Origin of the sequence: Geodermatophilus aquaeductus, assembly GCF_900182545.1 — a bacterium.
GTDB classification, from domain to species: domain Bacteria; phylum Actinomycetota; class Actinomycetes; order Mycobacteriales; family Geodermatophilaceae; genus Geodermatophilus; species Geodermatophilus aquaeductus.
Genome location: NZ_FXTJ01000002.1, coordinates 280,398 through 336,681 on the forward strand (window position 1 = coordinate 280,398; position 56,284 = coordinate 336,681).

Consider the following 56,284-nt stretch of genomic DNA (forward strand, 5'->3'; position numbering starts at 1 on the left):
TCGCGGAGCCGGCCGGTGCCGCGCCCGTGACCGCCCTGCTCGCCCTCCTGCTCGCCGCGGCGGCCGGCTACGTCGCCGCCACCTGGCGCTGCCGCGCCCCCTGGCCGCTGACGCGGACCGCCGCGTGGCTGGCCGGTCTGGCGGCCGCGGCGGTCGCCGTCGCAGGACCGGGCGCGGCGCATGCCGACCTGCACGCCCACATGGCCGCCCATCTGCTGCTCGGCATGGCCGCCCCGGTGCTGCTCGTGCTCGCCGCCCCGGTGACCCTCGTCCTGCGGGCGCTACCGCCGCCGGCCGCGCGCCGGCTGTCCCGGGTGCTGCGCAGCGCACCCGCACGCTGGGCCACCGACCCGCTGGTCGCCGTCCCGGTCAACGCCGCCGGGCTGTGGCTGCTCTACGGCACCGGTCTGCACACCGCGCTCGCGCACCGGCCGGCGCTCGCCGCGCTGGTCTGGCTGCACCTGCTCGTCAGCGGCTACCTCGCCACGGCCGCGGTGCTCGCCGTCGACCCCGCACCCCACCGGCGGTCGGTGGGCGTCCGGGCGCTCGCGCTGGCCGGCGGTGCCGCCGCGCACGACGTCCTCGCCAAGGTCCTCTACGCGTACCCGCCCGCGGGCACGGTGGGGGCCGAGGAGGGCGCGCGGCTCATGTACGACGGCGGCACCGTGGTGACCCTGGCGACGGCGGCGCTGCTGTGGCGGCGCTGGTACGTCAGCCGCGCCGCCGTGCGGGCGGCCGCTCAGCCGGCCTGAGTGCGGGCGTACCGGGCGAACCGGCGCAGCGAGATCCGGAAGCCCAGCAGCACGAACGGCTTCACCAGCGGCCAGCCGACGACCCCGAGCAGGCCGAAGGGCAGCCACAGCCGCTCGGTCCAGACGAGGTCGGTGCCGTGCGGTGCCGGCGTCAGCTCGAAGATCCCGGGCCCGCGCACGATCCGGCCGGTGTGCTGCACGACCACGCGGCGCGGCGGGTCCCACTCGGTGACGACCATCGTGTCCAGCACGCCGAAGTGCCGGCCGCGCCGCCACGGCAGCGGAACGCCGGTGCGGGCGGCCAGCCGCACACCCACGCCCTCGTCGTGCGGGCTGACCACCTCGACGTCGGTGGCCGGCATCCAGCGGCCCTGCGACCGCCAGTCGGTGAGCGCGGCCCACACCGCCTCCGGTGGCGCCTCGACGGCCACCGGCAGCACGAGATCAGGCACCGTTCCCCGCTCCTCCGGTCACGTCCGGTCCTTCGCCCCGCGCCGCCGTGCCGGATGCGGTCGCCCCGGACGCCGGCAGGATCAGCCCGGGATCGGTGTCGGCGTCGGCGGCCCCGGCCGGCCGCTCGGCCCGCAGCGCCGCGATCACCTCGTCGCGCTCGTCGAGCGCCAGCGCCAGCTGCTCGAGCAGCCAGTCCACCTCGGTCATCCGGTAGCCGCGGACGGCCACCGACACCTGCAGCCCGCGCACGTCCTCCCCGGTCACCGGCCGCTCGTCGGGCAGCTCGACCGGCGAGCGCTCGAGGTCGGCCGGTGGCTGCGTCTCGCCGCGGCCGAGCAGGAACGAGCCGCCGAGGAACAGCAGCGCCCCGACGACGGCGACCGCGGCGATCCCGACGAGGAGGGACAGCACGGCTCGCCTCAGCCCTCGACCGGCTCGACCGGGCCCGTCAGCGGCGCCCGCATGCCGCCGCCGCCGTCACCGGGGGCACCGGCGGCCTCGGCCGCGCGGATCAGCCGGAGCACCTCGTCGACGTCGTCGGTGACGGTGAACAGGTCGAGGTCGCGCGCGCTGATCGTCCCGGACTCGAGCAGGCTGCCGCGGATCCAGTCGACCAGCCCCGACCAGTACTGCGTGCCGAAGAGGACGACCGGGAAGCGGGTGACCTTGCGGGTCTGCACCAGCGTGAGCGCCTCGAACAGCTCGTCGAGCGTGCCGAACCCACCGGGCAGGATCACGAAGGCCTGCGCGTACTTCACGAACATCGTCTTGCGCACGAAGAAGTAGCGGAAGCTGATGCCGACGTCGACCCACTCGTTGAGCTCCTGCTCGAACGGCAGCTCGATGCCCAGGCCCACCGACAGCCCGCCGGCCTCCGACGCGCCGCGGTTGGCCGCCTCCATCGCCCCGGGCCCGCCGCCGGTGATGACGGCGTACCCGGCCCGCGCGAGCGCCGCGCCGATGCGCACGCCGGCCTCGTAGTGCGGGTGGTCGGGCCTGGTGCGGGCGCTGCCGAAGACGCTCACCGCGCGCGGCAGCTCGGCGAGCAGGCCGAACCCCTCGACGAACTCCGACTGGATCCGCAGCACCCGCCACGGGTCGGTGTGCACCCAGTCGGTGGGCCCGCGGCGGTCGAGCAGCCGCTGGTCGGTCGTCGTCCCGACCGTCTGCGGGTCCGGCTCGCCACCGCGCAGCAGCACCGGGCCGCGGTGACGCGTCGGGCGCGGCCTCCGGGCGCCGTCGGGCGGGGGGATGGTCGTCATGCACTGCCTCCGGTCAGATAGGCGGTCAGGGCGTCCTCGGCCGGCTGCAGGCGCTCGACCAGCACGTGCTCCTCGCGGGTGTGCGCCAGCGTCGGGTCGCCGGGGCCGTAGTTGACCGCCGGGATGCCGAGCGCGGCGAAGCGGGCGACGTCGGTCCAGCCGAGCTTGGCCCGCGCCGGGCGGCCGACGGCGGCGACGAACGCCGCGGCCGCGGGCTCGCGCAGCCCCGGCAGCGCGCCGCCGGCGTTGTCGACGACGGTCAGCGTGGCCCCGGCGTCCATCGCGCCGGCGAACACCTCGCGGACGTGCGCCTCGGCGGCGTCCTCGTCGCGGTCGGGCGCGTAGCGGAAGTTGACCGTCACCCGGCACAGGTCCGGGACGACGTTGCCGGCCACGCCGCCCTCGATGCCGACCGCGTTGAGCCCCTCGCGGTAGGTGCAGCCGTCGATCTCGACCTCGCGGGCGAGGTAGCCGGCCAGCGTGGCGAGGATGCCCGCCGCGCCGTGGATCGCGTTGACGCCCAGCCAGCTGCGCGCCGAGTGCGCCCGGTGGCCGGGCACCTCCAGCACCGCGCGCAGGGTGCCCTGGCAGCCGGCCTCGATCTCGCCGTCGGTGGGCTCGAGCAGCACGGCCAGGTCGCCGTAGAGCCAGCCGCGCCGCTCGCGGACCACCCGGCCGAGGCCGCTCTTCGCCGACTCGACCTCCTCGTTGTCGTAGAAGACGAGGGTGAGGTCGTGCGCGGGCTCCGCGCCCGGGACGCCGAAGCGGCCGGCCAGCCGCAGCATGACGGCGTCGCCGGACTTCATGTCGCTGGTGCCGCAGCCGGACAGCCGCCCGTCCTCCAGCCGGCTGGGCACGTTGTCCGCGATCGGCACGGTGTCCAGGTGCCCGGCGAGGACGACGCGGGTGTCGCGGCCCAGGTTCGTGCGCGCCAGCACCGTGTCGCCGACCCGCTCCACCTCGAGCCCGCCGAGCGCCCGCAGCGCGGCCTCGACGGCGTCGGCCAGGGCCCGCTCGTCGCCGGAGACCGAGGGGGTGTCCACCAGGACGCGGGTGAGGGTCAGGACATCGGCGGAGAGGTCCAGGTCGGGCGCGCCGGTCACGGTGCCCGAGCCTACGGCGAAAGGACCTCGTCCTCCTCACCGCTCGCGAGCTCGCGGCGAGCCTCGGGACGAGGCCGAACGGCAAGCTCGGTTGGGTAGCGTCCGGAGCGTGACCGCTCCCGCCGCCCGCTCCGCCTCCGCCGCCGGCATCGCGACCATCACCTCCTCCGGCACCGTCCTGGACACCTGGTACCCGTCCCCCGCCCTCGGCGGGGACCGCGGGGCGGCCGGGACCCACCAGCTCGGCACGCTGGAGCTCGGCAGCGAGCTCGGCCACGAGTTCTCCGGCCTGGTGCGCACCGACGACACCCGCGGCGTGGAGGTGGTCGGCGTCCGCACGGTGATCGCCGACCTCGACGCCCCGCCGGTCGACACCCACGACGTCTACCTGCGGCTTCACCTGCTCTCGCACCGCCTGGTCCGCCCGCGCGAGCTGAACCTCGACGGTGTCTTCGGCCTGCTGGCCAACGTCGCGTGGACGAGCGCCGGCCCGGTCCTGGCCACCGACCTGACGCCGGCCCGGCGGGCGACCCTGCGCGCCGCGCACGGGAGCCTGACCGTGCTCTCGGTGGACAAGTTCCCGCGGATGGTCGACTACGTGCTGCCCGCCGGCGTGCGGGTGGCCGACGCCGACCGGGTGCGGCTGGGCGCCCACCTGGCCGAGGGGACGACGGTCATGCACGAGGGCTTCGTCAACTACAACGCCGGGACGCTGGGCCCCTCGATGGTGGAGGGCCGGATCAGCGCGGGCGTCGTCGTCGGCGCCGACAGCGACATCGGCGGCAGCGCGTCGATCATGGGCACGCTGTCCGGCGGCGGCAAGGAGGTCGTGTCGATCGGCAGCGGCTGCCTGCTGGGCGCCAACGCCGGCATCGGCATCTCCCTCGGCGACGGCTGCGTCGTCGAGGCCGGCTGCTACGTCACCGCCGGCTCGCGCGTGACCCTGCCCGACGGCTCGGTGGTCAAGGCCCGCGAGCTCTCCGGCCGCGACGGGTTGCTGTTCCGCCGCAACAGCGTCTCCGGCGCGCTCGAGGCGCTGCCGCGCTCGGGTGACTGGGGCGCGCTCAACGCCGCCCTGCACGCCAACGACTGAGGTGCATCTCCGCGGAAGTGCACCGCGCACTTCCGCGGAGATGCACCTCAGGTGAGGTTCGCGGGTTCCGTGGCGGGCGCGTCGAGGTGCTCGAGCAGCGCGACGACGAACTCCTGCGGCCGCTCGACGTGCGGCGAGTGCCCGACGCCGGGCAGCACGACCTCGCGGTAGGCGCCGCCGGAGGCCGCGTAGCGGTCGAGCACCGCGCGGGTCTGGGTGACCATCGGCTGCGGCGGGCAGACCTCCGCGCCCGGCCAACCCGGCACCGCGCCGAGCTGCCCGAGGAAGGCCAGGTCGAACACCGAGGTGTCGGAGACGATCGCGTCGGCGTCGCCGCGGATCCAGAGCACCGGCGGCTTGGCGGGCAGGTCCACGACGCCGGAGACGTCGAACACCGTCGGCGCCATCGTGTTGAGCACCCCGCGCGGGCCGGGTGCCGTGCCGGGCCAGGTCTCGCTCGGGACGGCGTCGCCCGGGTAGTTGTCGGTGCCGGTACGGGTGGACAGCATCGAGTCGACGAAGACGTCCTCCAGCGCCGGGTCCAGCGGCAGCGAGCCGGGCGCCACGTAGTAGGTCCGCAGGATCGAGCGCGGGCTGGTGGCGGCCGCGTCGGTGGTGTCGCCGGCGGCGATGGCCGCCACGAACTCTGGGTTGGCCGCGCCACCGCCGGAGCCGGCGCCGTCGTCGGCCAGCAGCCGGCCCTCGGCGCCGACGGTGCCGCCGAAGCCGTAGGGCGACACGGGCGCCACGAGCGTCACCGAGGCGACACGGCCGGGCGCGTCGAGCAGGTGCCGCAGGACCACGCCGGCACCCATGCTCCAGCCGACCAGGTGCACCCGGTCGAGGCCGAGGGTGTCGAGCAGCGCACCGAGGTCGTCGGCCCAGTCGCCGACCCCGCGGCGGGCGTCGACCGGCAGCGGGTCGGTGCCGCCGTAGCCGCGCAGGTCGACGGCGAGCACCCGGTGCCGGCCGGTGTCGTGCACCGCCAGCATCGTCTGCTGCCAGAACAGCGCGGAGCTCACGTTGCCGTGGACGAACAGCAGCGCCTCGCCGGGCCCCGCCGGGTCGACGCCCTCCGGGTGCAGCACGTTCTGGGTGAGCCGCGCGGTGGGCACGCGGGTCGCTGCGATCCCGGGCAGCAGGACGTCGGGCATGCGGGTCTCCTGGGAGGGTCGGCGGGGAGGCGGGCGTCACCGTAGCGACCGCACCCGTCCCACGACACCCGTGTGTTCCCGCGGGATCCGGGGTCCGGCCGGGGAGCCCACCTACAGTCGTCGGCGATGACCAGCGCACGGACGGCCCCGCCCCGCCGCCCGGCTCCCCAGCGGTCCCCGGCGAAGCGGCCCGCGCCGAAGCGGGCCGCGCCGAAGCGGGCCGCGCCGAAGCGGGCCGGGGCCGGCCGGCCCGCCGCCAAGCGCCCTCCCGGCCGCCGGGGCGGCGCCGCGGCGCTGCGGACCTGGTGGCCGGCCTACGTGCTGGCCGTCGTCGTGGTGTTCGCGCTGTCCTGGCGCGCCGACGGGTCCGAGGCCGCCGAGCCCCCGCCGACCACGGCGCTGTGCACCGTCCCGGCCACCTCGGTGACCCTCGCCGCCGACCAGTGGGCCAACGCCCGCACCATCGCCGACGTCGCCCGGCAGCGCGGACTGCCCGAGCGGGCGATCGTCATCGCGCTGGCCACGGCGATGCAGGAGTCGACGCTGCACAACCTCGACTACGGCGACCGGGACTCCCTGGGCCTGTTCCAGCAGCGGCCCTCGCAGGGCTGGGGCACGCCGCAGCAGGTGCAGGACCCGGTCTACGCGGCCGGCCAGTTCTACGACCGGCTGGTGCGGGTGCCCGGGTGGGACACGATGCGCCTCACCGACGCCGCGCAGATCGTGCAGCGCTCCGGCTTCCCCGAGGCCTACCAGCGCTGGGACGGCTTCGCTCAGTCGCTCACGGTGGCGCTGCGCTCCGACGACCGCGAGCGCAACTGCGGCTGAGTCAGTGCACGCGGTTGCGGCCCTTGCCGTAGAGCTCGGGGCGGTCGAAGGCCGTCGGCATCCCCGCCGAGCCGGCGAGGCTGCGGTTGCGGTGCAGGCGCGCCTCGAGGGCGAGCAGCGCGACGAGGACGGCGACGGGGAACAGCAGGAACAGCACGAGGAACACGGCAGGGCCTCCGCGACGGGCCGGGCGGACTGCCCGGCGGGGTGCGACCACCGTGTCGCGGAGCCCTTGCGGTGCTCTGGCGCAGGACTGACGGCCGCTTGCGGCCGGCTAGCAGGGGCTCAGGCGGTGAGGCGCTGCACCGCGGCGTCGATGCGCTCGTCGGTGGCGGTCAGCGCCATGCGCACGTGCCGTGAGCCGGCCGGGCCGTAGAAGGAGCCGGGCGCCGGGACGATGCCGAGGCCGGCCAGCCAGTCGACCGTCGTCCAGCAGTCCTCGTCGCGGGTGACCCACAGGTACAGGCCCGCCTCGGAGTGGTCGATCCGCGCGCCCGTGGCGCGCACCGCGGCGGCCAGCCGCTCCCGGCGGCCGCGGTAGCGCTCGCGCTGGGCGTCGACGTGCGCGTCGTCGGCGAGCGCGGCGGTCATCGCCGCCTGGACCGGGCCGGGCACCAGGAGCCCGAGGTGCCGGCGCACCTCCCAGACCTGCCGGACCAGCCCGGGGTCCCCCGACAGCAGCCCGGCGCGGTAGCCGGCCGCCGTGGACTGCTTGGACAGCGAGTGCACCGCGAGCAGGCCGGTGTGGTCCTCCCCCGCGACCTCGGGGTGCAGCAGCGAGCGCGGCTGCACGTCCCAGCCCAGCGTCGCGTAGCACTCGTCGGCGACGACCGGCACGCCGTGCGCGCGGCCCCACGCCGCCCAGGTGCGCAGCTCGTCGTCGGACAGCACCCGCCCGTGCGGGTTGCCCGGGGAGTTCAGCCAGACCAGGACCACGCCGGCGGCGTCGTCGGGCGGGGTGTCCGTGCGGCGCACGGCCAGGCCGGACAGGACCGCGCCGACCTCGTAGGTCGGGTAGGCGACCTCCGGGATGAGGACGGTGCCCTCGCGCAGTCCCAGCAGCGTGGGCATCAGCGCCACGAGTTCCTTGGAGCCGATCGTCGGGATGACCGACGGGTCGCCGGCGAGCGGGTCGGCGACGGTCACGCCGAGGCGGCGCCGCAGCCACGCCGCGGCCGCCTCGCGCAGCTCACGGGTGCCCAGGGCCGGCGGGTAGCCCGGTGAGTCCCCGGCGGCGGCCAGCGCGGCGCGCAGCACCTCCGGGGTCTCGTCGACCGGCGTCCCGATGGACAGGTCGACGATGCCGTCCGGGTGCTGCGAGGCGCGGGCCCGGGCAGCCTCGAGGGCGTCCCAGGGGAAGTCGGGCAGCCGGTGGCCGGCCGCCGTCCCCGGGGTGGCCGTCAGTGTCCCTCGCCCTGCGGCGGGAGGGCCGCCACCAGCGGGTGGTCCTTGGCGATCTTCCCGGTCTTGGCCGCGCCGCCGGGGCTGCCGAGGTCGGAGAAGAACTCCACGTTGGCATTGTAGAAGTCCTTCCACTTGTCCGGGACGTCGTCCTCGTAGTAGATGGCCTCCACCGGGCACACCGGCTCGCACGCACCGCAGTCGACGCACTCGTCGGGGTGGATGTAGAGCATCCGCTCGCCCTCGTAGATGCAGTCCACCGGGCACTCGTCGATGCACGCCTTGTCGAGGACGTCGACGCAGGCCTGGGTGATCACGTAGGTCACGGTGGGTCCTCCCGGGGGACGTGCGGGCAGCGGTCCGGCCGCCCGCCGGACTGCGCGTGTCTGACGTCAGTATGGCCCTGCCGGGCGCGGTGGGACGCGACGGGTGGACCCGGCCGCCCCCGGTCGGGGGAGCCCGGAGCGGACCCCGCAGGATCGGTTCATGGGACAGAGCCGCTCGCCCCTCGGTGTCGCCGACCTGGAACGGCTCGCCGCCCGCGGCTGGCGCGGCGCCGACGAGGAGCCGCTCGGCGGGTGGCTGCTGCGGGCCGGGGGCGGGTTCACCGGCCGGGCGAACACCGTGCTGGTCACCGGCGACCCCGGCCGGCCCCTGCCGGAGGCGGTCGGGGTGGTGGCCGCCTGGTACCGCGACCGCGGCCTGCGGCCCGGTGCCGCCCTGCCCGGCGTCCAGGCACGGACCGCCGACGCGGCCTTCGCCGACGCCGGCTGGACCCGCGACGAGGACGTCCTCGTGCTCACCGCTCCCCTGGTCCCCGGCCCCGGTCCCGCCGTTCCCGTGGAGCTCTCCCCCGGCCCGGACGACGGCTGGCTCGGCGCCTACCGGCACCTGGGCAACGCGCTCCCGGACACGGCGCGCGCCGTCCTGGTCAACGCCCCCGACGCCGTCTTCGCGGCCGTGCGACCCGACCCGGACGCCGCACCGGTCGCCGTCGGGCGCGGCGTGGTCACCGACGACTGGCTGGGCGTCAGCGCGGTCACCGTCGCCGAGGACGCCCGCCGCCGCGGCCTGGCCACCGCGGTGATGGCGGCCCTGACCCGGTGGGGTGCGCAGCGCGGGGCGCGCTGGGTCTACCTGCAGGTGACGGCGTCCAACGCGGCGGCGCGGGCGCTGTACCGGCGGTCGGGCTACGTCGAGCACCACCGCTACCACTACCGGTGGGCACCGGACTGACGGTCGTCCCACCCCGCGCGAGGGGGACGAGTGCTCCACGTCTCAAGGGATCCGGAACGCGGCCGATCACAACCGACGTGACCGATCGGACCTCTCCCCGGGGACCGGTGCCGGTGTGGCCCGTCTCGCCCTTCGACGCCGAGGCCGCGCTGGAGCACCGGCTCTGCTCGCTGCGCCTCGCCCTGGGCGCCGACCGCGTCTCCGTCTGGTTCCACGAGGCCGACACCGACCTCGGCGTGCCGTTCGCCCAGTCCGTCGGCGAGGGCGGCACGCCGCGCAACGCCACCGTGCGCGTCCCGCTCGCCGTCAGCCGGTCGCCCTTCCTGACCACCCTCGTGCGCGACCGCCGGCGGCTGGTCGTGCAGCCCGGCGACCGGGGCCCGGAGGCCACCGAGCTCGCCGCCCTGGGCGTGCACGACGCCGCGGGCACGCCCGTGGTGTGTGGGACCCGCGGCGTCCTCGGCGTCCTGGTCGTGGAGCCCGCCCGCTGCGGCGACGACGTGCGCGTGGAGCGGACCGCGGCCGCGCTGGCGCAGCCGCTGGCCGACGCCTGGGCCCGCCGGGCCGAGCGCCGCCGGCTGGACTCCGCCGAGACCCTGCTGGAGATTGTCGAGGCTGCCACCCAGGCCCCCTCCGTCGACGCCCTGCTCGCCACCGCCTGCCAGCGCCTGGCCGCGCTCGGCGGCGTCGACCGCGCCTGCGTGTTCCTTCTCGAGGACGGCCGGCTCGTGCCGCGCATGGCCCGCTACGCCGACGGCCGCCGCGACCGCGCCACCTGGCGGCGGTTCCGCAGCGCCCCGGCGGCCATGGGCCTGGTCGAGCGGGTGCTGCGCACCGGGGAGCCGGCCTCGGCCGACCGCGGCAGCGAGCTGCTCCCCGACTGGTGGGTCGAGGCGTTCTCGATCGGCTCGCTGCTCGCCGTGCCGCTGGGCCGTGCGCCCGGGGCGGTCGGCGTCCTGACCCTCGACAGCACCGAGCTGCGCCCCTTCTCCGAGGAGGTGCGCCGGCTCGCCTCCGCCGCGGGCGCGCACCTCGGCGGGGTGGTCGAGCAGGCGCGCGCGGCGCAGGCCCGCGCCGACGAGCTCGTCGTCGCCTCCGCCGTCCGCCGGCTGCTGGTCGACGGCGCCGGCGCCACCGGCGTGGCCGAGGCCGCCGAGGTGCTCGCTGCCGCCGTCCAGGGACTGGCCGGGACCGACCGCGGCGCGGCCTACCTCGTCGACGACGAGGGCCGCGTGGACGGGATCCGGCTGGTCGGCTGGTCGCCCGAGGCACGCGACGTGCTCACCGCGCGGGTCGGCGGCCGGCCGGTGGGCGATGTGCCGCTGTGGCGGCGGATCGCCGAGGAGCGCCGTCCCGTCTTCGTCGAGGACGCCGCGGCCTGCGACCTGCTCCCGGCCGACCTCGTCGCCTCCCTCGGCCTGCGCTCCTACGTCACCGTCCCGCTGCTGGCCGGCGGCAAGCTGCTGGGGATGGTCGTCTCCGGCTCGGTGGGCCGCTCGCACCACTGGTCCCCGGCGGTCCGCGAGGCGGTGCACCGCGTGACGCTCGAGGGCGCCCTCGTGGTGGAGAACGCCGCGCTGCGGGCCGTGGAGCAGCTGCGGCTGGCCCAGCTCGCCAGCGAGGCCCACCACGACCCGCTGACCGGGCTGGCCAACCGGCGCCGGTTCACCGAGCTGGTCGAGCGGACGATCTACGCCGAGCCGCACCGCTCGTGCGCCGTCCTGATGATCGACCTCGACCGCTTCAAGGAGATCAACGACAGCTTCGGCCACAGCGTCGGCGACGACCTGCTCTGCCTGGTCGGCCCGCGGCTGGAGCGGGCGCTGGCGCCCGGCGACCTGCTGGCCCGGATGGGCGGTGACGAGTTCGCCGTCCTGCTACCCGACGCCGACGAGGCCCGCGCCCGCGACGTCGCCGAGCGGCTCGGCGGCGCGCTGCGCGAGGCGTTCGTCCTCGACGGCCAGCCGCTGCACGTCGACGCCAGCATCGGCGTCGCCCTGTGCCCGCAGCACGGCCGGGACCGCTCGTTGCTGCTGGCCCGCGCCGACACCGCCATGTACCGCGCCAAGCGCGGCCGGCACGGCGCCCGCGTCTGGACGCCGGAGGGCACCACCGACTCCCGCGACCGGCTGCGCACCCTCGAGGAGCTGCGCGCGGCGCTCGACACCGAGGAGCTGGTCCCCCACCACCAGCCCAAGCTCGACCTGCGCACCGGCCGGGTGACCGGCGTCGAGGCGCTGGTGCGGTGGGAGCACCCCACCCGCGGGCTGCTGACCCCCGACGTGTTCCTGCCGCTGGCCGAGCAGGCCGGCCTGATGCGCCGCCTCACGCTGCGGGTGCTCGAGCGCTCGCTGCTCGACGTCCGCGCCTGGCGCGACGCCGGGCACGACCTGTCGCTGGCGGTGAACCTGTCGGTGTCGAACCTGCAGGACCTCGCGCTGCCCGACCAGGTGGCTCTGCTGCTGGAGACCCGCGGCGTGCCGGCGGAGGCGCTGGTCCTGGAGATCACCGAGGACGTCCTCATGGCCGACGCCGCGCGCAGCCAGCAGGTGCTGGCCGACCTGCGCCGGCTGGGCGTGCGGCTGTCGGTGGACGACTACGGGACCGGCTACTCCTCGCTGACCTACCTGCGGGCGCTCCCGGTCGACGAGCTCAAGCTCGACCGCAGCTTCGTCACCTCGCTGACCCGGGACCCGCGGGCCGCGGCGATCGTGCGCAGCACCCGGCAGCTGGCCCGTGACCTGGGGATGACCTTCGTCGTCGAGGGCGTGGAGGACGCCGCGACGCTGGAGGCGGTGCGCCGGATGGGCTGCGACGTCGCGCAGGGCTGGCACGTCGCCCGCCCCATGCCGGCGGAGCGGTTCCCCGCCTGGCTGGCCGGCGCCGCGGTGCGCGGCGCGGTGCCGCGGCAGCGCACCCCGGGCTGAGGGTCACGTCCGCGGGACGACCGGCCCGCGGGGTGTGGCGAGCACCCGGCCGACGGCGACCGCCGCGGCCAGCACGCCCAGGCCGAGGAAGGCGAGGGTGACCGCCCCGAGCCCGCCCCCGCCGACGGCGACCAGGTCCCCCTCGGGCCGGCGCATCGTGGCGCCCACCGCCACCACCAGCCAGACGACGGCCGGCAGCACCGCGACGGCGCGCGAGCCGGTGAGCCGCAGCGCGCCGACGACGAGCAGGTAGTTGCCGACGACGGCGACCAGCACCGACAGCGGCACGAGGACGCCGGCCACCCGCAGCGGCAGCCAGAACACCTCGACCAGCGCCAGCCAGCCGGCGGCGAGCACCGCCCCGAGGGCGCCGAGGACCAGCCGGAGCGGCCCGCTCACGCGTCCAGACCGGCGAAGAGGTCGTCCTCCCAGCCGTGCGGCGCGTCGCCGGCCGGCCCGCGCTCCCCGCGCACCAGCCGGTAGTGCTCGATGCCCAGCACCTCCTGGCCGAAGTTGTTCGACAGCGCGAAGAACGGCCCGTCGACGGTGATCTGGGTGGCGTGCGCGCGCATGGCGGCGTCCTTGCGGCCGGCGTACGGGCGGCCGTCGACGGCGGCGGTCACCAGCTCGTCGGGGACGGCGAAGGGGATCTCGTCGATCTCGCCGAGCTGCTCGAACGGCGAGGCCTCCCCCAGCCACGCCATCGCCTCGGCGCCCTCCCGCAGCACCGAGCGCGGCGTGCAGCACCAGTAGACCTTGACGACGTCCCAGGCCTCCCCCAGCTCCGGGCGCCAGGCGGGGTCGGCGGCGCGCTCGACGGCGGCCATCGCGACCCGGTGGGCCTGGATGTGGTCGGGGTGGCCGTAGCCGCCGTTCTCGTCGTAGGTGACCACGACCTGCGGCCGGACCTCGCGGACGACGGCGACCGCGTGGCCCACCGCCTCGTCGAGGTCGGCGTTCCAGAAGGCGCGCGGCTTGCCGTTGGCCGGCGTCCCCATCATCCCGGAGTCGCGGTAGCGGCCCGGGCCGCCGAGGAACCGCCAGTCGGTCACGCCGAGCGCCTCCATGGCCGCCCGGAGCTCCGCGATGCGGTAGCCGCCGAGCTGGTCGGCCTGGTCGGGTGCCAGCTGCGCCAGCTCGGGGACGAGGACCTCGCCCTCCTCGCCCAGGGTGCAGGTGAGCAGCGTGACCTGCGCCCCCTCGGCGGCGTATCGGGCCATCGTGGCGCCGTTGTTGATCGTCTCGTCGTCGGGGTGGGCGTGCACGAGCAGCAGGCGGCGGTCGGCGGTCACGGGAAGGCAGTGTCCCACCGCGACCGGGAACGCCGACGGAGCGGTGACCGTCCGAGGACGGTCACCGCTCCGTCGACCGGATCACTCGGCGTCGACCGGGACGACCGTGCGGGCCTCGGCGAAGTGGCAGGCCGAGGGGTGGCCCTGCCCGCGGTCGACCAGCGCCGGCGGGTCGGTGGCGCAGACGTCCTGCGCCTTCCAGCAGCGGGTGCGGAACCGGCAGCCCGAGGGCGGGTCGGCCGGGCTGGGCACGTCGCCCTGCAGCAGGATGCGGTCCTTCTGCCCCCGCAGGTGCGGCTCGTGCAGCGGCACCGACGACAGCAGCGCCTGGGTGTAGGGGTGCGACGGCGCGGAGTAGACCTCCTCCGCGGTGCCCTCCTCGACGATGCTGCCCAGGTACATGACCGCGACCCGGTCGGAGATGTGCCGCACCACCGACAGGTCGTGGGCGATGAACAGGTAGGACAGCCCGAGCTCGTCCTGCAGGTCCTCGAGCAGGTTGACCACCTGGGCCTGCACCGAGACGTCGAGCGCCGAGACCGGCTCGTCGCAGACGATGACCTCCGGCTGCAGCGCCAGGGCCCGGGCGATGCCGATGCGCTGCCGCTGGCCGCCGGAGAACTGGTGCGGGTAGCGGTTGACGTAGTCGGGGTTGAGGCCGACGCGGTCGAGCAGCTCCTGGGTGCGCTTGAGCCGGCCCTTCTTCGGGGCGACGTCGGAGTGCACCGACCAGCCCTCGGCGACGATGTCGCCGACGGTCATGCGCGGGTTCAGCGACGCGTAGGGGTCCTGGAAGATGATCTGCACCTCGCGCCGGTACTCCTTGAGCGCGCGGCCGCCCATGCGAGCGACGTCCTTGCCCTTGAAGAAGATCGACCCGGCGGTCGGCCGCTCGAGCGCCACGATCAGCTTCGACACCGTCGACTTGCCGCAGCCGGACTCGCCGACCAGGCCGACGGTCTCGCCGCGGCGCAGGGTGAGGTCGACGCCGTCGACGGCGCGCACGTGGCCGACGGTGCGCTTGAAGACGATGCCCTGGGTCAGCGGGAAGTGCTTCTGCAGCCCGCGGACCTCCAGCAGTGCCTCCCCCATCTCGCCCCGGGAGCCGGTCGCCGCTCCGCCGGACGTCAGCTTGGTCAGGGACGAGTGCACGTGGTCGCCCGGGACGGCCGCCGGCAGGGACGACGCCGCGGTGGCGCCGTGCTCACTGGGCTCGGACACCCAGCACCTCCTCGCTGTAGTGGCACGCCGCCTCGCGGCCCGGGACGACCAGCCGCAGCGGCGGGACGTCGGTCGAGCACTCGCGGCCGGGCGCGGCCTCCGCGCCCAGCCGGCGCCGCGAGCAGCGCGGGTGGAACGGGCAGCCGCTGGGGATGCGGGCCAGGTTCGGCGGCTGGCCGACAATCGGCTGCAGCCGTCCGCCCTTGGCCTCGACCTGCGGCACCGAGCTCATGAGGCCGTCGGTGTAGGGGTGGGCCGGGCGGGTGAAGACGTCGTCGACGGTGCCCCGCTCGACGATCTCGCCGGCGTACATGACCGCCACGTTGTCGGCGACCTCGTTGACCACGCCGAGGTCGTGGGTGATGAGGATCAGCCCCATCCCCGTCTCTGCCTGCAGGTCCTTGAGCAGGTCCATGACCTGCGCCTGCACGGTGACGTCGAGGGCGGTGGTGGGCTCGTCGGCGATGAGGATCCGCGGGTCCAGCGCGATGGCCATGGCGATCATGACGCGCTGGCGCATGCCGCCGGAGAACTGGTGCGGGAAGTCGTCGACGCGGCGCGCGGCGGCCGGGATGCGCACCCGGTCCATGAGCTCGATGGCCCGCTTGCGGGCGTCCTTCTTGCTCATCCCCCGGTGGGCCCGGAACATCTCGCCGATCTGGAAACCCACGCTGTAGACGGGGTTCAGCGACGACAGCGCGTCCTGGAAGATCATCGAGATGCCGGGGCCGCGGACCTTGCGCTGCTCCTCCTCCGGCTGGGTGAGCAGGTCCGTGCCCTCGAACCAGATCCCGCCGCCGGTGATGACCGCCGGAGGACTGTCGAGGATCCCCATGATGGCCTGTGCCGAGACCGACTTGCCTGATCCGGACTCCCCGAGGATGGCGAGGGTCTCGCCTTGCGTGAGGCTGTAGCTCACACCGTTGACCGCGTGCACGACGCCTGATCGGGTCCGGAACTCGACGTGCAGGTCGTCGACCTCGAGGACGGGCCTCCCGTCGGCCGGAACGGGAGCGGTCGCCTTGGACAGGTCGGGTCGGGTCATGCGCGCTGCCTCGGGTCCAGGGCGTCACGCAGAGCGTCGCCCATCATGATGAAGGCCATCACGGTCAGGGTCAGGATGATGCTGGGGAACAACACCAGGTGCGGCGAGGTGCGCAGCAGCGACTGACCGGCGCTGATCTGCAGGCCCCAGGAGATCGCCGGCCGCTGCAGGCCCACCCCCAGGTAGGTCAGCGTGGCCTCGGCAGCGATCAGCACCCCGATCGTGATGGTCGTGTAGACGAGCACCGGCGCCACCGCGTTGGGCAGGATGTGCCGGATGAGGATGCGCCCGTTGGACGCCCCCATCGCCCGGGCCGCTGCGACGTAGTCCGAGGACTTCACGGCGATCACCTGCGAACGCACGAGCCGCATCGCCGTCATCCAGCCGAAGATGGCGAGCGCGACCGCCACCGCGGCGACGCCTCGGCCGAGGAAACCGCTGCGGAGGACGACGATCGCACCCAGGATGAACGGCACCGCGTAGAAGATGTCCGTCAACCGGGAGAGCAGGCTGTCGAGCAGCCCTCCGTAGAAGCCCGTGACCGCCCCGACGAGGAGACCGAGCACGAGGATCACCAACACGGCCAGCAGGCCGATGATGAGGGAGTTGCGCGCACCGTAGACGACGTTGGCCAGGTAGTCACAGCCCTGCTGGTCGAACCCGAACCAGTGCTCGGCCGACGGCTTCTGCTGGCTGTTCGACAGGTTGCACGCCCGGGGGTCGGCGCCGCGCGCGAACACCTGCGGGACGATGGCCATCAGGAGGAACACCAGGCCCAGGACGGCGCCGATCCAGAACAGCGGGTTGCGCTTGAGGTGTCCCCAGGCGTCGCTCCACAGGCTGTTCTGCCGCTCCTTGGTGACGTCGACCGACGGACTGGCCAGGCCGGTCGTCGTTCCTGCCTCGACCTCGTCGTGGAGCAGGTCGGCCTGCTGCTGATCAGTCATAGCGGATCCTCGGGTCGAGGACGGCGTACAGGACGTCGACCACCAGGTTGAAGAAGACGAAGAAGAAGACGAGCAGCGTCACGATCCCGACGACGACCGCTCCCTCCTGGGCACGGACCGAGTCGAAGATGGCTCGGCCGACGCCCGGCAGGTTGAAGACGGACTCGGTCACGATCGCGCCACCCATCAGCGTGCCGATGTCGGCTCCGATGAAGGTGACCACCGGGATGAGGCTGTTGCGCAAGGTGTGACGGAGGATGACCGTTCGCCTGGGGAGGCCCTTGGCCCGCGCCGTCCGGACGTAGTCAGCACGCATGTTCTCGGCAACGCTCGTCCGCGTCAGACGGGCGACGTAGGCCAGAGAACCCGCGGCGAGCACCAGGCCGGGCAGCAGGTAGCTGTACCACCCCTCGTTGATGCCCGAGACGGGGAACCAGCCGAACTGGAGACCCAGGACGTACTGGCCCACGAAGGCGAGTACCAGGATCGGGACCGACACCACGATGGTGCTCGAGACGAGCACCAGGTTGTCCAGGAAGCCGTTGCGGCGGATGCCGGCCAGGACGCCAGCGACGATGCCGATGACGGTCTCGATCAGGATCGCGACCACGGTCAGCTTGATGGTGACCGGGAGGCGCTGGCTGATCGTGTCGAGCACCTCACGCCCACGGAAGTCCGTGCCAAGGTCGCCCTGGATCAGGTCACCGAGGTACTTGACGTACTGGACGACCAGCGGGTCGTTCAGGTTGAACTCTTCGCGCAGCTGGGCGACGACCGCCGGCGACAGCGGCCGATCTCCGCCGAGCGCACGGATGGGGTCACCCGGAAGCGCGTACACCATCGCGAAGATCAAGAAAGACGCGCCGAGCAAGACCGGGATGGTGAGAAGCAGGCGGCGCGCGACGTAGCGGCCCATGTCCCCCCTCGAGTCGACGTGGCACCACGCGGGGTGGCGACACGTGGTTCATCGTGCCCCTGGCGAGGAGCACGCGCGCCGCCGGGGGCGACCGTCCTGTCCGGACGGCGCCCCCGGCGGGTCGTGCGGGTCCTGCGAGAGGGTCAGCCGACGACCGTGACCTCAGCGGCCTCGATGCGGCCGAACGCGTTGATGATCACGTTGTCGACCCGCTCCGAGTGGGCACCCTGGTTGAGGCGGTACCACAGCGGGGCCTCCGGCATGTCGCGGACGAGGAGGTCCTCCGCCGCCTGGTAGGCGGCGATGGCGTCCTCGTCGTCCGCAGCCGCGTTGCCCTGCTGCAGCAGAGCGTCGAACTCGGGGTTGCTGTAGAAGCTCGTGTTCGACCCGGCAGGCGCCAGCGCGGCGGTGGAGTAGATCGGGCCGAGGAAGTTCTCGGCGACCGGGTAGTCCATGATCCAGCCGTCTCGGAACGGGCCGGTCATGCCCTTCGCGTCGCGCAGCGGCAGGTACTCGGAGAAGTCGAGGTTGCCCTGGAGGACGTACTCGATGCCGAGGTTCTCCCGCAGCTGGTTGCCGATGGCCTCCATCCACGCGTCGTGACCTGCACCCGCGTTGAACCACAGGTCCACCGGCTGGCTGCGGTCGAAGCCGGCCTCGTCAAGCAGTCGGTTGGCCTCGTCGACGTCGAGCTCGCAGGCGTCGCAGGCGTCGTCGCGGTGACCCGGGACGACCGGGCTGATGAACGACGTCGCCGGGGTGCGCGTACCGCTGAAGATCGCCTCGGTGATCGCCTCACGGTCGATCGCCATCGAGAAGGCGCGGCGCACGTTGGGGTCGGCGAACCGCGCGTCGTAGGTCGGGAAGCCGAGGGAGGTGATGTCGCCCTGCTCCGTCTCGATGTAGCGGTCACCGAACTCGGACTCGGCCGAGGCGATGGCGTCCGGCGGCAGGGTGTCGACGATGTCGAGGTTGCCGCCCTGGAGGTCGGTGTACGCGGTGTCCAGCTCGGCGTAGACGACGTAGTCGACCGAGTCCGCGTTGGCGGGCTGATCGCCGCCGTAGTCGTCGTACCGGGTCAGGGTGATGCCCTGGCCGGGCACGAAGGCCTCCTCGGCCTGGAACGGACCGTTGCCGACCGGCTGCTCACCGAAGCCCGCGGGGTCCTCAAAGAAGGACGGGGGCAGCGGGTAGAAGGCCGTGTAGCCGGTGGTGGTCGGCCACTGCGCGTACGGGCTGCTGAGCTGGACGGTGAAGGTCAGGTCATCGACGACCTGCAGGCCGCTCATCGCGTTGGCCGCCGGCTCGCCGGTCGGGTTGCCGTCCGCGTCCGTCGGCGCCTGCAGTTCGTCGTAGCCGACGATGTTCGAGAAGAAGTAGCTGTTCCCCTGGGCGTTGGGGCTGTACGCCGTGTAGTTCCACGCGTCGACGAACGACTGCGCGTTGACCGGGCTGCCGTCGTGGAAGGTCCAACCGTCCTTCAGCGTGACCGTCCAGGTGGTCGCGTCATCGGACTCGATCGACTCGGCGACACCGGTGAAGGCGGCCGCATTGGTCTCGGTGTCGTACTCGATCAGGCCCGTCCACAGTGAGTCGACGACCTGGCCACCCTCGGTCTCGCTCGTGTTCCCCGGGATCAGCGGGTTCTCCGGCTCACCGATGTAGATGCTGAAGGAACCACCCTCGCCGCCACCGGAGCCCTCACCGGACCCGCTGTCGTCGCTGCCCCCACAGGCGGACAGCAGCAGCGCACCGGACAGGCCGGCCGCCAGGAGCGCCGACCGGCGCTTGCTCAACTTCACGTGCGATGCCTCCCTCGTCCCGCGTCTGCGGGGGGATCGGACAGGTCTGCGTGCCGGGCCACTGCGCACCCGGGCGCACTGGCCGGGAACCGGCGCCCTCCGGGTGAACTCCACGGAACGGATCCGGAACGCCGTGGCGACCCTAGGCACGCCTGACGGAGACCGTCCACGTCCGCAACCGATTTGTGACCGAGGCTCACGAGTGCCGCCGTCGTCCCACAACAGCGACGGTCGACGGAGCCACGCACCGCATGAGTTGCGGTCCGCAGTCGTCCACCCCGGAGGACTTCCGCCACTCGGGCGACCCGGGTGTAACGACCCTACGCCCGGGTAACCGACGGTGAGCACCGAGGGAGAGGAGCTCACCATGAGCGGCATCGACAAGCTCAAGAACAAGGCCCAGGAAGTCACGGGCGAGGGCAAGGAGCGCGTCGGCGAGGCCACGGGTGACCGCGACCTGCAGGCCGAGGGCGCCAACGACAAGGCCGCCGGCAACCTCAAGCAGGCCGGCGAGAAGGTCAAGGACGTCTTCAAGTAGGCCGTCCCCGCACCTCACCAGAGGCGCCGTCCCCGACCGGGAACGGCGCCTCTGGCGCGTTCAGGGGGCGACGTTCACGACGCGAGGTTCAGGAGGCGAGGACCGCCCGCACGGCGGGCAGCAACGGGCGGTCGGCGGCGATCCAGTCGAGCTCCTCGAGGTCGGCGGCGCACGCCCACCGCAGCTCCCGGTGCTCGCGGGCCACCGGCTCGCCGTCGGCCAGCCGCACTGACCACACGCGCAGGGTCGAGCTCCCCGGCACCCCGCCGGCCACGGAGCCGTCCAGCAGCACCTCGCCGAGGAAGTCCTGCGGCACGACGACGACCCCGAGTTCCTCGGCGCACTCGCGCGCCAGGGCGGCGAGGTGGTCCTCCCCCGGCTCGACCTTGCCGCCGGGGAACTCCCACAGGCCGGCCAGCGGCCCGGACCCGCGCTGGGCGACCAGCACCCGGTCCCCCCGGACGACGGCGGCGCCCACCACCTGGACGACGTCGAGGGCGCGCACCGCGGCCGCGGCGGCGTAGCCGTCGAGGTGCCGGTGCATGGCGCGGCGGACCCTCCGGCGCAGGACCGCCCGGTCGGCGAGGCGGCCGAGGACGCCCGGCAGCCCGGTCTCCCAGGCCACCTCCTCCTCGACGACGGTGCCGGCGCCGGTGGCGGTGAACCGCCGCTCGTGGGTGAGCCGGCGCAGGCCGCGACGGGGGCCGGCGGCGTAGAGGTCGCGCACCGGGCGGACCGACTCGACCTCCTGCAGCGGGAACGGCCAGGGCCGGCCGAGGGCCCGTGCGACGTCGAACGCCACGGTCAGCGGCGCCGCCACGACGGTGGTGAAGCGCAACCGGTACACACCGTCACCCTCGCAGACCAGGCAGGATGGCCCCCGTGCGCATCACAGCCCGGGTCGACTACGCCGTCCGCGCGGCCGTGGAGCTGGCCGCGGCGGCGCCGGGTGCCCTGACCTGCGACCGCATCGCCACCAACCAGGGCCTGCCCTCACGCTTCCTGCAGGGGATCCTCGGCGACCTGCAGCACGCCCGGCTGGTCACCAGCCAGCGCGGCCGGGAGGGCGGCTACCGCCTGGCGCTGCCGCCGTCGGAGATCTCGATCGCCCGGGTCATGCGGGTGGAGCAGGGCTTCCTGGCCGAGGTGCACGGCCAGCGCCCCGAGGACGTGAGCTACCCCGGCGCCGCGGAGGAGCTGGCCAGCGTGTGGGTCGCCGCGCGCGCCGCGTACCGGCGGGTGCTCGAGGAGGTCACCCTCGCCGACGTCGTCGCCGGGAAGCTGCCGGGGCACGTCGCCGAGCTCGCCGCCGTCGAGAGCGCGTGGCGCTCCTTCGGCGACGAGCCCGCCTGAGCGCGCACCGGCTCTCGCCCCGCGTGTGAGACCATCGGGGGCGTGACGGATCGCGGCAGTCTGCTCGTCGCGCGTCTGCACATCGACCTCGCCCTGGTCAGCAGCGCCGCCTGTCGCGCCGCGCGCTGACCACCAGTCCTCCCTGCGGCCCCCGGCCGCGAACCGACCTGGCAGCGCCTCCGCGCGGGTGCAGACCGGCGCGGCCGGCGCAGAGAGAAGTGCACCGTGTCCGCTCCTCCGCGTACGAGCAACCGGCCCCAGCGGGGCCAGGGCCAGTGGGCGCTCGGCTACCGGGAGCCGCTGAACCCCAACGAGCGGATGAAGAAGGACTCCGACGGGCTCGAGGTCCGTCAGCGCATCCTCGACATCTACTCCAAGACCGGCTTCGACGGCATCGACCCCGGTGACCTGCGCGGGCGCATGCGCTGGATGGGCCTCTACACCCAGCGCGCCCAGGGCATCCCCGGCGGCAAGACCGCCGTGCTGGAGCCCGAGGAGCTCGAGGACTCCTACTTCATGATGCGGGCCCGCATCGACGGCGGGCAGCTGACCAGCGACGCGCTCCGGGTCCTCGGCGGCATCAGCACCGAGTTCGGCCGCGACGTCGCCGACGTCACCGACCGGCAGAACGTGCAGTACCACTGGATCCGCATCGAGGACGTGCCCGAGATCTGGCGGCGGCTGGAGTCGGTGGGCCTGAGCACGATGGAGGCCTGCGGCGACGTGCCGCGCGTCATGCTCGGCTGCCCGCTCGCCGGCATCCTCGAGGACGAGGTCATCGACGCCACCGACGTCATCAGCGAGACCGTCGCCAAGTACGTCGGCAACCCCGAGTTCAGCAACCTGCCGCGCAAGTGGAAGACGTCGATGTCCGGCTGCGTCGACCACTGCACCGAGCCCGAGATCGACGACGTCTCGTTCGTCGGCGTGGTGAACGAGGCGGGCGAGGCCGGCTACGACCTGTGGGTCGGCGGCGGCCTGTCCACCAACCCGATGTTCGCCCAGCGGATCGGCGTGTTCGTCCGGCCCGACCAGGTCACCGACGTGTGGGCCGCCTGCACCTCGATCTTCCGGGACTACGGCTACCGCCGGCAGCGCAACCGCGCCCGGATCAAGTTCCTCATGGCCGACTGGGGCCCGGAGAAGTTCCGCCAGGTGCTGCAGGACGAGTACGTGAAGGAGGCGCTGCCCGACGGCCCGGCGCCCGCGCCGGCGAAGCACGACCAGCGCGACCACGTCGGCGTCTCGAGGCAGAAGGACGGCCACAACGCCGTCGGCTTCGCGCTGCGCACCGGCCGGATCAGCGGCTCGCTGCTCACCACGATCGCCGACCTCGCCGACCGCTACGGGCAGGGCCGCATCCGGACGACGACGCAGCAGAAGCTGGTCATCCTCGACGTGCCCGACGAGCAGGTCGAGGAGCTGGTCGAGGCCCTCGCCGAGCACGACCTGCAGGTGCGGCCGAGCGCCTTCCGCCGCGGGACCATGGCCTGCACGGGCCTGGAGTTCTGCAAGCTGGCGATCGTCGAGACCAAGCAGCACGCGCAGGACCTCTACGCGGAGCTGGAGAAGCGGCTCCCGGACTTCGACACGCCCATCGGGATCAACGTCAACGGCTGCCCGAACAGCTGCGCCCGGTTCCAGACCGCCGACATCGGCTTCAAGGGCTCGATGGTCCGCGACGACAACGGCGAGATGGTCGAGGGCTTCCAGGTGCACCTCGGCGGGCACCTCGGCGTGGAGGCCACCTTCGGCCGCAAGTTCCGTGGCCACAAGGTGACCAAGGCCGAGACCGCCGACTACTGCGAGCGGCTGCTGCGCGGCTTCCTCGAGCGGCGCACCCCCGGCGAGTCCTTCGCCCACTACGTCTCCCGCGCCGAGGAGGCCTGGTTGCTGTGACGGTGCTCCTGTGACCGAGGAGGAGCCGGCGCCGTCGGGAAGGCAGCGCCAGCTTCCCGTGTTCCACTGCCCGTACTGCGGCGACGAGGACCTGACCCCGCACGACGAGGGCGGGTGGCGCTGCGGTGCCTGTCTGCGGGCCTTCTCGGTCCGCCTGATCGCGACGGGGGTGCAGGAGTGACGGCTGCAGGAACGGCCAGGGCCATCCAGGCGACGCCGGAGCTCGCCGCCGACGCCGACGCCCGGTTCGAGGGCATCGCCGACCCGGTCGAGCAGGCCCTCGCCGTGCTGCGCTGGGCCGGGGAGACGTTCGGCGACGACTTCGCCGTCACCTCCTCGATGGCCGACGGGCTGCTCGCGCACCTGGCCTCCCGCGCGGTGCCCGGCGTGCACGTGGTCTTCCTCGACACCGGCTACCACTTCGCCGAGACGATCGGCACGCGGGACTGGATCAGCAGCGTCCTGCCCATCACGCTGATGAACGTGACACCGCCGCGGACGGTCGCCGAGCAGGACGCCGAGCACGGCCCGGCGCTGCACGACCGCGACCCGGACCTGTGCTGCTCGCTGCGCAAGGTGCAGCCGCTGGCCGCCGCGCTGGCCGGCTACACCGCGTGGGGCTCGGGCGTGCGCCGCGACGAGGCGGCCACCCGCGCCGGCACGCGGGTCGTCGACTGGGACGCCAAGCGCGGGATGGTCAAGGTCAACCCGCTGGCGGCCTGGACGCAGGACGACGTCGACGCCTACATCGCCGAGCACCAGGTGCCGGTCAACCCGCTGCAGGAGATCGGGTACGCCTCGATCGGCTGCGCCCCGTGCACCCGTCCGGTCGCGCCGGGCGAGGACCCGCGCGCGGGCCGCTGGGCCGGCCGCGGCAAGACCGAGTGCGGCCTGCACGTCTAGGAGTGCCTGACGTGCCCCGGCCCCCGCGCCTGTCCCCCGACGAGGTCACGGCGGGCCTGCGCGCCCTGCCGCAGTGGTCCGGGGACGTCACCGGCCTGCACCGGACGGTCGAGCTGTCCTCGTTCCGCGCCGCGGTGGCGGGCATCGTGGCGATCGCCGACGTCGCCGAGGAGATGGACCACCACCCCGACGTCGACCTGCGCTGGCGGACGCTGCACCTGACGCTGGTCAGCCACTCCGCGGGCGGCGTGAGCGCCCTCGACCTCGAGCTCGCCCGCCGGATCGACGAGCTGCTCCCCTAGTCCGAGACGGGCAGGACCAGCAGGCGCAGCAGGCGGTCGGCCTCGGCGTCGGGGTCCTCGGTGAGGCCGGTGTGCACCGGGCCGGGCTGCACGACCGTGCTGCGGGGCGCGGTGAGCCAGCGGAAGCGCGAGCCGAGCGCCTCCCGCCCGGCGGCGCCGGCCGCGGGGTCGGCGGCGCAGACGTCGGCGGCGGCCTGCAGCGCCCGCCCGATGGCGGCGGGGTCGGCCGTCGGGTCCAGCGCGCGCAGCCGGTCGACGTCGAGGTGCACGCGGCTGCCCAGGTAGTCGCGCTGGCGGCAGTAGACGAGGACGCCGGCGTTGAGCGCCTCGCCCCGCTCCACCCGCGGCACCACCCGCAGGACGGCGTACTCGAAGGTCTCCCGGCTCACCGCTGCCGCACCCCCTCGGGCGGGGGCGGGCCGAGCCACGCCGGCCGGTTCTCCCCGCGCGGCGCCCGGCGGCGGCCTCCCCCGGCGGCGGCCGCGGCCACCACGCCGGGCAGCCAGGCGTCGCGGGCGGCGAGGCGGGCCAGCAGTTGCGCGACGTAGCGCTCGCGGACGGCGGCCGGCGGCTCGTCGGGCTCGGGGCCCTCCAGCCAGTCGTCGGGCACCTGCGCCAGCACCCGCTCCAGCAGCGCCCGGCTGACCCGCGGCGCGAGGTCGGCGTCGGCGGCCCGCAGGTCGGGCGCGCACTCGAGGAGGGCGTGCTGCGCGGCGTCGTAGGGCCGCGCGACGGCGGCCGGCGCGCCCGGCCAGTGGTGGTGGAACGTCAGCGCGGCGCCGTGGTCGATGAGCTGGAGCCGGCCGTGCCAGAACAGCATGTTGGGGTTGCGCCAGGACCGGTCGACGTTGCCCACGAGCGCGTCGAACCACAGCACCCGCCCGGCCAGCTCGGGCTCGACCTCGCCCACGCCGGCCTCGAAGTCCAGCGCACCGGGCAGGTAGTCCAGCCCGAGGTTGCGCCCGGCCGAGCGCTGCAGCAGCTCCTGCACCTCCGGGTCGGGCTCGCCGACGGCCAGCTCCGGGACGACGTCGACGGTGACCAGCGCGGGCACCGGCAGCGCCAGCGCCCGGGCCAGCTCGCCGCACACCACCTCGGCCACCAGCACCCGCACGCCCTGCCCGGCCGCCCGCCACTTGACCACGTAGGTCCCGAGGTCGTCGGCCTCCATGAGCCCGGGCAGCGAGCCGCCCTCGCGCAGCGGGGTGACGTAGCGGGTGGCGGTGACGGCGGGCAACACAGTGCCGGACAACCTACGCCGGTCCAGACTGGGCCCATGGGCCTGTTCCGGGTCGTGTCGCCCGAGGGCCTGCGCGACGTGCCGCTCACCTACGCCGAGGTCGGCGCCACGCGCGCCGCCGAGCTCCCGGCCAGCTACCTGCCCGGCGAGTGGACCGAGGTGGTCGGCACCGGGCGGGAGACGTTCGAGCGGGTCTCGGCGGCGATCTTCGCCTGGACACCGCAGCGCAGCACGGGCCTGCGTGTCCGCGCCACCGGCTCCCCGGGTGAGGTCGGCACGGTCGTCGTCCTCACCGCCGGGCTGCCGAAGCTGGGCTACGACATCCCGTGCCGCGTCGTGTGGGCGTCCACGACCGGTGACGAGCGCGGCTTCGCCTACGGCACGCTGCCCGGCCACCCGGAGAGCGGCGAGGAGTGCTTCACCGTGCGGCTCACCGACGGCGGCGACGTCGTCGTCACCATCCGGGTGTTCTCCCGGCTGGCCACGCCGGCCGCCCGCGCCCTGCCCCCGGTGAGCCGGGCCGTGCAGGGCCTGGCGACCCGCCGCTACCTGTCCGCGCTGCGCCGGGCCGCCCGCGACCGATGAGCGCGGGCTCCCGCGCCGGTCGACAGGACATGGGACTGGCCGAGGAGATCGAGCAGGTGGTGGCCGACGCGGTGGCGGCCGGGGCGGTGCCGGGCGCCGCGTGGCTGGTGCGGCGCGACGGCGAGGTGGCCCGGGGCGCGGCGGGCACGCACACCCCGGGCGGCGGGGACCCGGTGCGGCCCGACACCGTCTTCCGCCTCTCCTCGGTGACCAAGCCCGTGGTGGCCACGGCCGCGCTGACCCTCGTCGACGACGGCACGCTGACCCTCGACGAACCGGTGGACCGGCTGCTGCCCGAACTGGCCGGCCGCGTGGTGCTGGCCGACCCCGCCGACGCCGGCGCCGGGACCGTTCCCGCACGGCGGCCGATCACCGTCCGCGACGTCCTCACCTTCCGGCTGGGGCTCGGCATCGACTTCACCGCGCCGTGGCCCACGCCGACCGTGGCCGCGCTGGGCGAGACCGGGCTGCCGGCCGGGCCGCCGCAGCCGCAGGCCGCTCCTCCGCCCGATGAGTGGCTGCGCCGGGTGGCCGGCGTGCCGCTGGCGTACCAGCCCGGCGAGCGCTGGCTCTACCACGTGGGCGCGAGCGTGCTCGGCGTCCTCGTGGCCCGCGCCGCCGGCCGGCCCCTGCCCGACGTGCTCGCCGAGCGGGTGCTCACCCCGCTCGGGATGACCGATACCGGCTTCGGCGTGCCCGCAGCCGCGCGCGACCGCCTCGGGCCGCACTGGACGCCGCCGGGCGACGACGGCTCCCGCGAGCTCTACGACGCCGCCGACGGCCAGTGGGCCGCCCCGCCGGCCTTCCCCGACGGCGGTGACGGGCTGGTGTCCACCGTTGACGACCTCGCCGTCCTCGCGCGGGTGCTGCTGGCCGGTGGCGAGCCGGTGCTCCACGAGGACACGGTGGCGGCGATGCTCACCGAGCAGGCCGGCCCGGTCGACGACGAGGGCGGCGGGTGGGGCCTGGGCCTGGGCGTCCGCCGCACCGACGAGCCCGGCGGGCGGCACGCCTGGTCCTTCGGCTGGGACGGCGGCCTGGGCAGCACCTGGTGGACCGACCCGGTCACCGGCACCACCGCGGTGCTGCTCACCAACCAGATGTGGTCCTCCCCCGCGCCTCCGGAGGTGTTCGACGCCTTCCGTGAGGTGGCGTTCCGCTCGGCCACCTTCGCTTAACCGCCGCGGATCCCGATGCCACCGAATTGGCAGGACGCACGCCGAGACCTAAGCACGGACTTGGGCCCCAGATCGATCGCCGCCTGCCCCCCACTCGCTCAACCGGACAATGCGCGGTAGGCCATGTGGCTCTTCGCGACTCCGCCAGCGCAATGTTTCACCGAGTCGCGAGCCACCTGTTCTACGCGGTTACGGCGGCCCAGCATTAACATTGACGCATATTCGCTGATGATGTTGACCCCAAAGATCAATGGGTCGTCAGTGCTCACCGTGACCGCCAAGCCCTCGTCGAGCCAATCCCAGAGTGGGTGCTCCCCCATACTGGAGAGTCCACTCAGTCGAAGATTTGATGTGGGACAGGCCTCGATCACCACCCCCAGCGCCTTCATCTCATCCAGCACGGCCGCTCGAGCATCAGGATAGGCGTTTCGGTGCAAGTCGCTAATTGCGGTGGAGAGGTCCACATCAATCGGTGCAGACCAATCAACGTCAACTCGAGCTGCGGTACCCATTGCAAGTGAGACAAGGGCAGCGTCCATCAAGTCATCACTCGAACGCCACTCAAGGATCTCCGCGTTGGTCGGCACAACGAACGAGCCATCAACTTCCAAAACCAATCCGACCCTCCGTAACTCCTCAAAGTTGAATAGAGCCTGATACGCCTCAACCCAAGTCTCAGGACCGATGCTACGGCCACCATTCACCGTCTCAACGGCACGGTAAAGAAGAGAACGAACTTCATTCGACCGCTCGGGCAAGCGCTGAGCTAGCCAGCAAAGATCCATCACGGCAGCCAGGCGCGGCCACCCTTCGTTGACAGGCAATGCGACTTGCGATGCCATCCGCGGCGAAAGCGCGAGGGCGTGGCCGATACGAGCGGCCGCCACTGGACCACTCACGGCTTCATCGATACTACGGAGGCCGTTCAACCCAGTATAGAAGGCTTCACCCGCATGCACGGTTAGCGGGAAGTCCAAGCCGGCCTCACGTAGGACGGACGCTGCAATGACGTACGGCCAGTTCTCGGACATCAATTCGTCCCCTACAACATCGAGAGCGGTAACAAGAGTCCTCAATTCGGCGGGCCGGGTCGAGGAAACCTCCCGCAACGCACCTACCAGCACCATCGCCGATCGCAACTCGGCAATGGGCGAGTAAGAATCTTCCAGCTGGTAGAGGCGACGGGTAAAGCAAACCGGCATGGAGAGAGCCGCCACCCTCCCCTCGCGATGAAGAAAGGCGCTGAACGCTCGCGAGTGATACTTGAGACTGTCAGCGAGCTTGCTGCGAGCAGCAGCCCGCGTACGGGCAGCCACCGTCTTCCGGAATTCCGCCCCGACCACCTCACGACTTATGAGGACGTTGGACAGAGCCTCGGACATAAGCCTGTCCTTGAGACTCGCGTCCGAGCCGTCGGAGAATATTGCGTCACGCAAGTCCCCGACCCTCTCAAAGCGCTCCGCGAAGGCGCTCAGCCCTTCGCCGGGATCAGATTCGACGGCACACGAGAAAAGCCAAAGCATTCGAACCAGGTCGCAAAGCCAAGCTGACGCATGGGGCAAGTCCGGATCCTGAGCACAAGACCACAGCAGTTCGCTCAGCGAAGGACATACTCCCAGATCCGAGTAGGTAGTCTCCCGCATCTCCCCCAGCAGAATCTGCTCAATGGGGTCGTTAGTAAGCATTTCCTTACGCACCGACGCCCAGAAGGTTCCCTCTTCAATATGACGCAAGAGTAGCGGCGTCTCACTGAGATACGCCGCAAGTCGACCCGTCTCCGCCTCCCAGAGAAGACGCACAGACCACCGCAGTGCATCTATCACGTGAAGCAATCGGAACTCCGCGCCGCGATTGGAGATCACAAGATCTTTGAGTGCCGCAGTGTCCCGACGCCAAGGACGCTCCGCCAGTCCCCGCAACAGGGCCTCCAGATTGATTGATGCACCTGAATGCAAGTGAGCATCTGCCACACGAAGCTCTAGTTTCGGTACAGAAACCTCGGATTGATTGGCGAGGAGTCGATGCACGGAGTGCCAAGAAACCGAACCGCTCACTGGAGCGGTGCGCAGAAGGTTCAACGGATTTTCAGATGACTCCAAGATGACATGCCGTACATCCGAGTTAAGTCCGGGACGGCCAATTGTGGGCGCCTGACGTCTCAACGCTGTGCCTATTGCGTTGGCATTACCCTCGGTCCATCCAAGTCCGAAGTCGTTGACCTGAGTTCCAGCCCCAAGGGCTGCCACATCGCCAAATACTAGATTGACTAGCGCCGCTCGGACATTATGGCGAATCTCGTCAGGCTCACTCACCGGCACTCAGCTGACGCAAGACTTCGAGACCACGTTCGAGCAGCGCTCGGCCTCTTTCGGATTCTTCCTTCGCGAACCGATTTCGAGAGGAAGGATTTGACTCAACCGTCAACGGGAATACAACCGCTTCTGCGGCTTGGTCTGTCACGAGCAGTCTCTGCCATTCAGGCCAGACCGCCGCTAAACGATCGGCATAACGCGAGCCCAGTTCGCGTGCTACTGGATAAAGTCCTCCCAACCAAGTGGGGGCTGCACCCCTGTCAGGGTCGAGTGCCGGTCGAATTGCGCGGTCAAAGAACTCCAACTGCTGGTCTCCACTGCGAATGGAAGCGGCCCGCATATCTGATGCGGCTCCCAGGGTCGCTCGATGCCTTCGGGCTCGCATCACGGCCAATTGTTCCGATACAAATGCCGTGTGCCAATGCAAGGGCACAAAGTTTTCAAACCAGACGCAATAGGCATCGTCACGTGATGCGCTCGAGTCGACGGCGTCTCGGTACTGGCGGCTCGCCATTTCGTACAATTCGTCGTATCGTTGTTTATCGAAGCTCGACCGGCTAAGGCGATTCAATCCCCTTCGGAAGGCCATGCCGAGAGCCAGATGAGCCCGCGCTATAGTGTCGATGTCCGCAGCATCAATCTGCAGGTCTACCATCGAGTTCCACAGGTCTGCTAGTAAACAGATGTCACTGAATGTAAAGCCCGGTGGCGCAAGAAAGAAGCTACTGCTGGCCGACTGCCCGGCGAGCCGCGTCGTCTGCAGAAAGCGCCAATCATCCTCGCCGAGATACGAAAGGTACGGCTGATCCCGTCTAGGCGTGACGGCAAGTGCGAGTTCCTGGAGCGCCAGGAAAGCAGATAGGGCTTCCTGAGCAAGTCTCGTACGATCGCGGTCGTCAACCCTGACGTCGGCATAGATGCCCGTCAACCTCGCCATTTGGACAGAGGTGGCAGGAGCGCCCGCCTGTTCTAGTGGCCGCTGTCGAGCCACAATAAGTGAAACCGCGGCGCGTGTAGTGAGGTGAGCTTGAAGAAGGGAATCCTCACCCCCACTAGTCGCCTCTTCGACCAACTCCACCGTTTCGCGATCCGTCGCCAAAAGTGCACCGAGGTCATCCAGCAACGGGCGTTCGACCAGGCGAATTATCCGTTGCATTAACGTCAGAGCTACTTGAGTTCGGCTTCCCGCTATACGGGCTCCGGGACTAAGCGTCTCCCAGAGTTGCACAAGAGATCGGGGATTATTGGGTAGCGGAGACGTAAGGCCCCGCATGTAGCGAGGGGCGCGAAGCCATTGTTCAAAATGCAGCTGACTTCCCGTGAGCTGTCCCAGTGCATCGGAGAAGTCCTGCAATAGTGCAGCGAGACTGTCGCGCTCGCCAGCGGGACGGAAGGCTGCGCGTTCATATACTGAGAGTGGGCGAAGGTCAAAACGGTACTTGTAGGGAAAGACCTTATCGAGCTCTTTCTCGATCTGCCTAGACAGCGTGCCGGCGGGGAGCCAATCGTATCTCTGCCTCCGCTTGGCCAGGAGTTCCAGTTGTAGGTCAGCCATGCTGAAACAAGCCACAGGTACGACGCCAGGAATGGAGGCCAGCGTTCTGATGTCGGCCAGGATGGTCGTTATAAGCTCTGGCGCCAAGTCTGGATCGTCGATCGGAACGATTACAAGCCTCACGGGGGCGTCCGGCGGTTTCACCACTTCGCTCATGAGTGCGTGCAGCTCGTCGGAGAGAGCCACTGAGGAACGGGCGACGGATAACGCATCCTCGGCGTAGTCGACGGGGCTGGCACTCGTTTCCAGTGCACGCTCGGGCGTTCTGCTCATTGCGTAGGTTCTCGCCGCCCGAGCGATTGCTGTAAGCGTCTCAACACTGACTTGCTGCTGCCCAGCCGATAAGGAGCGCTGCAGGGATGCCAGGAAGGACGAAAGTACCGTATCCCGAGACCCGAAGAGCTCTGGTCGCATCGCTGGCAGGACGAGGTAGTCATCGGCTCGATCCGCCAATGCGGCGCACGCTGCGGAAAGTAGGGTTGTCTTACCTGTTCCCCGATCGCCATTGATGGCAACGGCCGTCACTGGCGGCACCGCCACAATGCGTGGGCTCTCTGCAAGGGTTGCTCGGACGTCGTCCAAAGTCATGAGGAGTGAGTCGAGGCTTCCAAGCAAGTTCTCCGGTATGGCCACTTCAGACTTGCCCGGTCGAAGGGGCATCCACTGAGACATGATTTAAATGCTTTCGTTGGGGCTGATCGTCTTCTCTGATCGGCTAGCCGCTCTCAGCACATCCGCCACACTTCGCAGGTTCTTATTCACGATGGCTGCAGTGTCCGGGACCTCAAGTGAAAGAATGCTATTCATCTGGGAGTAGTCGTCCTCGATGGCAGCTTCGTGCAACTTGTCCAGGGCTCCGCTTGTCAAGCGCTTGGAAAGGTCCTCACCGACTCGGGCAGTTAGCACGCGCATCACCTCGGACCAGAGGATCTCGGCCTGGCTGGGAGTCAGTTCCTGATAGCCCCAACCAGCCAGAAGGTGCGGGCCTAATCTCGGTCGCCTCGGGGGGGAAGTGGTCATCGGGCTTCCTAACGCGAGCTGTCGACGTGGCGGTCGCGCATGCTGTCAGCAGAATAGCTTTGCTGCTTGGTGGGCGCTTGGTTTGCATCCTGGAGGAGGGCGGGCATTGCTGGTGGTGTCGGTCGACGCAACTGGTCCGTAGTGGGCGGGAACCTCTGTAGGTGCTGGTGATGTGAATCTCAGCTTCACGTTATGCCAGATGCAGCCGGTGCTTCTGCTTGATGCGATTAGGAGCAATTGAGGGCCAGTGACCGTCTTGGCCGGCCTCCCCGACATCGGCGACGGCCTGGTGTCCACTGTCGACGACCTCGCCAGTCTGTGGCATGTTGCCTGGCGTCGCTTCCCGCGGCCCCTTTCGGACCCCGCTAGCGCCGGGCGGCGACCGCCGCGGCCACCCGCTCGACGAGGTCGGCGGGCACGGGGCGGCGGTAGGGCAGGTGGACCGCGTCCTTGCCCGAGCGGTGCGGCGCGACCTCGGCCTCCAGCTCGCCGTCGAACACCGGCACGGGGTAGAGCGCGGCGTGCCGCTTCCAGGCGGCGTAGTGCAGGCCGTAGCGACTGCCGAGCACCGCCGCCGGCATGCCGTAGCGGATCGTCTCGGTGGCGCCGGGCATGCCGCGCAGGACGGCCGCGCGCACCTGCTCGAGCGCCATCCGCGCCTCCTCGGGCAGGGCGGCGAGGTACTCCTCGACGGTGGTAGGTGCGGTCATCGCGGGCTCCTCGGGTCGGCGCCCCGAGATGCTGCCCGGTCCGGACGGCGGGGGCTAGACGTCGCGGCGCTCGAGCAGGCCGGCACCGAGCGCGCACGCGACGACCGCCCAGGTCAGGGCCACCCCGAGCCCGACCGGCCAGCTCGTCGGGACGGCGAGGAAGGCGTCCTCCCCCACCCGCAGCGCCGGCAGCGCCTGCGACAGCCGCGAGGCGGTCTCCCCGCCGGCCAGGGCGAGCGCCGGCGGGCCGACGAACACCAGCGCGAGCCCCAGCCCGACGGCGTCGGCGGTCGAGCGCAGCACCGCGCCGAGCCCGGCACCGAGCACCGTGACCAGCGCGGCCCCGGCCACCTGCAGGCCGGCGGCGCGCAGGACGGCGGGGTCGCCGGCCGACACGCCCCCGGGCACCGCCACGAGCGTCCGGGCGGCCAGGACGCACGCCGCCGCCAGCAGCGCGGTGAGCAGCGCCGCCCAGACCGTGACGACCGCCGTCTTCGCCGCCAGCAGCCGCGTGCGCCGGGGCACGGCGGCCAGCGACGCCAGCGCCATCGGGCCGCCCAGGTCCCCGGTCACCGCGAGCACGCCGAGGACGACGAGCACCACCTGGCCGAAGGCGAAGCCGATCAGCGCCACCCCGACGGCGGCCCCGGCGTCCGGCGCCGACGACGTCGTGGCAGCGGCCAGCCAGCCGAACGCGGCCACCACGAGCAGGTAGACGGCGCTGCACCACCAGGTCGAGCGCAGCGTCCGCAGCTTCGTCCACTCGCTGCGCAGCACCCCGCTCACGCCACGCCCGCCCGGTACTCGACGTCGTCGCCGGTCAGCTCCAGGTAGGCGGCCTCCAGGGAGGCGACCACCGGGCTCAGCTCGTGCACCGGCACCCCGGCGGCGAAGGCGACGTCACCCACCGCGGCCGGGTCGAGCCCCTCGACCCGCAGCGCGCCGTCGGCCTCCAGGGACACCCCGGCCCCCGCGCGGTGCAGCGCGGCGCCCAGCAGCGGCAGCTGCGGGCTGCGCACCCGCACCGAGGCGTGCCGGCCGAGCAGGTCGGCCATCGCGACGTCGGCGAGGAGCCGGCCGCGGCCGAGCACGACCAGGTGGTCGGCGGTGTCCTCCATCTCGCTCATCAGGTGGCTCGACACCAGCACGGTGCGGCCCTCGGCGGCCAGCTCGCGCAGCAGCTCGCGCACCCACCGGATGCCCTCGGGGTCCAGGCCGTTGACCGGCTCGTCGAGCAGCAGCACCTCGGGGTCGCCGAGCAGCGCCGCGGCGATGCCCAGCCGCTGCGCCATGCCGAGGGAGAAGCCGCGGACCCGCTCGTGCGCCACCGCGCCCAGCCCCACCAGGTCGACCACCTCGTCGACCCGGTACGCGGGCAGCCGGTTGCTCTGCGCCAGCGCGGTGAGGTGGGCGTGCGCGGTGCGGCCGGGGTGGCGCGCCCGCGGGTCGACCAGCGCCCCGACCCGCCGCATCGGGACGTCGAGGTCGCGGTAGGGCACGCCGAGCACCGTCGCCGTCCCGGCGGTGGGCCGGGTCAGCCCCAGCACGCAGCGCATCGTCGTCGTCTTGCCCGAGCCGTTGGGGCCGAGGAAGCCGGTCACCCGGCCCGGGTGGACGGTGAAGGAGACGTCGTCGACGGCGACCCGCGTCCGGTAGTGCTTGGTCAGCCCGTCGACCTCGATCACGCCGACAGTGTGGCGACCGCGGGCGCCGGTGCCCGGCAGGCCCGGCCGGTCAACTGTCGTCGGCCGCGGCGGCCGCGCGCTCCCGCTCCAGCAGCTCCTTGCTGCGCACCAGCCGCAGCAGGGTGACCACGAGCAGGCCGCCGGCCATGTTGAGCAGCGTCACGTACCAGAACCAGGCCAGCCACTCGCCGTAGCCGAAGGGGGCGGTGCCGGTGTGGATGGCCCCGAAGACCAGCAGCGTGTCCAGGACCGAGTGGAACAGCTGCAGCCCGGCGAGGACGAACGCCCCGGCGACCGCGGCGACGATCTTGGCGCCGTCGGCCGGGGTGCCGTTCTGCATGCGGGTCATGAGCGTGATGACGACACCGCCGAGGAAGGCCAGGCAGACCGCGCGCAGGTCCAGCGGGGACTCGACGAAGTGCGCGGCCGACTCGACCATGGTGGCGCCCAGCTCGGGGAAGCCGTGCGCGACCAGCCACATGAAGATCCAGCCGCCGACCAGATTGGCGACCAGCGTGCCCGACCACAGCTTCCCCAGCTGGGACCAGCTGGCCCGGCCGGCCACCACCGCGGTGACCGGCAGCAGAAAGCCCTCGGTGAACAGCTCGCTGCGCGCCAGCAGCAGCGCGATGAAGCCGACCGAGAAGGCCAGCCCGGCCAGCAGGTGGCTGCCGGTCTCCGCGTAGACGGCCACCAGCGCGAGGACGCCGACCGAGACCTCGAGCCCGCCGGCCAGCCCGGTGGTGAGCACCTCCCGCCAGGTGCGGTGCAGCCGCTGCGCGCCCTGGCCGACCACCCGGTCGAAGGCCTCGACGACCTCGTCCTCGGCCGGGGCGTCGGTGTCGCCGAGCTGGACGCGGCGCTGGTCGGTCATGGCGCGCACCTACCCTCGGCCGCGTGCCCCACTCCGAGTCCGCGGTCACGACCCTGCACCTGTGGGGCGTCCCCGGCCGGGCGGTGCCCCGGGCGGCCCTGCGGATGGCCTCGGTCCGCCCGGCGCTGGGCCGGCTGCCCGGGCTGCGGTTCGCCAAGCTGCTGGGCACCGGCGACGGGCGGACCTTCACCGTCCGCGACGCCGACCCGCGCCGCTGGGGCCTGCTCGCCGTCTGGGACGACGACGCCGCCGCGGACGCGCTCGAAGACTCCCCCGTCGCCGCGAGCTGGCGGCGGATCGCCGACGAGGAGTGGGCGGCGCGGCTGCGCCCGCTCGCGGCCCGCGGCCTGTGGTCGGGGCGCGAGCCCTTCGGCGCCCCGCGGCCGCAGCGCTGGGACGGGCCGGTGGCCGCCGTGACCCGGGCGCGGCTGGTGCTGCGGCGGGCGGCCCGGTTCTGGTCGGCGGTGCCGCCGGTGTCGGCCGACCTGCACGAGTCGCCCGGCCTGCGGATGGCGCTCGGCATCGGCGAGGCGCCGCTGGGCCTGCAGGGCACCTTCAGCGTCTGGGACTCCTCGGCGGCGCTCAACGCCTTCGCCTACGACCGCGCGCCGCACGCCGCCGTCGTCACGCGGACCGCCCGGGAGGGCTGGTACGCCGAGGAGCTCTTCGCCCGCCTCGCGGTGCTCTCCACCCGCGGCACGCTCGACGGGACCGACCCCGCCGCCGGCTGACCTCACAGCCGCACGAAGAGGTGGACCTCCTCGCGGTCGTCCCCGGGGCCCACCCGGATCGCGCCGGGCATCCGGCCGAACTCCTCGTAGCCCAGCCCCGCGTAGAACCCCTCGAGGCCGTAGCCGCCGCGCACCGTGAGGTGCAGCATCTCCAGCCCGAGGCCGCGCGCGGCGTCGTGCACGCCGGTCATCAGCGCCCGGCCCAGGCCCTGCCCCTGCCGCGCGGGGTGCACCTGCACCCGCAGCACGGTGGCCCAGTGCCGGCGCAGCGGGCTGACCGACAGCGACAGCACCGCCCAGCCGGCGAGCTCGCCGTCGGCCCGCAGGACCACCACCCGCTCGCGGCCCTGCGCCACCCGCGTCAGGAGGGCGTCGAGCGCGGGGGCGACGTCGTCCTCGGTCACCGGCGGCACGAAGCCGACGGCGCCGCCGGCGTTGCTGACGTCGGTCCAGCAGGCCAGCAGCGCCGCGCGCAGCTCCGGGTCGACGTCCTCGAGCGCGGTGGCCACGGCGGACGGGACGGCAGACGTCATGACGTCGATCATCGTCCGCGGCCCGGGCGCCGGGCTCCCCACCCCTTCGACGCCGCCCCACGGTGCCGGTAGGTTGCGCCCAGGGCGTGCCCCACGCCCCACCCTCAGACCGGTTGCCCACGCCTCCGGCCACGCGAGGGCAGAGGGGATCGTGTCCTCGGGGAGACCTCGGCAGGCGGACGGAACTCCTTCCCTGCGGCCGGGTCCGGCGACGCGTGGGGTCGGTGGACCCGCGGCCGCCGAGGGAGCACCCGATGACCCGTCAGAAGCACCTCAAGACCCTCGTCCGCGCGCGCATGGCGCGGACCGGCGAGGCCTACACGACCGCGCTGCGCCACGTGACCGCCCTGGCTCCGGCGACACCGCCTGCGGGGGTCGTCCCCGGCTACCCCGGGTTCGGCGGCGGCCGGCACCACGACAGCACGCTCCTCACCCACGTCCTGGCCGCGGCCGGGATCACAGCGGCGCACGACGGCGCGCCGCTCGACGAGCCGATGGTCGCCGGGCTCGCCGGCGGCATCGGGTTCATGTACTTCTCGTTCGCCTACAGCGGCCGGCTGCCCACCATGACGATCGTGCCGCAGATCCACCCCCGCCCGTTCGTCCTCGGCGCCCTCGAGCGCGCGGGGATCGCCCACCGGGTGGCCGAGACGACGAGTGCGGCGAAGGCGGCCCGGGAGCTCGACGCCGTCCTCGACGCCGGCCGTGCGCCCCTGGTCACGCTGGACCGGGGCGCCCTCCCCCACCAGGTGTGGGCCGACCGCGTCCCCGGCAGCGACCCCTACGACGTCGTCGTCGCCGGTCGCCGTGGGGACGTCGTCCTGGTCGACGACGAGCGTCTGGACCCCGTCGAACTGTCCGCCGACGTCCTCGCCTCCGCACGGGCCGCCCACCGCAAGAGCCGCCATCGGCTGGTGGTCGTCGAGCACCCCGGCGGGCCGGTCGACCTCGGGCCGGCCGTCCGCGCGGCGGTCGCCGTCACCGTGCACGACCTCACCGAGGACGTGGTGCCCGGCAACTTCGCCGGCAACTTCGGCCTGCGGGGGCTCGCGAAGTGGGTCGACGCCCTCGGTGACCGCCGGTCGCGGACCGGGTGGACCCGCACCTTCGACAGCGGTCCGGCCTTCGGGTACGCCCTGCGCCGGCTCTACGACTGCCTGACCTCCGACCACGCCTCCCCCGGCGCCATGCGGGCGCTCTACGCCGAGTTCCTCACCGCCGCGGCCGGGGTCCTCGACGCACCCGCCGCGCGGGAGGCCGCAGTCCTGTACGACCGCGCCGCGACCCTGTGGACCCGGATCGCCGACACCGCGGTGAGCGGGAGTCTCGCGCCGTACCGGGGACTCGTCGAGCGACGCCTCGAGCTCCTCCTCGGCGGGGGCGGGACCGCGGAGCTGGCCGACCTGGCGCGGGAGGCCGAGTCGCTGACCGCCGGCCTGGAGGTGTCCGCCGACGACCGGCAGGCGGAGCTGGACGCGCTGGCCGAGGTCGCGGCCCAGGTGCTCCCGCTGGAACGGGAGGCCTGCACGCTCCTCGCCCGCGTGGCGGCCGGCTGACCGGCGCGGCGACCCGGGGTCCCGCCCGCGCGGTGGGACCCCGGGTCAGCCCGAGGTGCCGCTCGGGCCGAACCGCTCGACCCGGATGTCGGGCGCCGGCACCCCCAGGCCGACCAGCAGCTGGCTGGCCGCCTCGGCGAAGGACGCCGACCCGCAGACGAACGCGGTCTGGCCCGGCTCCCACAGGGGCACCAGGTCCACGGCGGTCAGCCGGCCCGCCGGGCGGATCCCCGAGCGCTCCCGCGTGGTGACGACCAGCGCGCCCGCGGCACGGAGCTCGTCGGCGTAGGGCAGCTCGGCCGCCGTCCGGGTGGAGACGGCGACCCTCAGCAGGTCCTCCCGGCCCAGCTCGCGCGCCGTGCGCAGCATCGCCACGAAGGGCACGACGCCGGTGCCGCCGCCGACCAGGAGCGCCGGCTCGTCGCCCTCCCAGACGAACCAGCCGCCGATCGGCCCGCGCACCTCCAGGGTGTCGCCGGGCTCGACGACGTCGGCCAGGTAGCCCGACACCTCGCCGTCGTCGAGCCGCTCGACCAGCAGCTCGACGAGCGGGTCGCCCGGGGAGGAGGCCAGCGAGTACGACCGCTGGGCGCGGTAGCCGTCCTCGGCGGTGAGCCGGACGACGTAGTGCTGCCCGGCCAGGTGGTCGACGCGGTCGGGCACCTCCAGCCGCAGCCGGACCGTGCGCGGGGTGGGGCGGTCGACCTCGCGGACGGTCGCGGTGCGCCAGCCCCCGGCCGGCGCCCGCCGCAGCCGCGGGCCCATCCCGGCCCGCGCGCCGCCCGTCTCAGTCACCCTGGTAGCGCTGCTCGCGCCACGGGTCGCCGCGGTCGTGGTAGCCGTTCTGCTCCCAGAAGCCCTGCTGGTCGCGCTGCAGGAGGGTCAGCCGGGTGACCCACTTGGCGCTCTTCCAGAAGTAGAGGTGCGGCACGAGCAGCCGCACCGGGCCGCCGTGCTCGACCGGCAGCGGTTCGCCGTCGAACTCCCAGACGATCCACGCCTTGCCGCCGGTGACGTCCTCGAGCGGCAGGTTGGTGGTGTAGCCGGTCTTCGCCGTCGCCATGACGAAGTGCGCGTCGGCGGTGGGGCGCGCGGCCTCGAGCAGGGTGTCGACGCTGACGCCGGCGAACCGCGTGTCGAACTTCGACCACGTGGTGACGCAGTGGATGTCGCCGCGGTACTCGGAAGGCGGCAGCCGGTGGGCCTCGTCCCAGGTCCAGCTGACCGGGTTCTCGACCCGGCCGTCGACGGTGATGCTCCAGGTCTCCGGCGTGATGCGCGGCGTCGGCTCGGCGGTCAGCACGGGCCAGTCGGCGCCGACGTCGTACTGGCCGGGTGGGAGCCGCGGGTCGCGCTCGCGCCTGCTGCGGCCGAGGAAGCCCCGGGTCGGTCCTGCCACGCGTCCTCCAGGTGCTGGGGTGGTGTGTCGGGAGACTCCCACGTCGCCGGCGGACACCAACGTCCTGACCTGCGCTGAGGGTTCCCTTACATGAGGTGAGTCACTGCGTGTTCACATGGCCGACACCGGGCTATGGAGCCTAACTTTGGTGCCGTGGTGACGGTGACGAACTCGGGCCAGCGCAGGACCCCGAAGGTCGCGAAGACCAGCTCGGTCGCGAAGAAGGCCGTGATGGCGGTCAGCGGGATCATCCTGGTCCTGTACCTGATCGCGCACATGGTCGGGAACCTGAAGCTCTTCGCCGGCGCGGAGACCTTCAACGGCTACTCGGAGTGGATCCGCCGGATCGGCGAGCCGGCCGTCCCCGGCCAGACGGTGCTGTGGATCATCCGCGTCGTCCTGCTCGTGGCCGTCGTGGCGCACGCCTGGGCCGCGGTCTCGCTGTGGCGGCAGGCCAAGCGCGCCCGGCCGCAGCAGTACGTGGCCCGCAAGGCGGTGGCCCAGAGCTACGCCTCGCGGACGATGCGCTGGGGCGGCGTCATCCTGGCGCTGTTCATCGTCTACCACATCCTCGACCTCACGCTCGGTGTGGCGAACCCCGAGGGTCACGACTCGACCCCCTACGACCGGGCCGTCGCCGGCTTCTCCAACCCGTTCATCACCGCGGTCTACGTGGTCGCGCTGCTGGCGCTCGGTTTCCACCTGCGGCACGGCATCTGGAGCGCGACCCAGACCCTGGGGCAGAGCAACCGGACCCGTGAGCGCACGGTCAACGCCTTCGCCACGGTGTTCGCCGTGGTGCTGACCGCGGGCTTCCTGATCCCGCCGCTCAGCGTCCTCGTCGGCATCATCGAGTAGGAGCACTCGTCATGGCCCTCGAACTGTTCACCGTCGGCGAGCCCATCGCCGACACCAAGGCCCCGACCGACGTCCCGATCGGCGAGCGCTGGAGCGAGCGCCGCTTCCGGGCGAAGCTCGTCAACCCGGCCAACCGCCGCAAGCTGACCGTCATCGTCGTCGGCACCGGCCTGGCCGGCGGCGCGGCCGCCGCCACGCTCGGCGAGGCCGGCTACAAGGTCAAGTCGTTCTGGTACCAGGACAGCCCGCGCCGCGCGCACAGCGTCGCCGCGCAGGGCGGCATCAACGCCGCCAAGAACTACCGCAACGACGGCGACTCGGTGCACCGGCTGTTCTACGACACCGTCAAGGGCGGTGACTTCCGCGCCCGCGAGAACAACGTGCACCGGCTGGCCGAGGTCAGCACCGCGATCATCGACCAGTGCGTCGCCCAGGGCGTGCCCTTCGCCCGCGAGTACGGCGGCCTGCTCGACAACCGCTCCTTCGGTGGCACCCAGGTGTCGCGGACGTTCTACGCCCGCGGCCAGACGGGCCAGCAGCTGCTCTACGGCGCCTACCAGGCCCTCGAGCGGCAGATGGCGGCCGGCACCGTCGAGCAGCACGCGCGCACCGAGATGCTCGACCTGATCGTCGTCGACGGGAAGGCCCGCGGGATCGTCGCGCGGAACCTGATCACCGGCGAGATCAGCACGCACTTCGCCGACGCCGTCGTGCTCGCCACCGGCGGCTACAGCAACGTCTTCTACCTGTCCACGAACGCCAAGGGCTCCAACGCCACGGCGATCTGGCGGGCGCACAAGCGGGGCGCGCTGTTCGCCAACCCCTGCTACACGCAGATCCACCCGACCTGCATCCCGGTGCACGGCGAGTACCAGTCGAAGCTCACGCTGATGAGCGAGTCGCTGCGCAACGACGGCCGCGTGTGGGTCCCCAAGGAGCGCGGCGACACCCGCGACCCGCGGCAGATCCCCGAGGCCGAGCGCGACTACTACCTCGAGCGGATCTACCCCTCGTTCGGCAACCTGGTCCCCCGCGACATCGCCTCGCGGCAGGCCAAGAACGTCTGCGACGAGGGCCGCGGCGTCGGCCCCAACGGCCTGGGCGTGTACCTCGATTTCGCCGAGGCCATCGGGCGGCTGGGCCGCCCGGCCATCGAGGCCAAGTACGGCAACCTCTTCGACATGTACGCCCAGATCACGGGTGAGGACCCCTACGAGGTCCCCATGCGGATCTACCCGGCGGTCCACTACACGATGGGCGGGCTGTGGGTCGACTACGACCTGCAGTCGACCATCCCGGGCCTCTTCGTGATCGGCGAGGCCAACTTCTCCGACCACGGCGCCAACCGGCTCGGCGCCAGCGCGCTCATGCAGGGCCTGGCCGACGGCTACTTCGTGCTGCCGAACACGATCAACGACTACCTGGCCTCCGGTCCGTTCGACAAGGTCGACGACACCAACCCGGCCGCGATCGAGGCGCTCGAGGGCGTCCGGGCGCAGACCGAGCGGCTGCTGTCGATCAACGGCAACCGGACCACCGCGTCGTTCCACCGCGAACTGGGCCGGCTGATGTTCGACCTCTGCGGCATGGAGCGCTCGGAGGAGAGCCTGCGCAAGGCGCTCGACCGGATTCCGGAGATCCGGCAGGAGTTCTGGACCAACGTGCGCGTCCCCGGCGAGGCCGGGCGCTTCAACCAGAGCCTCGAGCACGCCGGCCGCGTCGCCGACTTCATCGAGCTCGCCGAGCTCATGTGCGTCGACGCCCTGCACCGCAACGAGAGCTGCGGTGGGCACTTCCGGGCGGAGAGCCAGACCCCCGACGGGGAGGCCCTGCGCGACGACGAGAACTACGCCTACGTCGCGGCCTGGGAGTGGACGCCCGAGGGCGTCCCGCCGGTCCTGCACAAGGAAGACCTCGAGTTCGAGTACGTCCACCTCGCACAGCGGAGCTACAAGTAGATGAACCTCAAGCTGCGTGTCTGGCGCCAGCGGAGCGCGGCAGAGAAGGGGAAGATGGTGACCTACGAGGTCACCGACGTCTCCCCGGACATGTCGTTCCTCGAGATGCTCGACGTGCTCAACGAACAGCTCATCCTCAACGGCGAGGACCCGGTCTCCTTCGACCACGACTGCCGTGAGGGCATCTGCGGCTCGTGCGGCGTCATGATCAACGGCCGCGCGCACGGCAACGGGCTGTTCGACTCCCACCCGCAGACGGCGACCTGCCAGCTGCACATGCGCTCGTTCAAGGACGGCGACACGATCGACGTCGAGCCGTGGCGGGCGACGGCGTTCCCCCTGATCAAGGACCTCGCCGTCGACCGGTCGGCGCTCGACCGGATCATCCAGGCGGGCGGCTACATCAGCGCCCCGACCGGGACCGCCCCCGAGGCGCACTCGATCCTGGTGGCCAAGAAGGACTCCGACGCCGCGTTCGACGCCGCGACCTGCATCGGCTGCGGCGCCTGCGTCGCGGCCTGCCCGAACGCGTCGTCGATGCTGTTCACGTCCTCGAAGGTCGTGCACCTGGGCCTCATGCCGCAGGGCCAGCCCGAGCGCAACGACCGCGTGGTCAACATGATCCACCAGCAGGACCTCGAGGGCTTCGGCGGCTGCACCAACATCGGTGAGTGCTCCGTCAGCTGCCCGAAGGGCATCTCGATGGAGAACATCTCGCGGCTCAACCACGACCTCCTGGGCGCCCTGCGCGCCGGTGCGCGGCCGAAGAGCTGATCTCCCGCACCACCCACCGCCGACGGGCGGGGACCCCACGCGGGTTCCCGCCCGTCGTCGTCGGAGAGGTTCGGACCACCGGCGACGGTGGCGCCGTGTCGGTTGGACGTGCAAACTGACCGGTGTGACCGCGCTCTACGACCTCGCCGACCTGCCCGGCCGCCCCTGCACCATCGCCGCCACCCTGGAACTGGTGGGCGAGCGGTGGTCGCTGCTGGTGGTCCGGGAGGTCTCGCTGGGCAACAACCGCTTCAGCGACATCGCCCGCGGCACGGGCGCCCCCCGCGACCGGCTGACCGCGCGGCTCAACGCGCTGGTCGCCGCCGGGGTGCTGGAACGCCGGCAGTACAGCGACTCCCCGCCCCGCTCGGGCTACCACCTCACCCGGTCCGGCCGGGACCTGCTGCCGGTGCTGCAGGCGCTGCTGCAGTGGGGCGACCGCTGGGCCGCCGAGGAGCCGCCGGTCCGGCTCACGCACGCGCCCGGGGACCACGAGGAGCACACCGTCGACGCCGAGTGGGTGTGCCGGACCTGCGGCGAGCCGGTCAACTCCTCACGGGTCGAGCGCGTACTCACCCCCGCCGGCCGGGCGCTGTCCGGGCTGCCCGCGGAGGAGCGGCATGAGCACTGAGATCGACCCCGTGACCGACTCCGTGGCCGAGTCCGTGAGCGACTCCCTGGCCGGCGCACCCGCCGCCTGGGGTGAGCCGCGGTCCCGCACGGTCACCTGGTTCGACCCGATGGTCACCGCGGCCGGCGGCCGGGAGCGCTCCGGGCTGGAGACGCTGCAGGCCATCCGGGACGGCGTGCTGCCGCCGGCCCCGATCGGGGCGCTGGTGCAGATGGACGTCGTCGCCGTGGAGGAGGGCCGGGTCGAGTTCGGCTGCACCGTCGACGAGTCGGTCTACAACCCGATCGGCGTCGTGCACGGCGGGCTGGTGTGCACCCTGCTCGACACCGTCGCCGGCTGCGCGGTGCACACGACGCTGCCCCAGGGGGTCGGCTACACCTCGATCGAGCTCAAGGTGACCTACCTGCGCGCGGTCACGAAGGCCAGCGGGCGGCTGACCGCCGTCGGCACGGTGGTCAAGCCCGGCCGCCGGGTGGCCTTCGCCGAGGGGCAGGTGCTCGACGCCGCGGGCAAGGTCGTGGCGACGGCGTCGAGCTCGCTGCTGGTCTTCCCGCTGCCCGCCTGAGCTCAGCTGGTGTAGACGACCGGCTCGTAGTCGAAGCCGGGCGTGACCTCCATGACCAGGTCGGCCGGGTCGCTGGCGCCGAAGCCGACGCGGAAGGCGACCGAGCGGCCGGGCAGCAGGGTCTGGTACGGCGTGCCGTCGAGGCCGTTGGCGGTGTCGAACACCTGCGCCTCCTGGGAGGTGCCGCTCTGCAGCGTGAGGAACAGCTCGACCGGCTCGTAGTCCTCGCCGGTGCCGTTGACCACGGTGACGTCGAACGCGACGTAGGCCGCGGGTGCCGGCCCGTCGACGTACGCGCTCTCCGAGGGCGTGTAGGGCTGCGGCGCGCTGACGGTGATCTCGAGACCGTCGTCGTAGGCCAGCGTGTCGCCGAAGACGGCGGTGTCCGAGCCGGCGTCCCCGGGGGTGTCGCCGGCCGTGTCGTCCCCGCTGCCGTCGTCCTCCGTGGCGTCGTCGTCCGTGGCATCGTCCGTGGGCGGCGCGACGACCTCCGCGGGCGACGCGCTGCCCCGCACCTCGGTGCTGCAGCCGGTCAGCGCCAGCAGCGCCAGGACGGACACGACGACTGTTCGGCGCACTGGTGGTTCTCCCCCGCGACTGGACTCCGGCCCCGCACGCTAGCCCGGCGCGCGGGCGGATCCGCGGACCCGCCCGGAGATCCCGTCCCTTGTGGTGAGAGGCGTCAGCGGCGCCGGATCCGGACGTCGTCGGTGCAGGCGGCCGTCGAGCGCAGCCGCCGCCAGCCGACGCCGGCGTCCTCCAGCCACTGCAGCGCCGACAGCTCACCGGCGGTGCACGCCTCGACCTCCTCGCCCGGCCCGGCGTCGACGTGCACGACCACGCGGTGGCTGAACGCCGCGAGCGCGCCGTCGTAGGTGGTGCTGCCCTCCTCGGTGAACGCGGAGGCGAACAGGTCGTGCGCGGCGGCACGGTCGCGCAGCCGGGCGCGCCGGTCGTCGTCGAGACCGTCGAAGACGCCGCGCACGATGACGCGGTAGGTGCGGCTGGACACGGCGGGCGAGGCTAGCCGCGCCCCCGCCCCGCGGTCACCCGGATTCCCCGCGGAAGGAGTCGACGACGAGCTCGGGGACGACGTAGGGCTCCCCCGGCACCGCTTTCTCCGGGAAGTCGAAGACGGCGACCATCGACTGCATCGGGTAGTCGGGCGTGAGCCCCACCTCGTGCACCACCTGGCCGTCCACGGAGAACGCGGCGCCGTCGGGCCGCCAGTCCACGGCGTAGGTGTGCCACTCGGCGACGTCGATGCCGGGGCGGGGTGCGGCGAAGTCGTCGACCAGCCGCGGGTCGCGGAAGGGGTGCACGCCCGTGCCCACGGCCGCGCCGAAACCGGGATCGACGGCGTCGCCGAAGACCTCCATGACGCACAGCTCGCCGCAGCGCTCCGGGGAGTCCTCGAGCCCGACCAGCCACCAGGCGACCATCGACCGCGGCGTGACGGTCGCGCGGGCGCGCATCTCCAGCCGCCCGTAGTGCGGTGTCCAGCCCCAGTGCGCGGGCTGCTCCTCGCGGACCAGCGCGCCGGGGCGCACCGGCTGCTGGCCGACCGTGCTGCCGACCGGCCCGGAGAAGACGCCGGACTGGATGCCCGAGACCCGCAGCGGCGGGTGGTCGTCGGGGCACCACAGCGGCATCTCGTCGGGCAGGTACAGCCGCAGGCGGGAGTCGCGGACCTCGTAGCAGGCCGCCGTCGCCGCGCGGGAGCTCCACTGCGGGAGGTAGTACGGGACCCAGACGTCGCGGTCGAGGTCGGTCCCGTCGAAGTCGTCCTCGAAGCCGGCGGGGTCCCTCATCGGGACTGCAGGGCGTCCAACGCGACGGCCATCGACGCGGCCACGCGGAAGTCCAGCCGCGGGTCGGGGACGGAGACGTCGTACCGGTCACGGACGGACTTGCGCCGCTCCACGACGAGCACCGGCTGCCCCGTGGCGGTGTCGGTGAAGTCGAAGTGGAAGACGAAGGGCACCCAGACGTCGCCGAGCCACGGGATGAACTCCCAGATCCGGCGGACGATGGCGAGGACCGGGCGGCGCTCGCGGCCCACGGCGGTCAGCCCGGGGACCGACAGGTCCCAGGTGGAGCGCAGCAGGCTCGCGCCGAAGCGCTTGCCGAAGGAGCCGAGGACCCGGCCGGACTCGTCGAAGACATCGTGCTGGGCGTGCACGTCGAGCCGCTGGCGGGCGCGGAAGGAGAACACCTGCCGGGTGCGGCCCTCGTCGGCGGTGAAGACCACCTCCTCCTTGAGCTTGAGGCGCTTCTGCTGGGCCATCGCCAGCAGCTCGCCCTCCCGCCCGTCGGGCGCGACCGCGCGCACCTCGTAGCGGTTGACCATCACGGTGATCCGCTGGTGGACGGTGAAGCGCGGCACGACCATCGCGGCCGGCTGGTCGGCGTACGGGGCGGTCACGGGGCACCTCCGGGTCGGGTCGGGCCTCCATCCTCACCGCCCCGTCCAGAGACAAGCGGTGCGCGACCGGGTTGGTTCTCAGAATCTGGTTCTCACCCAGCGGGTGCACAACCGCTGTGCCAGGCTCGATCGCGGTGGAGGGGGGAACAGCCCCCCAGGTCCGCGGAGGTCGTTGTGGTGCAGGAGTCCCGTCGCGTCGGTGTCGCAGTGGTCGGCCTGGGAGGCGCGGTCGCGACGACCGCGGTCGCGGGCCTGGAGCTCCTGCGGGTGGGGGCGGCCGGCACCGACGGGCTGCCGCTGGCCGGGCTGGAGGTGGCCGGCGGCCCGGTCGAGGAGACGACGGGCCTCGTCGGCTACGAGTCCCTCGTCGTGCGCGGCTGGGACCTCGACGGCTCCGACCTGCGCAAGGCCGCCGAGCAGCACGCGGTCCTCGACTCCCACCAGCTCGAACAGGCCGGCCCGGCGCTGTCGGCGCTCACCCCCTGGCCGGCGGCCGGCGACGCGGACTTCTGCCGCAACGTCACCGGCGGCAACGTCGTGCTGGCCGAGACGCGCCGCGCGCAGGTCGACGCCGTCCGCGCCGACCTGCGCCGCTTCCGCGAGGAGGAGTCCCTCGACGGCCTGGTGCTGGTGAACCTCGCCTCCACCGAGCGCTGGCCCGACCCCGCCGCGCCGGCCCTGCAGACCATCGAGGCCTTCGAGGCCGCGCTCGACGCCGACGACCGGGCGATCACCCCCGCGATGGTCTACGCCTACGCGGCGATCGCCGAGGGCGTCGGCTACGTGAACTTCACGCCGTCGCTGGCCGCCGACGTCCCGGCGCTGGTGGCCCTCGCCGAGCAGCGCGGCGTCCCGGTCGCCGGCAAGGACGGCAAGACCGGCCAGACGATGATGAAGACGGTGCTCGCACCGGCCTTCCGCGCCCGCGCGCTGACCGTCGAGGGCTGGTACTCGACCAACATCCTGGGCAACCGCGACGGCCTGGCCCTCGACGACCCCGACTCGCTCAACAGCAAGCTGCAGACCAAGGGCAGCGTCCTGGACTCGATCCTCGGCTACCCGGTCGAGGACCACGTCGTCCGGATCGACTACTACCGGCCCCGCGGTGACCAGAAGGAGGCCTGGGACGCCATCGACCTGGTCGGCTTCCTCGGCCAGCGCATGCAGATCAAGGTCGACTTCCAGTGCCGCGACTCGATCCTGGCCGCGCCGCTGGCCGTCGAGCTCGCCCGCCTGACCGACCTCGCCCAGCAGCGCGGCGAGGGTGGCGTGCAGCGTCACCTCGGCTGGTTCTTCAAGGCGCCGATGACCGCCGACGGCGGCGTCCCCGAGCACGCGTTCCACCGCCAGGAGACGACGCTGCTCGACTGGCTGGCCGCCGGCGCCACCTCGCGGTGACCGGGCTCGCCCCCTCCCCCGTCGGGACGCTGCACCCCTTCGCCCAGCTCCGCGCGCTGCTCGCCGAGATCGGCGACGCCAAGCGTGTGCGGGTGGCCGGCATGCCGGGGTCGCTGGCCGAGCAGGCCTTCGCGCGCTCATGGGCGCGGCTGGTCGCCGGCGAGGACGTCGCCGACGTGGCGTACTCCGAGACCGCGGCCGCCGTCGCCCGCGCCCGGCTGGCCGGGATCGACGCCGGCGTGCTCACCACGGCCGGGCTGTCGGACGCCGAGGCGCTCGACGTGCTGCGCCGCGGGTTCGACGAGGTCGCCGGGCCGCTGGACGCGGAGCTGCGGGCACGGCTGCGGGCGACACTCGCTCCGCTGCGCTCCCCCGCTGCGGCACCGGCGCTCGCCGGCACGCTCAACGCCCAGCCGCGGGCGGGCGCGACCGCGCCGGGCAGGCCGCGGATCGTGGTCGAGCCGCCGGAGAGCCACGGCGACCACTGCCTCACCGTCGCGGTCTACGGCGTGCTGGTGGCGCCGGTGGTCGGCGCCGACCCGGTCGCGCCGTTCCTGCTCGGCGTGGCCCACCACCTGCACAACGTCGTCCTGCCCGACGCCGGGTTCGCCGGCGAGGTGCTGCTCGGCGACGCGCTGGAGCGGGTGATGGCCACGCTGGAGGAGCGCGAGCTCGCGGCGCTGCCCGGCCCGCTGGCCGCCCGCGTCCGCGAGGTGCTGGCGCTGCGGCCGGGGGCCGACGTCCCCGAGGCGCGGGCGTTCCACGCCGCCGACGTCCTCGACCGGGTGCTGCAGGTGCACCACCACGCCCGGGCCGCGGCGTTCACCTCGGCGCAGGCGCTCGACGACCTCGAGCTCGTGCACGCCGGGCCGGTGCAGGCCTACCACCTGGACGTCCTGGCGGCGGCCGGCTTGTGAGCGGACAGGCGCGTGAGCATCGCAGCGAGGAACGAGCGAGGAGCGGAGCGGGCCGCGGGAGCGAACCGGTGAGACCGTGACGACGGCGGTGCACGCACCTGTCGTCGACGGGATCCCGTTCGCGCGGGTCGGCCGCGACGACCTGCGCGCGGAGGTGGCCGGGCTGCTCGCCGCCGGCGAGACCGACCGCGCCCGCGTGCTGCTGCTCGCCGACGCCGACGACTGGTGGACCGAGCCGCCGCCCCCGCCGGAGCAGCTGGCCCGCGTGCCGGCCGCGCGCACGCTGCGCGAGGCGATGGACCTGCTCGGCATGGGCCGGGTGGCCGACTACTTCGCGCACCGCTGGTCGGACCCCACGCACCTGGCCGGCCTCGCGCTGCTGCAGGCGCACTGGCCGGGGGACCGCCCGGTGGTCGACGTCGCCTGCGGCACCGGCGCGCACCTGCGCGAGCTGTCCCGCCGCGGCGTGCGTGACCTGCTGGGGGTCGACGTCGTCTGGGCCAAGCTCTGGCTGGCGCGGCGGTTCGTCTGCCCGGAGGCCCGCTACGTGTGCGCCGACCTCACCGCGGCCCCGGACCTCGCCGTCGGCCGGCCGGCCTACGTCATGTGCCACGACGCCTTCTACTTCCTGCGCGACAAGCCGGCCGCCGCCGCGGCGATGCGCGCGCTGGCCGGGGACGGCGGCACGGTCGTCGTCGGGCACGCGCACGTGGCCGACCCGCACGGCGAGCCGCTGACGCCGGAGGGCTACGCCGAGGTGCTCGGCACCGGCCTGCTCTACGACGACGAGGAACTCACCCGCGCGCTGCTCGAGGGCCGCCCGCCGCGGCCGGCCGCACCCGCCGACCTGCACGCCAGCGAGGCGGTCGCCCTGGTGGCCGGCGACCCGCGGGGGCCCGCGCCGGCCGATCTCGGCGAGCCGCTGCCACCGCTGTCGCCCAACCCGCTCTACCGCGACGGCGTGCTGACCTGGCCGAACGCGCGCTACGCCGCCGAGTACGGCCCGCGGTCGGCGTACCTGCCGCAGCGCTGGCCGGACCCGCTGCCCGCCGACGCCGCCCGCCGCCGGCTGCTCGTCGACCTCCCGGAGGCCTGGTGACCGTCGGCTGGGGCATCGCCGGCTGCGGCTGGGTGGCCCGCGACCACGCGCTGCCCGCGCTGCTCTCCGTCGACGGCGCCCGGGTGGTCGCGCTGCACGACCTCGACCCCGCCGCGATGGAGCGCATGCCGGTCGAGGGCGCCGCCCGCTCGACAGACCTGGCGGGGTTCCTCGCCACCCCGGGCCTGGACGCCGTCTACGTGGCGGTGCCCAACGCCGGGCACCGGCCACTGGTGGAGGCGGCCGCCGCGGCCGGCACGGCGGTGCTGTGCGAGAAGCCGCTGGCCGCCGACGCCGGCGACGCGCAGGCCCTGGTGGACGCCTGCGCGCGGGCCGGCGTGCTGCTCGGCACCGCCTACGACCAGCGCTGGCACCCCGCCCACGTGCGGCTGCGCGAGCTGGTGCCCGAGCTCGGCACGGTCACCGCGGTGCGGATCGTCTACTGCTGCTGGCTGCCCGGGGACTGGACGCCCGACGGCCGCCCGCACGACAACTGGCGGGTCGACCCCGCCCGCGCCGGCGGTGGCGCCGCGATCGACCTCGCGCCGCACGGCCTGGACCTGACGGGCGCGCTGCTCGGCGAGGACGTCAGCTCGCTGTCGGCGCTGCTGCAGACGCGGGTGCACGACTACGGCGTCGACGACGGCGCGCTGCTCACCGGGCGCACCGAGGGCGGCGTGCTGGTGAGCCTGCACGTCGCGTTCAACACCCCCGACGAGCTCCCCCGCCGCCGCCTCGAGGTGGTCGGGACCCGCGGCATGGCCGTCGCCGTCGACACGATGGGCCAGACGGCGGGAGGCTCGCTGACGCTGTACCGCCCCGACCCGGTGGACGTGCCGTTCGCCGCCACGCCGCCGTTCGAGGCGCAGTTCGCCGCCTTCACCGACGCGGTCGCGGGCCGCGCGCGGTGGCCGTACGACCCCGCCCGCGACCTCGCCCTGCACCGCCTGCTCCTCACCGCTCTCTCCGGAGGATCCCCGTGAGCTCGCCCGACGTACCCGGGGCCATCGACCGGGCCACCGACCCCGCCGCCGACCCCGGCGCGCGGTCCGGCACCAGCCAGGTCGACACCAACCCCTACCGCGGTCTGCTGCCCGACCTACCCGCCTACGCCTGCACCAACTGCGGGCACTGGCAGCGCTGGCCCGCGCCGGGGCCGCAGGTCTGCCCGGTCTGCGCCGACGTCCGCAACGCGCTGCCCGAGCACGGCTTCGAGTTCGTCACCGACAAGCAGGCCGACGAGCTGGTCACCGGCTTCTGGCGGCCCGCCCCGGTCGACGGCGTCACCGAGTTCGGCACCGAGCCGCGCTTCGGCCTCGACAGCCGCGGGTGGGTGATCGAGAGCGACATCGGCCTGGTCGGCTTCGAGTGCGCGCCCTGGTACACCGCCGACATGCTCGCCGAGCTGCGCCGGATGGCCGACGCCCACGGCGGCTTCCCCGTGCTGGCGTCCAGCCACGTGCACGGCTACGGCGCGCTGTGGCAACTGCAGCAGGAACTCGAGCCACGGGTGGTCTGCGTCAACGTGCACGACCTGACCTGGACGAAGGCCTTCCGCGTCACCTGGCCGGCCGACGACGTCCTCGCCCTCGCGCCCGACCTCACCCTGCACCGCACCGGCGGACACTTCGCCGGGCACTCGGTGCTGCACGACTCCCGCCGCGGGATCCTCTTCTGCGGCGACTCGCTCAAGGTCGACCTCTCCCCCGACGGCGAGCCGGTGGCGCTGAGCGCGCACAAGGCCTTCCACGCCCAGATCCCGCTGTCGCACGGCGAGCTGCGCGAGATGCTCGCCGTCGTCGCGGAGCTGGACTTCGAGGTCGTCGCGACGCCGTTCGAGATGGTCCCCGGCGTCACCACCGACCACGTCGTCCACCTGGTTCAGCGGCTGCTGTCGGGCCCGCCGGACGCCGCTCCCGTCGCGCTGGACGAGCTGTGACGGCGGTCGAGGTCACGCCGTCGCAGCGCTACCGCGACTCGTTCCCGACGCCGGTCGAGGACTTCGCGATCGAGGGCATCGACGTCCTCGAGGTGCCGCTGCACTCCGCCGTCCTGCCGCCCTCGGAGCTGCACCCCGGCGGCAGCGGGCTCGGCTACGGCGCCACCCGCGAGGAGGCCCGCACCGGCGCGATGGGCGAGATGGCCGAGATGGCGCTGTCGTTGCGCGCGCACCGGGGGGTCGTCCGCGAGGAGGGGTCCTACGCGGAGATGACCCGCCGGCACGGCCGCGACCGCGTCGCCGACCCGCGCGAGCTGTGCCTGGAGGCGGGCAGCCCCTACGACGACGACCGGCCGCTGCAGTGGCTGCCGATGACCCGGCTGCGCGACGGCGAGCGGGTGCTGGTCCCGGCCGAGCTCGTGGCGAGCGCGCCCGACGACCTGCCCGGCGACCCGCCGCCCGGGGGCTGGCTCACCACGGTCATCACCAACGGCCAGGGCGCGGCTTTCGACGCCGACCGCGCCGTCACCCACGCGCTGCTCGAGGTGCTGCAGCGCGACGGCAACGCGACGGCGTTCCGCGCGATGGACCGCGGCGTCGTCGTCGACCTCGACGGGCTCACCGACCCCGACGCGCTCGCGCTGCTCGGCCGGCTCGACGCCGCGGGCATCGACGTCATGGTCAAGCTCGCCACCACGGAGTTCGGCGTCGTCGACGTCTACGCCGTCGGCTGCTCCCGGGACGGCTCGGAGCCGGTGCCGGTGATGGCCACGGCGTGCGGCGAGGCGGCGCACCCCGACCGCGACACCGCCGTCCGCAAGGCGCTGCACGAGTTCGCCTCGGCCCGCGCGCGGAAGGCGTTCATGCACGGGCCCTTCGACGTCGTCCTGCCGGCGACGCCGCCGGGCTACCTGGAGCACTGGCGCGGCGGGCACCCGCCGGAGCGGCTGGTCGAGGAGGACCGCGCGCTGCAGGCGATGCTCGAGTGGACGCGGATGGGCACCGCCGCGCTGGTGGACCTGCTGCAGGACACCGTGCTGTCCCGCCGGTCCACCGTGGCGCTGGCCGACCTGCCGTCGTGGGCGGGTGACGACCTGCACGCGCACGTCACCGGCGCGGTCCAGGCCGCCGGGCACGACGTGCTCGTGGAGCTGCAGCCCTCGGCCGGCGACGCGGTGGCCGCCAAGGTGCTCGTGACCGGCCTCGAGGTGGAGACGATGAGCTACGGCCGGATCGGCGAGCGCGGCGTGCGCCGACTGCTCGAGCACGACGAGGGGCTCGCGGTGGTGGGCGCCGACCCCGGCGGCTGGGCGCGGGTGCACCTGACCGCCGACGCCGAGGAGCGCCTGGGCGGGCCGGCCTGGTTCGACCGCGCCGGCGCCCAACGGCGGGTGGGCGCGCTCTACGCGCTGTACCGGGAGCCGGGCCGGCACGTGGTGGCGGAGGTCCTCGACTAGTGACGGCGCTGCGCTACGCCTACAACACCAACGGGCTGACCTCCCACCGGCTGTCGGACGCGCTGGCCTTCCTCGCCGACTGCGGCTACGCCGGGGTGGCGCTCACCCTCGACGTCGTCCACCTCGACCCGTTCGCACCCGACGCGTTCGCCCAGGCGGAGTCGGTGCGGGCGCGGTGCGACGAGCTGGGCCTCGGCGTGGTGGTGGAGACCGGCGCCCGGTTCCTGCTCGACCCGCGGGCCAAGCACGAGCCGACGTTCGTCACCGCCTCGGCCGAGGGCCGGGAGCGGCGGCTGGCCTACCTGCGGCTGGCCTGCGACCTCGCCGAGGTCCTCGGCGCGGAGGCGGTGAGCTTCTGGGCGGGCGTGCCCAAGCCGGGCGTGGACCGGGACGCCGCGTGGGGCTGGTTCGCCGACGGCGTCCGCGCGCTGGTCGACAGCCACGGCGGGCGCTCCTACGCCCTCGCCGTCGAGCCGGAGCCCGGGATGCTGGTCGAGGACTGCGACGGCTGGGCGCGGCTGGCCGCCGAGGCGCCGGGCATCGCGCTGGCGCTCGACACCGGTCACTGCGTCGTGGCCGGGGCGTACGAGCCGGAGGAGGCGGTGACCCGCTTCGCGCCGCACCTGGGCACGGTCGCCGTCGAGGGGATGCGCCGCGGCGTGCACGACCACCTGCCGCTGGACGAGGGCGACGTCGACCTGCCCGCGGTGCTGCGGGCGCTGCGGGACGTCTCCTACGACCGGCTGGTCACGCTGGAGCTCTCCCGTGACGGGCACCGCGCGCACGAGATGGTGCCGCGCTCCACCGAGACGCTGAGGAAGGCCGAGTCGCAGGGGGTGTCGGCGTGAGGATCTGCTTCGTCAGCCGGCGCTACTGGCCGGCGGTGAGCGGCATGAGCGTCTACGCCGAGAACCTGCTGCGCGAGCTGGTCGCCCTCGGCCACGAGGTGGTGCTGGTCAGCCAGTACCGCGACGACGAGGCCGGGACCCGCGTCTACGGCGGCGGCCCTCCCCCGCCCGACCGCGTGCCGGCCGGCGTGGACGTGCACGCGCTGCCCAGCCGCGGGGAGACCGTCGTCCCCGCCGACTGGGAGGGCGACATCGACGGGATCGTGCGCACGGTGCTGGACCTGCACGCCGAGCGCCCCTTCGACGTGCTGCACGCCCAGTACGGCTACCCGCCGGGCCTGGCGGTGCTGGCCGCCGCGCGGGAGACCGGGCTGCCGGCCGTGGTGAGCATCCAGGGCGGCGACGGGCACTGGGTGGGCACCTGCTGCGCGACCCACGCGCACGCGATGCGCACCGTCGTCGACTCCTCGTCGGCCGTGCTCATCGGCAGCGCCAGCTTCCGCGACGAGGTGGTGGGCAACCTCGGCTCGGACCCGGCGCGGTTCACGATCGTCCCGGGCGCGACCGACACCCGGCGGTTCAGCCCCGCCGAGCGGCCGATCGGCTCGCTGCAGGACCCGCCGGTGCTGCTGTTCCACGGTCGCGTCGACCGCCGCAAGGGCGTCCTCGACCTGCTCGAGGCGCTCCCCGACGGCGTGCGGCTCGTGGTCTCCGGGATCGGCCCCGACCTCGACGAGGCCCGCGCGCGGGCCGACGACCGGACGACCTTCCTCGGCTACGTCCCGCCCGACGAGGCGCCGGCGGTCTACCGCTCGGCCGACGTCTTCGTCAGCCCCACCTACAGCGAGGGGTTCAGCAACACGCTGCTCGAGGCGATGGCCAGCGGGCTGCCCACGGTGAGCACCGACAGCGTGGGCGTCGTCGACTGCCTGCGCGACGGCGAGAACGGGCTGCTGCACACCCCGGGCGACGTCGCCGGACTCCGGGCGGCGCTGGACCGACTGCTGGCCGACGGCGACCTGCGCACCCGGCTGGCCACGACGGCGCTGGAGGAGGTCCGCCGGCTGTACTCCTGGCCGGTGCTGGCCCGCTCGATCGACGACGTCTACCGGTCCGTGGCGGGCTCGACGCCCTCCGCCGACTGGACGATGCCGCCGACGGTCGACCTCTCCTGCCGGTTCCGGGCCGCGGCCCACCTGCTGTGAGGGTGGTCGCGGTCAGCCCGCACCTCGACGACGCCGCGTTCTCCGTCGGCGGCACGCTCGCCGCGCTCGCCGACGCCGGGCACGAGGTCACCGTGGTCACCTGCTTCACCCGCAGCGTGCCCGACCCGGCCGGCTTCGCGCTGGCCTGCCAGCTGGACAAGGGTCTGACCGCCGACGTCGACTACATGGCCCTGCGCCGCGCCGAGGACGCCGCCGCGATGGCCGTCCTCGGCGCCGTATCCCGGCACCTGGACCTGCCCGAGGCGCCGCACCGCGGCTACACGAGCGCCCCGGACCTCTTCGCGGGCGTACACGACGGCGACGACGTGTGGCGGCCGGTGTGCGCCGCGCTGGCCGACGTCCCGGGCGACCTGTGGCTGGCGCCGCAGGCGCTCGGCGCGCACG

The 56,284-nt window shown here is 73.2% G+C and carries 61 protein-coding genes (2 of these 61 only partly in view); 30 read left to right on the plus strand and 31 right to left on the minus strand.

All coding sequences use genetic code 11. The annotated features are described in order from the left end of the window. Positions 1–30, plus strand: the 3' portion of a protein-coding gene (locus tag FN207_RS06425) for a DUF2243 domain-containing protein (RefSeq protein WP_142457504.1). Its footprint begins 438 nt before the window's first position; only the last 30 of its 468 coding nucleotides appear in the window; its start codon lies beyond the left edge, outside the window; it ends in the stop codon at positions 28–30. Next, positions 27–752, plus strand: a complete 726-nt coding sequence (locus FN207_RS06430; protein WP_142457505.1) for a cytochrome c oxidase assembly protein — start codon at positions 27–29, stop codon at positions 750–752. The genes FN207_RS06425 and FN207_RS06430 overlap by 4 nt, the downstream gene beginning before the upstream one ends. On the opposite strand, the gene FN207_RS06435 is transcribed toward FN207_RS06430, so the two are convergent. The 4 genes from FN207_RS06435 to dapE are packed head-to-tail and all read right to left on the minus strand — an operon-like array spanning position 740 to position 3,570. Further along, positions 740–1,204, minus strand: a complete 465-nt coding sequence (locus FN207_RS06435; RefSeq protein WP_142457506.1) for an SRPBCC family protein — start codon at positions 1,202–1,204, stop codon at positions 740–742. The genes FN207_RS06430 and FN207_RS06435 overlap by 13 nt on opposite strands. Continuing rightward, the gene (locus tag FN207_RS06440) at positions 1,197–1,616 is read right to left on the minus strand and encodes a DivIVA domain-containing protein (protein WP_246065812.1); all 420 of its coding nucleotides are present in this window, start codon (positions 1,614–1,616) and stop codon (positions 1,197–1,199) included. The genes FN207_RS06435 and FN207_RS06440 overlap by 8 nt, the downstream gene beginning before the upstream one ends. Positions 1,617–1,624: 8 nt before the next feature. Further along, positions 1,625–2,467 carry an LOG family protein gene (locus FN207_RS06445; RefSeq protein ID WP_142457507.1) on the minus strand — a complete coding sequence of 281 codons (843 nt, stop codon included), beginning with the start codon at positions 2,465–2,467 and terminating at the stop codon, positions 1,625–1,627. Next, a complete protein-coding gene (gene dapE, locus FN207_RS06450; RefSeq protein ID WP_142457508.1) occupies positions 2,464–3,570 on the minus strand; it encodes a succinyl-diaminopimelate desuccinylase in 1,107 nt (368 codons plus the stop codon). The genes FN207_RS06445 and dapE overlap by 4 nt, the downstream gene beginning before the upstream one ends. Positions 3,571–3,679: 109 nt before the next feature. On the opposite strand from dapE, the gene dapD reads away from it, so the two are divergent. Beyond that, entirely contained in the window at positions 3,680–4,663 is a 984-nt protein-coding gene (gene dapD, locus FN207_RS06455; RefSeq protein WP_142457509.1) for a 2,3,4,5-tetrahydropyridine-2,6-dicarboxylate N-succinyltransferase, read from the plus strand. Positions 4,664–4,710: 47 nt separating this feature from the next. On the opposite strand, the gene FN207_RS06460 is transcribed toward dapD, so the two are convergent. Next, positions 4,711–5,817 carry an alpha/beta hydrolase gene (locus tag FN207_RS06460; protein ID WP_142457510.1) on the minus strand — a complete coding sequence of 369 codons (1,107 nt, stop codon included), beginning with the start codon at positions 5,815–5,817 and terminating at the stop codon, positions 4,711–4,713. Between the two features lie 126 nt (positions 5,818–5,943). On the opposite strand from FN207_RS06460, the gene FN207_RS27260 reads away from it, so the two are divergent. Next, complete coding sequence (locus FN207_RS27260) at positions 5,944–6,645, plus strand: hypothetical protein (protein WP_142457511.1); 702 nt, start codon at positions 5,944–5,946, stop codon at positions 6,643–6,645. A gap of 1 nt (position 6,646) precedes the next feature. On the opposite strand, the gene FN207_RS26170 is transcribed toward FN207_RS27260, so the two are convergent. The 3 genes from FN207_RS26170 to fdxA form a co-directional block, all read right to left on the minus strand. After that, entirely contained in the window at positions 6,647–6,811 is a 165-nt protein-coding gene (locus tag FN207_RS26170) for a hypothetical protein (RefSeq protein ID WP_185938215.1), read from the minus strand. Positions 6,812–6,930: 119 nt separating this feature from the next. Next, a complete protein-coding gene (gene dapC, locus FN207_RS06470; protein ID WP_221888108.1) occupies positions 6,931–8,049 on the minus strand; it encodes a succinyldiaminopimelate transaminase in 1,119 nt (372 codons plus the stop codon). Next, complete coding sequence (gene fdxA, locus FN207_RS26635; protein ID WP_075012384.1) at positions 8,046–8,372, minus strand: ferredoxin; 327 nt, start codon at positions 8,370–8,372, stop codon at positions 8,046–8,048. Before fdxA ends, dapC begins: the two co-directional genes overlap by 4 nt. Positions 8,373–8,532: 160 nt before the next feature. Here fdxA and FN207_RS06480 point away from each other — a divergent pair, with 160 nt between their 5' ends. Together FN207_RS06480 and FN207_RS06485 are read left to right on the plus strand one after the other, a co-directional pair. Continuing rightward, positions 8,533–9,282: a GNAT family N-acetyltransferase gene (locus tag FN207_RS06480; RefSeq protein ID WP_142457513.1), complete on the plus strand. Its 750-nt coding sequence runs from the start codon at positions 8,533–8,535 to the stop codon at positions 9,280–9,282. A gap of 77 nt (positions 9,283–9,359) precedes the next feature. After that, a complete protein-coding gene (locus FN207_RS06485) occupies positions 9,360–12,209 on the plus strand; it encodes an EAL domain-containing protein (RefSeq protein WP_185938216.1) in 2,850 nt (949 codons plus the stop codon). A 3-nt stretch (positions 12,210–12,212) separates the two neighbouring features. Here the strand turns inward: FN207_RS06485 and FN207_RS06490 are convergent, their stop codons facing one another. The 7 genes from FN207_RS06490 to FN207_RS06520 form a co-directional block, all read right to left on the minus strand. After that, complete coding sequence (locus FN207_RS06490; RefSeq protein WP_142457515.1) at positions 12,213–12,608, minus strand: hypothetical protein; 396 nt, start codon at positions 12,606–12,608, stop codon at positions 12,213–12,215. Next, complete coding sequence (gene mshB / locus FN207_RS06495) at positions 12,605–13,501, minus strand: N-acetyl-1-D-myo-inositol-2-amino-2-deoxy-alpha-D-glucopyranoside deacetylase (RefSeq protein ID WP_142457516.1); 897 nt, start codon at positions 13,499–13,501, stop codon at positions 12,605–12,607. Before mshB ends, FN207_RS06490 begins: the two co-directional genes overlap by 4 nt. Positions 13,502–13,582: 81 nt before the next feature. Continuing rightward, a complete protein-coding gene (locus FN207_RS06500) occupies positions 13,583–14,722 on the minus strand; it encodes an ABC transporter ATP-binding protein (protein ID WP_246065813.1) in 1,140 nt (379 codons plus the stop codon). After that, complete coding sequence (locus FN207_RS06505) at positions 14,706–15,767, minus strand: ABC transporter ATP-binding protein (RefSeq protein ID WP_142457517.1); 1,062 nt, start codon at positions 15,765–15,767, stop codon at positions 14,706–14,708. Before FN207_RS06505 ends, FN207_RS06500 begins: the two co-directional genes overlap by 17 nt. Next, entirely contained in the window at positions 15,764–16,714 is a 951-nt protein-coding gene (locus tag FN207_RS06510) for an ABC transporter permease (RefSeq protein WP_142457518.1), read from the minus strand. Before FN207_RS06510 ends, FN207_RS06505 begins: the two co-directional genes overlap by 4 nt. Beyond that, the gene (locus tag FN207_RS06515; RefSeq protein ID WP_142457519.1) at positions 16,707–17,630 is read right to left on the minus strand and encodes an ABC transporter permease; all 924 of its coding nucleotides are present in this window, start codon (positions 17,628–17,630) and stop codon (positions 16,707–16,709) included. The genes FN207_RS06510 and FN207_RS06515 overlap by 8 nt, the downstream gene beginning before the upstream one ends. Positions 17,631–17,773: 143 nt before the next feature. After that, positions 17,774–19,432, minus strand: a complete 1,659-nt coding sequence (locus FN207_RS06520; RefSeq protein ID WP_221888076.1) for a peptide ABC transporter substrate-binding protein — start codon at positions 19,430–19,432, stop codon at positions 17,774–17,776. 340 nt (positions 19,433–19,772) lie between these two features. On the opposite strand from FN207_RS06520, the gene FN207_RS06525 reads away from it, so the two are divergent. Further along, positions 19,773–19,970, plus strand: a complete 198-nt coding sequence (locus FN207_RS06525) for a CsbD family protein (protein WP_246065814.1) — start codon at positions 19,773–19,775, stop codon at positions 19,968–19,970. Positions 19,971–20,058: 88 nt separating this feature from the next. On the opposite strand, the gene FN207_RS26175 is transcribed toward FN207_RS06525, so the two are convergent. Further along, the gene (locus FN207_RS26175; RefSeq protein WP_185938218.1) at positions 20,059–20,817 is read right to left on the minus strand and encodes a (deoxy)nucleoside triphosphate pyrophosphohydrolase; all 759 of its coding nucleotides are present in this window, start codon (positions 20,815–20,817) and stop codon (positions 20,059–20,061) included. 26 nt (positions 20,818–20,843) lie between these two features. Here FN207_RS26175 and FN207_RS06535 point away from each other — a divergent pair, with 26 nt between their 5' ends. From FN207_RS06535 to FN207_RS06555, 5 genes are all read left to right on the plus strand, one after another. After that, the gene (locus FN207_RS06535; protein WP_425459846.1) at positions 20,844–21,323 is read left to right on the plus strand and encodes an RrF2 family transcriptional regulator; all 480 of its coding nucleotides are present in this window, start codon (positions 20,844–20,846) and stop codon (positions 21,321–21,323) included. 225 nt (positions 21,324–21,548) lie between these two features. Next, positions 21,549–23,222, plus strand: a complete 1,674-nt coding sequence (locus FN207_RS06540; protein ID WP_142457521.1) for a nitrite/sulfite reductase — start codon at positions 21,549–21,551, stop codon at positions 23,220–23,222. 10 nt (positions 23,223–23,232) lie between these two features. Beyond that, positions 23,233–23,403 (plus strand): Insertion element protein, encoded by a 171-nt coding sequence (locus FN207_RS06545; protein ID WP_142457522.1) that lies wholly within the window; start codon positions 23,233–23,235, stop codon positions 23,401–23,403. Continuing rightward, positions 23,400–24,125, plus strand: coding sequence for a phosphoadenylyl-sulfate reductase (locus tag FN207_RS06550; protein ID WP_246065815.1), 726 nt, complete (start codon positions 23,400–23,402; stop codon positions 24,123–24,125). The genes FN207_RS06545 and FN207_RS06550 overlap by 4 nt, the downstream gene beginning before the upstream one ends. Positions 24,126–24,136: 11 nt before the next feature. Next, positions 24,137–24,427 (plus strand): 4a-hydroxytetrahydrobiopterin dehydratase, encoded by a 291-nt coding sequence (locus tag FN207_RS06555; RefSeq protein ID WP_142457523.1) that lies wholly within the window; start codon positions 24,137–24,139, stop codon positions 24,425–24,427. On the opposite strand, the gene FN207_RS06560 is transcribed toward FN207_RS06555, so the two are convergent. Beyond that, positions 24,424–24,816, minus strand: a complete 393-nt coding sequence (locus FN207_RS06560) for a DUF3037 domain-containing protein (RefSeq protein ID WP_142457524.1) — start codon at positions 24,814–24,816, stop codon at positions 24,424–24,426. The genes FN207_RS06555 and FN207_RS06560 overlap by 4 nt on opposite strands. Beyond that, the gene (locus tag FN207_RS06565; protein WP_142457525.1) at positions 24,813–25,667 is read right to left on the minus strand and encodes a HipA family kinase; all 855 of its coding nucleotides are present in this window, start codon (positions 25,665–25,667) and stop codon (positions 24,813–24,815) included. Before FN207_RS06565 ends, FN207_RS06560 begins: the two co-directional genes overlap by 4 nt. A 36-nt stretch (positions 25,668–25,703) precedes the next feature. Between FN207_RS06565 and FN207_RS06570 the strand changes: the two genes are divergently transcribed. Together FN207_RS06570 and FN207_RS06575 are read left to right on the plus strand one after the other, a co-directional pair. Continuing rightward, positions 25,704–26,252 carry a DUF1990 domain-containing protein gene (locus FN207_RS06570; protein ID WP_142457526.1) on the plus strand — a complete coding sequence of 183 codons (549 nt, stop codon included), beginning with the start codon at positions 25,704–25,706 and terminating at the stop codon, positions 26,250–26,252. Positions 26,253–26,281: 29 nt separating this feature from the next. Next, entirely contained in the window at positions 26,282–27,430 is a 1,149-nt protein-coding gene (locus FN207_RS06575; RefSeq protein ID WP_185938219.1) for a serine hydrolase domain-containing protein, read from the plus strand. A gap of 98 nt (positions 27,431–27,528) precedes the next feature. On the opposite strand, the gene FN207_RS06580 is transcribed toward FN207_RS06575, so the two are convergent. The 6 genes from FN207_RS06580 to FN207_RS06605 form a co-directional block, all read right to left on the minus strand. Beyond that, positions 27,529–29,742, minus strand: a complete 2,214-nt coding sequence (locus tag FN207_RS06580; protein WP_142457528.1) for an amidohydrolase family protein — start codon at positions 29,740–29,742, stop codon at positions 27,529–27,531. Continuing rightward, positions 29,735–31,969, minus strand: coding sequence for a P-loop NTPase fold protein (locus FN207_RS06585; RefSeq protein ID WP_142457529.1), 2,235 nt, complete (start codon positions 31,967–31,969; stop codon positions 29,735–29,737). Before FN207_RS06585 ends, FN207_RS06580 begins: the two co-directional genes overlap by 8 nt. A 713-nt stretch (positions 31,970–32,682) precedes the next feature. After that, positions 32,683–33,027, minus strand: coding sequence for an iron chaperone (locus tag FN207_RS06590; protein WP_142457530.1), 345 nt, complete (start codon positions 33,025–33,027; stop codon positions 32,683–32,685). Positions 33,028–33,081: 54 nt separating this feature from the next. Next, positions 33,082–33,813 carry a hypothetical protein gene (locus FN207_RS06595; RefSeq protein ID WP_142457531.1) on the minus strand — a complete coding sequence of 244 codons (732 nt, stop codon included), beginning with the start codon at positions 33,811–33,813 and terminating at the stop codon, positions 33,082–33,084. Then, positions 33,810–34,712: an ABC transporter ATP-binding protein gene (locus FN207_RS06600; RefSeq protein ID WP_142457532.1), complete on the minus strand. Its 903-nt coding sequence runs from the start codon at positions 34,710–34,712 to the stop codon at positions 33,810–33,812. The genes FN207_RS06595 and FN207_RS06600 overlap by 4 nt, the downstream gene beginning before the upstream one ends. 49 nt (positions 34,713–34,761) lie before the next feature. Then, complete coding sequence (locus tag FN207_RS06605; protein WP_142457533.1) at positions 34,762–35,586, minus strand: formate/nitrite transporter family protein; 825 nt, start codon at positions 35,584–35,586, stop codon at positions 34,762–34,764. A gap of 23 nt (positions 35,587–35,609) precedes the next feature. Between FN207_RS06605 and FN207_RS06610 the strand changes: the two genes are divergently transcribed. Next, on the plus strand, positions 35,610–36,317 hold the full coding sequence (locus tag FN207_RS06610; RefSeq protein ID WP_142457534.1) for a monooxygenase: 708 nt from the start codon (positions 35,610–35,612) through the stop codon (positions 36,315–36,317). Between the two features lie 2 nt (positions 36,318–36,319). Here FN207_RS06610 and FN207_RS06615 read toward each other — a convergent pair whose 3' ends face one another. Continuing rightward, positions 36,320–36,850: a GNAT family N-acetyltransferase gene (locus FN207_RS06615; RefSeq protein ID WP_185938220.1), complete on the minus strand. Its 531-nt coding sequence runs from the start codon at positions 36,848–36,850 to the stop codon at positions 36,320–36,322. 254 nt (positions 36,851–37,104) lie between these two features. Between FN207_RS06615 and FN207_RS06620 the strand changes: the two genes are divergently transcribed. Next, a complete protein-coding gene (locus FN207_RS06620; RefSeq protein ID WP_142457535.1) occupies positions 37,105–38,406 on the plus strand; it encodes a BtrH N-terminal domain-containing protein in 1,302 nt (433 codons plus the stop codon). 45 nt (positions 38,407–38,451) lie between these two features. Here the strand turns inward: FN207_RS06620 and FN207_RS06625 are convergent, their stop codons facing one another. Together FN207_RS06625 and FN207_RS06630 are read right to left on the minus strand one after the other, a co-directional pair. After that, positions 38,452–39,201 (minus strand): FAD-binding oxidoreductase, encoded by a 750-nt coding sequence (locus FN207_RS06625; protein ID WP_246065816.1) that lies wholly within the window; start codon positions 39,199–39,201, stop codon positions 38,452–38,454. Further along, positions 39,194–39,805, minus strand: a complete 612-nt coding sequence (locus tag FN207_RS06630; RefSeq protein WP_142457536.1) for a sulfite oxidase-like oxidoreductase — start codon at positions 39,803–39,805, stop codon at positions 39,194–39,196. The genes FN207_RS06625 and FN207_RS06630 overlap by 8 nt, the downstream gene beginning before the upstream one ends. A 162-nt stretch (positions 39,806–39,967) precedes the next feature. Here FN207_RS06630 and FN207_RS06635 point away from each other — a divergent pair, with 162 nt between their 5' ends. The 5 genes from FN207_RS06635 to FN207_RS06655 all read left to right on the plus strand — a co-directional run bounded on the left by FN207_RS06635 (position 39,968) and on the right by FN207_RS06655 (position 44,591). After that, the gene (locus FN207_RS06635; RefSeq protein WP_246065817.1) at positions 39,968–40,663 is read left to right on the plus strand and encodes a succinate dehydrogenase cytochrome b subunit; all 696 of its coding nucleotides are present in this window, start codon (positions 39,968–39,970) and stop codon (positions 40,661–40,663) included. An 11-nt stretch (positions 40,664–40,674) separates the two neighbouring features. Next, on the plus strand, positions 40,675–42,621 hold the full coding sequence (locus FN207_RS06640) for a fumarate reductase/succinate dehydrogenase flavoprotein subunit (protein ID WP_142457538.1): 1,947 nt from the start codon (positions 40,675–40,677) through the stop codon (positions 42,619–42,621). Next, the gene (locus FN207_RS06645) at positions 42,622–43,395 is read left to right on the plus strand and encodes a succinate dehydrogenase/fumarate reductase iron-sulfur subunit (protein WP_142457539.1); all 774 of its coding nucleotides are present in this window, start codon (positions 42,622–42,624) and stop codon (positions 43,393–43,395) included. It abuts the gene before it with no gap. A gap of 124 nt (positions 43,396–43,519) precedes the next feature. Further along, positions 43,520–44,026, plus strand: a complete 507-nt coding sequence (locus FN207_RS06650) for a winged helix-turn-helix transcriptional regulator (protein ID WP_142457540.1) — start codon at positions 43,520–43,522, stop codon at positions 44,024–44,026. Beyond that, positions 44,016–44,591 (plus strand): PaaI family thioesterase, encoded by a 576-nt coding sequence (locus FN207_RS06655; protein WP_142457541.1) that lies wholly within the window; start codon positions 44,016–44,018, stop codon positions 44,589–44,591. Before FN207_RS06650 ends, FN207_RS06655 begins: the two co-directional genes overlap by 11 nt. Positions 44,592–44,593: 2 nt before the next feature. Here the strand turns inward: FN207_RS06655 and FN207_RS06660 are convergent, their stop codons facing one another. From FN207_RS06660 to FN207_RS06675, 4 genes are all read right to left on the minus strand, one after another. Continuing rightward, entirely contained in the window at positions 44,594–45,169 is a 576-nt protein-coding gene (locus FN207_RS06660) for a hypothetical protein (protein WP_142457542.1), read from the minus strand. A gap of 104 nt (positions 45,170–45,273) precedes the next feature. Then, entirely contained in the window at positions 45,274–45,603 is a 330-nt protein-coding gene (locus FN207_RS06665; RefSeq protein ID WP_142457543.1) for a DUF6204 family protein, read from the minus strand. Between the two features lie 34 nt (positions 45,604–45,637). Continuing rightward, the gene (locus FN207_RS06670; RefSeq protein WP_142457544.1) at positions 45,638–46,402 is read right to left on the minus strand and encodes a glycoside hydrolase family 16 protein; all 765 of its coding nucleotides are present in this window, start codon (positions 46,400–46,402) and stop codon (positions 45,638–45,640) included. Then, on the minus strand, positions 46,399–47,016 hold the full coding sequence (locus FN207_RS06675; RefSeq protein WP_246065820.1) for an LURP-one-related family protein: 618 nt from the start codon (positions 47,014–47,016) through the stop codon (positions 46,399–46,401). The genes FN207_RS06670 and FN207_RS06675 overlap by 4 nt, the downstream gene beginning before the upstream one ends. Positions 47,017–47,223: 207 nt before the next feature. On the opposite strand from FN207_RS06675, the gene FN207_RS06680 reads away from it, so the two are divergent. The 9 genes from FN207_RS06680 to FN207_RS06720 form a co-directional block, all read left to right on the plus strand. Next, positions 47,224–48,414: an inositol-3-phosphate synthase gene (locus tag FN207_RS06680; RefSeq protein WP_246065821.1), complete on the plus strand. Its 1,191-nt coding sequence runs from the start codon at positions 47,224–47,226 to the stop codon at positions 48,412–48,414. Further along, entirely contained in the window at positions 48,411–49,331 is a 921-nt protein-coding gene (locus FN207_RS06685) for a hypothetical protein (protein WP_246065823.1), read from the plus strand. The genes FN207_RS06680 and FN207_RS06685 overlap by 4 nt, the downstream gene beginning before the upstream one ends. Before the next feature lie 76 nt (positions 49,332–49,407). Beyond that, positions 49,408–50,430, plus strand: coding sequence for a class I SAM-dependent methyltransferase (locus FN207_RS06690; RefSeq protein ID WP_142457546.1), 1,023 nt, complete (start codon positions 49,408–49,410; stop codon positions 50,428–50,430). After that, entirely contained in the window at positions 50,427–51,413 is a 987-nt protein-coding gene (locus FN207_RS06695) for a Gfo/Idh/MocA family protein (RefSeq protein WP_246065825.1), read from the plus strand. Before FN207_RS06690 ends, FN207_RS06695 begins: the two co-directional genes overlap by 4 nt. Beyond that, entirely contained in the window at positions 51,410–52,369 is a 960-nt protein-coding gene (locus tag FN207_RS06700) for an MBL fold metallo-hydrolase (protein WP_246065827.1), read from the plus strand. Before FN207_RS06695 ends, FN207_RS06700 begins: the two co-directional genes overlap by 4 nt. Further along, entirely contained in the window at positions 52,366–53,826 is a 1,461-nt protein-coding gene (locus FN207_RS06705) for a YcaO-like family protein (protein WP_142457547.1), read from the plus strand. The genes FN207_RS06700 and FN207_RS06705 overlap by 4 nt, the downstream gene beginning before the upstream one ends. Further along, a complete protein-coding gene (locus FN207_RS06710) occupies positions 53,826–54,674 on the plus strand; it encodes a sugar phosphate isomerase/epimerase family protein (RefSeq protein WP_246065828.1) in 849 nt (282 codons plus the stop codon). The genes FN207_RS06705 and FN207_RS06710 overlap by 1 nt, the downstream gene beginning before the upstream one ends. Next, complete coding sequence (locus tag FN207_RS06715) at positions 54,671–55,879, plus strand: glycosyltransferase family 4 protein (protein ID WP_142457548.1); 1,209 nt, start codon at positions 54,671–54,673, stop codon at positions 55,877–55,879. Before FN207_RS06710 ends, FN207_RS06715 begins: the two co-directional genes overlap by 4 nt. Before the next feature lie 2 nt (positions 55,880–55,881). Then, positions 55,882–56,284, plus strand: partial view of a PIG-L deacetylase family protein gene (locus FN207_RS06720; protein ID WP_246065829.1) — the 5' portion only. Its footprint extends 320 nt past the window's final position; 403 of the gene's 723 nt are visible here — the first part of the coding sequence; its start codon is at positions 55,882–55,884; the stop codon falls past the right edge of the window.

What these genes read in the sequence shown, in the direction of transcription:
- FN207_RS27260 (WP_142457511.1), top strand. Translation starts at nt 5,944, where the DNA reads ATGACCAGCGCACGGACGGCCCCGCCCCGCCGCCCGGCTCCCCAGCGG.
- FN207_RS06515 (WP_142457519.1), bottom strand. Translation starts at nt 17,630, where the DNA reads ATGGGCCGCTACGTCGCGCGCCGCCTGCTTCTCACCATCCCGGTCTTG.
- FN207_RS06670 (WP_142457544.1), bottom strand. Translation starts at nt 46,402, where the DNA reads ATGAGGGACCCCGCCGGCTTCGAGGACGACTTCGACGGGACCGACCTC.
- FN207_RS06505 (WP_142457517.1), bottom strand. Translation starts at nt 15,767, where the DNA reads ATGACCCGACCCGACCTGTCCAAGGCGACCGCTCCCGTTCCGGCCGAC.
- FN207_RS06460 (WP_142457510.1), bottom strand. Translation starts at nt 5,817, where the DNA reads ATGCCCGACGTCCTGCTGCCCGGGATCGCAGCGACCCGCGTGCCCACC.
- FN207_RS06615 (WP_185938220.1), bottom strand. Translation starts at nt 36,850, where the DNA reads ATGACGTCTGCCGTCCCGTCCGCCGTGGCCACCGCGCTCGAGGACGTC.
- FN207_RS06585 (WP_142457529.1), bottom strand. Translation starts at nt 31,969, where the DNA reads ATGTCTCAGTGGATGCCCCTTCGACCGGGCAAGTCTGAAGTGGCCATA.
- FN207_RS06445 (WP_142457507.1), bottom strand. Translation starts at nt 2,467, where the DNA reads ATGACGACCATCCCCCCGCCCGACGGCGCCCGGAGGCCGCGCCCGACG.
- FN207_RS06535 (WP_425459846.1), top strand. Translation starts at nt 20,844, where the DNA reads ATGGCCCCCGTGCGCATCACAGCCCGGGTCGACTACGCCGTCCGCGCG.
- FN207_RS06655 (WP_142457541.1), top strand. Translation starts at nt 44,016, where the DNA reads ATGAGCACTGAGATCGACCCCGTGACCGACTCCGTGGCCGAGTCCGTG.
- FN207_RS06570 (WP_142457526.1), top strand. Translation starts at nt 25,704, where the DNA reads ATGGGCCTGTTCCGGGTCGTGTCGCCCGAGGGCCTGCGCGACGTGCCG.
- FN207_RS06640 (WP_142457538.1), top strand. Translation starts at nt 40,675, where the DNA reads ATGGCCCTCGAACTGTTCACCGTCGGCGAGCCCATCGCCGACACCAAG.
- FN207_RS06480 (WP_142457513.1), top strand. Translation starts at nt 8,533, where the DNA reads ATGGGACAGAGCCGCTCGCCCCTCGGTGTCGCCGACCTGGAACGGCTC.
- FN207_RS06590 (WP_142457530.1), bottom strand. Translation starts at nt 33,027, where the DNA reads ATGACCGCACCTACCACCGTCGAGGAGTACCTCGCCGCCCTGCCCGAG.
- FN207_RS06605 (WP_142457533.1), bottom strand. Translation starts at nt 35,586, where the DNA reads ATGACCGACCAGCGCCGCGTCCAGCTCGGCGACACCGACGCCCCGGCC.
- FN207_RS06645 (WP_142457539.1), top strand. Translation starts at nt 42,622, where the DNA reads ATGAACCTCAAGCTGCGTGTCTGGCGCCAGCGGAGCGCGGCAGAGAAG.
- FN207_RS06620 (WP_142457535.1), top strand. Translation starts at nt 37,105, where the DNA reads ATGACCCGTCAGAAGCACCTCAAGACCCTCGTCCGCGCGCGCATGGCG.
- FN207_RS06510 (WP_142457518.1), bottom strand. Translation starts at nt 16,714, where the DNA reads ATGACTGATCAGCAGCAGGCCGACCTGCTCCACGACGAGGTCGAGGCA.
- FN207_RS06575 (WP_185938219.1), top strand. Translation starts at nt 26,282, where the DNA reads ATGGGACTGGCCGAGGAGATCGAGCAGGTGGTGGCCGACGCGGTGGCG.